The 56,536-nt window shown below is 58.8% G+C and carries 57 protein-coding genes (1 of these 57 cut by a window edge); 38 read left to right on the forward strand and 19 right to left on the reverse strand.

From position 1 onward, the window contains the following. From LK493_RS02790 to folB, 6 genes are all read left to right on the forward strand, one after another. Positions 1-180 (forward strand): hypothetical protein (locus LK493_RS02790; RefSeq protein WP_227790060.1); only part of this gene is annotated, 180 nt, incomplete at its 5' end. 374 nt (positions 181-554) lie between these two features. Beyond that, entirely contained in the window at positions 555-2,777 is a 2,223-nt protein-coding gene (gene nrdD, locus LK493_RS02795; protein ID WP_022094397.1) for an anaerobic ribonucleoside-triphosphate reductase, read from the forward strand. 426 nt (positions 2,778-3,203) lie between these two features. Further along, on the forward strand, positions 3,204-3,785 hold the full coding sequence (gene nrdG / locus LK493_RS02800) for an anaerobic ribonucleoside-triphosphate reductase activating protein (RefSeq protein ID WP_227790061.1): 582 nt from the start codon (positions 3,204-3,206) through the stop codon (positions 3,783-3,785). Positions 3,786-3,851: 66 nt separating this feature from the next. Continuing rightward, positions 3,852-4,409 (forward strand): GTP cyclohydrolase I FolE, encoded by a 558-nt coding sequence (gene folE, locus LK493_RS02805; protein ID WP_227790062.1) that lies wholly within the window; start codon positions 3,852-3,854, stop codon positions 4,407-4,409. Positions 4,410-4,411: 2 nt separating this feature from the next. Continuing rightward, positions 4,412-4,993, forward strand: coding sequence for an HD domain-containing protein (locus LK493_RS02810; RefSeq protein ID WP_227790063.1), 582 nt, complete (start codon positions 4,412-4,414; stop codon positions 4,991-4,993). 43 nt (positions 4,994-5,036) lie between these two features. After that, positions 5,037-5,522: a dihydroneopterin aldolase gene (gene folB / locus LK493_RS02815; RefSeq protein ID WP_227790064.1), complete on the forward strand. Its 486-nt coding sequence runs from the start codon at positions 5,037-5,039 to the stop codon at positions 5,520-5,522. 6 nt (positions 5,523-5,528) lie between these two features. On the opposite strand, the gene LK493_RS02820 is transcribed toward folB, so the two are convergent. Beyond that, positions 5,529-6,305 carry a M48 family metallopeptidase gene (locus tag LK493_RS02820; RefSeq protein ID WP_227790065.1) on the reverse strand — a complete coding sequence of 259 codons (777 nt, stop codon included), beginning with the start codon at positions 6,303-6,305 and terminating at the stop codon, positions 5,529-5,531. A gap of 74 nt (positions 6,306-6,379) precedes the next feature. After that, the gene (locus LK493_RS02825; RefSeq protein ID WP_195245755.1) at positions 6,380-7,393 is read right to left on the reverse strand and encodes a dipeptidase; all 1,014 of its coding nucleotides are present in this window, start codon (positions 7,391-7,393) and stop codon (positions 6,380-6,382) included. Between the two features lie 120 nt (positions 7,394-7,513). Here LK493_RS02825 and LK493_RS02830 point away from each other — a divergent pair, with 120 nt between their 5' ends. From LK493_RS02830 to LK493_RS02840, 3 genes are all read left to right on the forward strand, one after another. After that, a complete protein-coding gene (locus LK493_RS02830) occupies positions 7,514-7,942 on the forward strand; it encodes an FKBP-type peptidyl-prolyl cis-trans isomerase (RefSeq protein ID WP_055286916.1) in 429 nt (142 codons plus the stop codon). A 3-nt stretch (positions 7,943-7,945) separates the two neighbouring features. Then, on the forward strand, positions 7,946-8,524 hold the full coding sequence (locus tag LK493_RS02835) for an urease accessory protein UreE (RefSeq protein ID WP_227790066.1): 579 nt from the start codon (positions 7,946-7,948) through the stop codon (positions 8,522-8,524). An 82-nt stretch (positions 8,525-8,606) separates the two neighbouring features. Beyond that, positions 8,607-9,404, forward strand: a complete 798-nt coding sequence (locus LK493_RS02840; RefSeq protein ID WP_195245753.1) for an HAD-IIB family hydrolase — start codon at positions 8,607-8,609, stop codon at positions 9,402-9,404. A gap of 77 nt (positions 9,405-9,481) precedes the next feature. Here the strand turns inward: LK493_RS02840 and LK493_RS02845 are convergent, their stop codons facing one another. The 5 genes from LK493_RS02845 to LK493_RS02865 form a co-directional block, all read right to left on the reverse strand. Next, the gene (locus LK493_RS02845) at positions 9,482-9,862 is read right to left on the reverse strand and encodes a Fur family transcriptional regulator (protein WP_195245752.1); all 381 of its coding nucleotides are present in this window, start codon (positions 9,860-9,862) and stop codon (positions 9,482-9,484) included. 61 nt (positions 9,863-9,923) lie between these two features. After that, on the reverse strand, positions 9,924-10,334 hold the full coding sequence (locus LK493_RS02850; RefSeq protein ID WP_195245751.1) for an acylphosphatase: 411 nt from the start codon (positions 10,332-10,334) through the stop codon (positions 9,924-9,926). A gap of 2 nt (positions 10,335-10,336) precedes the next feature. Next, entirely contained in the window at positions 10,337-11,443 is a 1,107-nt protein-coding gene (locus LK493_RS02855; RefSeq protein WP_195245750.1) for a Gfo/Idh/MocA family protein, read from the reverse strand. A 75-nt stretch (positions 11,444-11,518) separates the two neighbouring features. Beyond that, positions 11,519-12,055, reverse strand: a complete 537-nt coding sequence (rnhA, locus tag LK493_RS02860; protein WP_195245749.1) for a ribonuclease HI — start codon at positions 12,053-12,055, stop codon at positions 11,519-11,521. Positions 12,056-12,067: 12 nt separating this feature from the next. Beyond that, positions 12,068-13,006 carry a LysR family transcriptional regulator gene (locus LK493_RS02865; protein WP_195245748.1) on the reverse strand — a complete coding sequence of 313 codons (939 nt, stop codon included), beginning with the start codon at positions 13,004-13,006 and terminating at the stop codon, positions 12,068-12,070. 273 nt (positions 13,007-13,279) lie between these two features. Here LK493_RS02865 and LK493_RS02870 point away from each other — a divergent pair, with 273 nt between their 5' ends. From LK493_RS02870 to LK493_RS02880, 3 genes are all read left to right on the forward strand, one after another. After that, positions 13,280-14,590 (forward strand): O-acetylhomoserine aminocarboxypropyltransferase/cysteine synthase family protein, encoded by a 1,311-nt coding sequence (locus tag LK493_RS02870; protein WP_195245747.1) that lies wholly within the window; start codon positions 13,280-13,282, stop codon positions 14,588-14,590. Between the two features lie 311 nt (positions 14,591-14,901). Further along, complete coding sequence (locus tag LK493_RS02875) at positions 14,902-15,678, forward strand: hypothetical protein (RefSeq protein WP_195245746.1); 777 nt, start codon at positions 14,902-14,904, stop codon at positions 15,676-15,678. Positions 15,679-15,864: 186 nt separating this feature from the next. After that, positions 15,865-16,071: a hypothetical protein gene (locus tag LK493_RS02880; protein WP_195245745.1), complete on the forward strand. Its 207-nt coding sequence runs from the start codon at positions 15,865-15,867 to the stop codon at positions 16,069-16,071. 108 nt (positions 16,072-16,179) lie between these two features. Here the strand turns inward: LK493_RS02880 and LK493_RS02885 are convergent, their stop codons facing one another. Next, on the reverse strand, positions 16,180-17,094 hold the full coding sequence (locus tag LK493_RS02885; RefSeq protein WP_227790067.1) for a ketopantoate reductase family protein: 915 nt from the start codon (positions 17,092-17,094) through the stop codon (positions 16,180-16,182). Positions 17,095-17,211: 117 nt separating this feature from the next. Further along, positions 17,212-17,406 (reverse strand): cyclase family protein, encoded by a 195-nt coding sequence (locus tag LK493_RS02890; RefSeq protein ID WP_195245744.1) that lies wholly within the window; start codon positions 17,404-17,406, stop codon positions 17,212-17,214. A 162-nt stretch (positions 17,407-17,568) separates the two neighbouring features. Here LK493_RS02890 and LK493_RS02895 point away from each other — a divergent pair, with 162 nt between their 5' ends. The 6 genes from LK493_RS02895 to LK493_RS02920 all read left to right on the forward strand — a co-directional run bounded on the left by LK493_RS02895 (position 17,569) and on the right by LK493_RS02920 (position 24,140). Beyond that, positions 17,569-18,759 (forward strand): aldo/keto reductase, encoded by a 1,191-nt coding sequence (locus LK493_RS02895; protein WP_227790068.1) that lies wholly within the window; start codon positions 17,569-17,571, stop codon positions 18,757-18,759. 90 nt (positions 18,760-18,849) lie between these two features. Continuing rightward, on the forward strand, positions 18,850-19,869 hold the full coding sequence (locus tag LK493_RS02900; RefSeq protein WP_227790069.1) for a Gfo/Idh/MocA family protein: 1,020 nt from the start codon (positions 18,850-18,852) through the stop codon (positions 19,867-19,869). Positions 19,870-20,020: 151 nt separating this feature from the next. Continuing rightward, positions 20,021-20,887 (forward strand): deoxyribonuclease IV, encoded by an 867-nt coding sequence (locus tag LK493_RS02905; RefSeq protein WP_227790070.1) that lies wholly within the window; start codon positions 20,021-20,023, stop codon positions 20,885-20,887. 147 nt (positions 20,888-21,034) lie between these two features. Further along, positions 21,035-21,895 (forward strand): ABC transporter substrate-binding protein, encoded by an 861-nt coding sequence (locus tag LK493_RS02910; RefSeq protein ID WP_227790071.1) that lies wholly within the window; start codon positions 21,035-21,037, stop codon positions 21,893-21,895. A 118-nt stretch (positions 21,896-22,013) separates the two neighbouring features. Next, entirely contained in the window at positions 22,014-23,375 is a 1,362-nt protein-coding gene (locus LK493_RS02915; protein WP_227790072.1) for an ABC transporter permease subunit, read from the forward strand. A 12-nt stretch (positions 23,376-23,387) separates the two neighbouring features. Beyond that, positions 23,388-24,140 (forward strand): amino acid ABC transporter ATP-binding protein, encoded by a 753-nt coding sequence (locus LK493_RS02920; protein WP_225093387.1) that lies wholly within the window; start codon positions 23,388-23,390, stop codon positions 24,138-24,140. A 135-nt stretch (positions 24,141-24,275) separates the two neighbouring features. Here the strand turns inward: LK493_RS02920 and LK493_RS02925 are convergent, their stop codons facing one another. Continuing rightward, positions 24,276-24,695 (reverse strand): flavodoxin, encoded by a 420-nt coding sequence (locus LK493_RS02925; protein WP_227790073.1) that lies wholly within the window; start codon positions 24,693-24,695, stop codon positions 24,276-24,278. 45 nt (positions 24,696-24,740) lie between these two features. Continuing rightward, entirely contained in the window at positions 24,741-25,445 is a 705-nt protein-coding gene (locus tag LK493_RS02930) for a DUF3793 family protein (RefSeq protein WP_227790074.1), read from the reverse strand. A 173-nt stretch (positions 25,446-25,618) separates the two neighbouring features. On the opposite strand from LK493_RS02930, the gene LK493_RS02935 reads away from it, so the two are divergent. Both LK493_RS02935 and LK493_RS02940 read left to right on the forward strand, forming a co-directional pair. Continuing rightward, complete coding sequence (locus LK493_RS02935) at positions 25,619-26,002, forward strand: heavy-metal-associated domain-containing protein (protein WP_227790075.1); 384 nt, start codon at positions 25,619-25,621, stop codon at positions 26,000-26,002. Positions 26,003-26,275: 273 nt separating this feature from the next. Continuing rightward, complete coding sequence (locus tag LK493_RS02940) at positions 26,276-28,828, forward strand: hypothetical protein (protein ID WP_227790076.1); 2,553 nt, start codon at positions 26,276-26,278, stop codon at positions 28,826-28,828. Here LK493_RS02940 and LK493_RS02945 read toward each other — a convergent pair. Next, positions 28,825-29,250: a hypothetical protein gene (locus tag LK493_RS02945; protein ID WP_227790077.1), complete on the reverse strand. Its 426-nt coding sequence runs from the start codon at positions 29,248-29,250 to the stop codon at positions 28,825-28,827. The two genes, LK493_RS02940 and LK493_RS02945, sit on opposite strands and share 4 nt — an antisense overlap. Further along, positions 29,243-30,748 (reverse strand): Y-family DNA polymerase, encoded by a 1,506-nt coding sequence (locus LK493_RS02950; protein WP_148345626.1) that lies wholly within the window; start codon positions 30,746-30,748, stop codon positions 29,243-29,245. The genes LK493_RS02945 and LK493_RS02950 overlap by 8 nt, the downstream gene beginning before the upstream one ends. Positions 30,749-30,972: 224 nt before the next feature. On the opposite strand from LK493_RS02950, the gene LK493_RS02955 reads away from it, so the two are divergent. Both LK493_RS02955 and pgi read left to right on the forward strand, forming a co-directional pair. Next, positions 30,973-31,497 carry an iron-containing alcohol dehydrogenase gene (locus LK493_RS02955; protein ID WP_035138860.1) on the forward strand — a complete coding sequence of 175 codons (525 nt, stop codon included), beginning with the start codon at positions 30,973-30,975 and terminating at the stop codon, positions 31,495-31,497. A gap of 199 nt (positions 31,498-31,696) precedes the next feature. Beyond that, the gene (pgi, locus tag LK493_RS02960; RefSeq protein WP_035138859.1) at positions 31,697-33,391 is read left to right on the forward strand and encodes a glucose-6-phosphate isomerase; all 1,695 of its coding nucleotides are present in this window, start codon (positions 31,697-31,699) and stop codon (positions 33,389-33,391) included. Between the two features lie 141 nt (positions 33,392-33,532). On the opposite strand, the gene LK493_RS02965 is transcribed toward pgi, so the two are convergent. The 3 genes from LK493_RS02965 to LK493_RS02975 all read right to left on the reverse strand — a co-directional run bounded on the left by LK493_RS02965 (position 33,533) and on the right by LK493_RS02975 (position 36,401). Further along, positions 33,533-34,837 carry a VirD4-like conjugal transfer protein, CD1115 family gene (locus tag LK493_RS02965; protein ID WP_227790078.1) on the reverse strand — a complete coding sequence of 435 codons (1,305 nt, stop codon included), beginning with the start codon at positions 34,835-34,837 and terminating at the stop codon, positions 33,533-33,535. Beyond that, on the reverse strand, positions 34,830-35,447 hold the full coding sequence (locus LK493_RS02970; RefSeq protein WP_022094432.1) for an ATP-dependent Clp protease proteolytic subunit: 618 nt from the start codon (positions 35,445-35,447) through the stop codon (positions 34,830-34,832). The genes LK493_RS02965 and LK493_RS02970 overlap by 8 nt, the downstream gene beginning before the upstream one ends. A 63-nt stretch (positions 35,448-35,510) precedes the next feature. After that, positions 35,511-36,401 carry a hypothetical protein gene (locus tag LK493_RS02975; protein WP_195544144.1) on the reverse strand — a complete coding sequence of 297 codons (891 nt, stop codon included), beginning with the start codon at positions 36,399-36,401 and terminating at the stop codon, positions 35,511-35,513. A gap of 489 nt (positions 36,402-36,890) precedes the next feature. Between LK493_RS02975 and LK493_RS02980 the strand changes: the two genes are divergently transcribed. The 13 genes from LK493_RS02980 (at position 36,891) to LK493_RS03040 (ending at position 49,913) form a co-directional block, all read left to right on the forward strand. After that, complete coding sequence (locus LK493_RS02980; protein WP_195544145.1) at positions 36,891-37,733, forward strand: Cof-type HAD-IIB family hydrolase; 843 nt, start codon at positions 36,891-36,893, stop codon at positions 37,731-37,733. Positions 37,734-37,796: 63 nt separating this feature from the next. Beyond that, positions 37,797-38,456: an HAD family hydrolase gene (locus tag LK493_RS02985; RefSeq protein ID WP_321573262.1), complete on the forward strand. Its 660-nt coding sequence runs from the start codon at positions 37,797-37,799 to the stop codon at positions 38,454-38,456. A 58-nt stretch (positions 38,457-38,514) separates the two neighbouring features. Continuing rightward, positions 38,515-39,258, forward strand: coding sequence for a GntR family transcriptional regulator (locus LK493_RS02990; RefSeq protein WP_195622410.1), 744 nt, complete (start codon positions 38,515-38,517; stop codon positions 39,256-39,258). A 220-nt stretch (positions 39,259-39,478) separates the two neighbouring features. Beyond that, on the forward strand, positions 39,479-40,942 hold the full coding sequence (locus tag LK493_RS02995; RefSeq protein WP_195622409.1) for a YfcC family protein: 1,464 nt from the start codon (positions 39,479-39,481) through the stop codon (positions 40,940-40,942). 10 nt (positions 40,943-40,952) lie between these two features. Then, the gene (locus LK493_RS03000) at positions 40,953-42,536 is read left to right on the forward strand and encodes an amidohydrolase (protein ID WP_227790080.1); all 1,584 of its coding nucleotides are present in this window, start codon (positions 40,953-40,955) and stop codon (positions 42,534-42,536) included. A gap of 1 nt (position 42,537) precedes the next feature. Further along, positions 42,538-43,389, forward strand: coding sequence for a sugar phosphate isomerase/epimerase family protein (locus LK493_RS03005; RefSeq protein ID WP_227790081.1), 852 nt, complete (start codon positions 42,538-42,540; stop codon positions 43,387-43,389). Between the two features lie 66 nt (positions 43,390-43,455). Continuing rightward, entirely contained in the window at positions 43,456-44,424 is a 969-nt protein-coding gene (locus LK493_RS03010; RefSeq protein ID WP_195622406.1) for an SIS domain-containing protein, read from the forward strand. Positions 44,425-44,438: 14 nt separating this feature from the next. Continuing rightward, positions 44,439-45,302, forward strand: a complete 864-nt coding sequence (locus LK493_RS03015; RefSeq protein WP_227790082.1) for a PfkB family carbohydrate kinase — start codon at positions 44,439-44,441, stop codon at positions 45,300-45,302. A gap of 118 nt (positions 45,303-45,420) precedes the next feature. Then, the gene (frlD, locus tag LK493_RS03020; RefSeq protein WP_227790083.1) at positions 45,421-46,221 is read left to right on the forward strand and encodes a fructoselysine 6-kinase; all 801 of its coding nucleotides are present in this window, start codon (positions 45,421-45,423) and stop codon (positions 46,219-46,221) included. A 27-nt stretch (positions 46,222-46,248) separates the two neighbouring features. After that, complete coding sequence (locus LK493_RS03025) at positions 46,249-47,109, forward strand: amidohydrolase family protein (protein ID WP_227790084.1); 861 nt, start codon at positions 46,249-46,251, stop codon at positions 47,107-47,109. Continuing rightward, positions 47,102-47,539, forward strand: coding sequence for a secondary thiamine-phosphate synthase enzyme YjbQ (locus LK493_RS03030; protein ID WP_227790085.1), 438 nt, complete (start codon positions 47,102-47,104; stop codon positions 47,537-47,539). Before LK493_RS03025 ends, LK493_RS03030 begins: the two co-directional genes overlap by 8 nt. Before the next feature lie 41 nt (positions 47,540-47,580). Next, a complete protein-coding gene (locus LK493_RS03035; RefSeq protein WP_227790086.1) occupies positions 47,581-48,390 on the forward strand; it encodes a BtpA/SgcQ family protein in 810 nt (269 codons plus the stop codon). 5 nt (positions 48,391-48,395) lie between these two features. Continuing rightward, entirely contained in the window at positions 48,396-49,913 is a 1,518-nt protein-coding gene (locus LK493_RS03040) for an FGGY-family carbohydrate kinase (RefSeq protein ID WP_227790087.1), read from the forward strand. A 301-nt stretch (positions 49,914-50,214) separates the two neighbouring features. Here the strand turns inward: LK493_RS03040 and LK493_RS03045 are convergent, their stop codons facing one another. After that, positions 50,215-50,997, reverse strand: coding sequence for a TatD family hydrolase (locus LK493_RS03045; protein ID WP_227790088.1), 783 nt, complete (start codon positions 50,995-50,997; stop codon positions 50,215-50,217). Between the two features lie 14 nt (positions 50,998-51,011). Continuing rightward, positions 51,012-51,809, reverse strand: coding sequence for a tRNA threonylcarbamoyladenosine dehydratase (locus LK493_RS03050; protein ID WP_227790089.1), 798 nt, complete (start codon positions 51,807-51,809; stop codon positions 51,012-51,014). A 463-nt stretch (positions 51,810-52,272) separates the two neighbouring features. On the opposite strand from LK493_RS03050, the gene LK493_RS03055 reads away from it, so the two are divergent. From LK493_RS03055 to ettA, 3 genes are all read left to right on the forward strand, one after another. Then, positions 52,273-52,551, forward strand: coding sequence for an autorepressor SdpR family transcription factor (locus LK493_RS03055; RefSeq protein ID WP_227790090.1), 279 nt, complete (start codon positions 52,273-52,275; stop codon positions 52,549-52,551). After that, positions 52,544-53,248, forward strand: a complete 705-nt coding sequence (locus tag LK493_RS03060; protein ID WP_227790091.1) for an SdpI family protein — start codon at positions 52,544-52,546, stop codon at positions 53,246-53,248. The genes LK493_RS03055 and LK493_RS03060 overlap by 8 nt, the downstream gene beginning before the upstream one ends. A 184-nt stretch (positions 53,249-53,432) precedes the next feature. Then, complete coding sequence (gene ettA / locus LK493_RS03065) at positions 53,433-55,112, forward strand: energy-dependent translational throttle protein EttA (RefSeq protein ID WP_055251458.1); 1,680 nt, start codon at positions 53,433-53,435, stop codon at positions 55,110-55,112. A gap of 214 nt (positions 55,113-55,326) precedes the next feature. Here ettA and LK493_RS03070 read toward each other — a convergent pair whose 3' ends face one another. After that, on the reverse strand, positions 55,327-56,536 hold the 3' portion of the coding sequence (locus LK493_RS03070; protein WP_227790092.1) for a hypothetical protein. The gene runs 86 nt beyond the window's last position; 1,210 of the gene's 1,296 nt are visible here — the last part of the coding sequence; the start codon falls outside the window, past its right edge — the gene reads right to left on this strand; the stop codon is at positions 55,327-55,329.

Here is a 56,536-nt window from a genome sequence, read left to right on the forward strand (position 1 = left end):
CCCTCAGGGTATCGGGTTCCCACATTCATCCGCACATGTGCGGATGAATGTGGGAAGTGTTCGGATGAAGTTGATAATCAAGGCAACATGTTGGTCAAGCACAATCTTTTGGATTCTTTTGGCGTGAGCGGCTTGGTTTTGGTAGGATTTGTCAGCGGCTTGACTAAGGGGGTTTTATAACTGCCATGCAGGTAGCCGTGTTGGTAACGTTTTACCGACTTGCCAAGAACCCCTCATTTTTAATGCGTCTGCAAAATGACTAATTGCTTTGACCTGCTGAAACACTATATGTTGTGTTTGACCTAAAAAAAGAATACAGGATATAGATGCATCTTTGTCGTATGATAGATGGCGGACAGAGAACGAAGACCTTGTTCGTCCCCTTCGGACACGCCTTTGAGTCGCTTGATCGGCTACGAGGATTGTCCGCATGAGGACCTATGGTTTATCGAGAACACAGATTGCGCGACGGCGCCGCAAGACAGGGGCAAGCCCTGCCGGGCATCGTTTGGCTCTGAAGCGCAATGAGGCTACGACGCGAAAGAGGCAAGAGGATGAAGATCATCAAGCGCAGCGGCACCGAGGTTGTCTTTGACATCGATAAGATCGTCAATGCGATTCGCGCCGCCAACTTGGAGGTCGAGGAGAGCTCTCGTCTAACCGACCGCCAGGTGGTTTATGCGGCGCAAAACGTCGCCGAGGCATGCGAGAACGCGGGCCACACCGTTTCGGTCGAGGAGATCCAGGATTTGGTCGAGGACGAGATCATGCGTCTCGACTGCTACGAGGTTGCCCGCCACTACATCATCTATCGCTATGTCCAGAGCCTGAAGCGCCAGAAGAACACGACCGATGACAAGATCCTGTCGCTGATCGAGTGCAATAACGAAGAGGTCAAGCAGGAGAACTCCAACAAGAACCCGACCGTCAATTCCGTTCAGCGTGACTACATGGCCGGTGAGATCTCCAAGGACCTGACCCAGCGCGTGCTGCTGCCCCAGGAGATCGTGGATGCCCACAATGAGGGCCTGATTCACTTCCACGATTCCGACTACTTTGCCCAGCACATGCATAACTGCGACTTGGTGAACCTGGAGGACATGCTCCAGAACGGCACTGTTATCTCGGGCACACTGATCGAGAAGCCGCACAGCTTCTCGACTGCCTGCAATATTGCGACGCAGATTATAGCCCAGGTTGCTTCCTCCCAGTACGGCGGCCAGTCGATTTCGCTGACCCATCTTGCCCCGTTCGTTGAGGTGAGCCGTCAAAAGATTCGTGGCGAGGTCGCCCGCGAGCTCGAGGAGCTCGGCGTTTCCGCATCTCCCGAAAAGGTCCGCGAGGTTGTTGAGGACCGCTTGCGTGACGAGATCCGTCGCGGTGTCCAGACGATTCAGTATCAGGTCGTGACCCTTATGACCACCAATGGTCAGGCGCCGTTCGTGACGGTCTTCATGTATCTTAACGAGGCTCGTACGCCCCAGGAGAAGCATGACCTTGCCATGATTGTGGAGGAGACGCTTCGTCAGCGCTATGAGGGCGTTAAGAACGAGGCCGGCGTGTGGATTACCCCGGCATTCCCCAAGCTTATTTATGTACTCGAGGACGATAACGTTCACGAGAATTCCCCGTACTTCTACCTGACCCAGCTGGCTGCCAAGTGCACCGCCAAGCGCATGGTTCCCGATTACATCTCCGAGAAGAAGATGCGCGAGCTCAAGCTGTCGAAGGGCGAGACCGCGGGTAACGGTGACTGCTATACCTGTATGGGCTGTCGCAGCTTCTTGACGCCCGACCGCTCGGGCAACGGCTTTAACAACGTTGCCAACGCGCTGAACTACGACCCGAACAAGCCCAAGTACTATGGCCGCTTTAACCAGGGCGTCGTGACCATCAACCTGCCCGATGTCGCGCTGAGCTCGCATCAGGACATGGACAAGTTCTGGAAGATCTTCGACGAGCGCCTTGAGCTTTGCCATCGTGCCCTGCTGTGCCGTCATGAGCGCCTGATGGGCACGCTTTCGGATGCCGCGCCGATTCTTTGGCAGTACGGTGCCCTGGCACGTCTGAAGAAGGGCGAGACGATCGATAAGCTGCTCGTGGGCGGCTACTCCACCATCAGCCTGGGGTATGCCGGTCTGTATGAGTGCGTCAAGTACATGACGGGCCACAGCCACACCGAGAAGGAAGGCACGCCGTTTGCCATGGCCGTCATGCAGCGCATGAACGACAAGTGCGCGGAGTGGAAGGCCGAAAGCGATATTGACTTCTCGCTGTACGGTACCCCGCTTGAGTCGACGACCTACAAGTTTGCCAAGTGCCTGCAGCGCCGTTTTGGCATTATCCCGGGCGTGACGGACAAGGGCTACATTACTAACAGCTATCACGTTCATGTGTCCGAGGAGATTGATGCTTTCGATAAGCTCAAGTTCGAGGGTATGTTCCAGCAGCTTTCGCCGGGCGGCGCCATCTCCTACGTTGAGGTTCCCAACATGCAGGACAACCTCAAGGCTGTCATTCGCGTGATGCAGTACATCTACGACAACATCATGTACGCCGAGCTCAACACCAAGAGCGACTACTGCCAGGTGTGCGGCTACGATGGCGAGATCAAGATTGTCGAGGACGATGGCAAGCTGGTGTGGGAGTGCCCCAACTGCGGCAACCGCGACCAGGAGAAGATGAACGTCGCTCGTCGTACGTGCGGCTACATCGGTACCCAGTTCTGGAACCAGGGCCGAACCGAGGAGATCCGCGACCGCGTGCTGCATCTCTAATAACCATACCAGGCCGCCCCGTAGCGAGGCCCCGGACCTTTACTCGCTATTTCGGACAGTCCTGGCTCACGACGGAGGCGCCACTGGCGCCTCCTGTTCGTGCGGAACTCATATCGAGCAAAGGTCCGGGGCCTCGCTACGGGGCGGCCAAGTTGACGTAGCTGAGATGCGGCATGCGGTCTGCTCACTCCTCGAAGTTCTTAGCGGAGATAATTCGAGCTGCAGCTGCGATTTACTTGCGATGGCGGTTGAGCCGCAACCCAGTTTTTATTAGATCTCGAACCCTATGCTCGATGTTCGCTTCGTTCATTGAGTTACCCTTTGCATGAGGCCGGGACATATCGTCCCGCCCGCAGTTTCGCAGGCCGAAGGCCGAGAATGTTTGAGGACGGGATGATATGTCCCGGCCTCCCGGGAGAGTTACCTATGAACTACGCGAACATTAAGTATTTCGACATTGCTGATGGAGAAGGCGTTCGTACTTCTCTGTTTGTGAGCGGGTGCCGTCGTGGGTGCAAGAATTGCTTTAACTCTGTCGCGTGGGACTTTGCTGCGGGCGAGCCGTTCGATCGCGCCGTCGAGGATAAGATTATCGAGAGTCTCGATCATCCCTTTATCGATGGCCTGACGATTCTGGGTGGCGAGCCTATGGAGCCCGAGAATCAGGCGGGGCTTGTTGACTTTATCGAGCGCGTGCGTGCGGCCTATCCTGCGGGGTCGGGCAAGACCATTTGGTGCTTTACCGGTGACGTGCTCGAGGAGCTTATGCCGGGTGGCCGTCATCATACCGAGGTGACGGACCGTATCCTGGCCTGCCTCGATATGTTGGTGGACGGCCCGTTCGTTCAGGATCTGTACGATATCTCGTTGCGCTTTAGGGGCTCGAGCAATCAGCGCGTGATCGACATGAACGCTACGCGCGCCCGTGCTGAGCGCGAGGGCGTTGCGCTTTGTGATGCGGTTGAACTTTGGCGTGATGATCCGGTCTATTCGACCCATACTATGTAGCTTGTGGCCGATGCCGGAGGGCGTGGTACCATAGCGCGAACGCAAAATCGGAAAAGTGAGGCCCAGATGGTCGATCAGGAAAAAGTCGAGGCCGCCATTAAGCTGTTGCTTGAGGGCATAGGCGAGGACCCAACTCGTGCGGGCCTGCTGGAGACCCCGGCGCGCGTCGCTCGTATGTATGGTGAGATCGCCGGCGGTATGGACCAGAGTGCCAAGGAGCATCTGTCCAAAACTTTTGCCGTCGCTTCGAATGATTTGGTTATCGAGCGCGACATTACGTTCTACTCGCTGTGCGAGCATCATCTGCTGCCGTTTTATGGCAAGGCCGCCATTGGCTATATCCCCAACGGCCGTGTCGCAGGGCTTTCTAAGCTTGCCCGCACGGTTGAGGTCTACGCCCGTCGCCTGCAGCTGCAGGAGCAGTTGTGCGCACAAGTTGCCGATGCCCTCATGGAGTATCTTGCTCCGCAAGGGGCGATTGTGCTCATGGAGGCCGAGCATATGTGCATGACGATGCGTGGCGTGCAAAAGCCCGGCACCAAGACTGTGACGCTCGCTCGCCGCGGCGTCTTTGAGACCGATCCCGCGCTCGAGGAGCGATTCTTTAGGATGCTGGACCGCTAACCATGAGAGCCGTTAACGACTTTGCATCGAAGACCGATGAGGGAACGCCGCGTCGCGGTTTTATGGCTTCGGGCCTGGCCCCCTTTGGTGCCATGCCTCGTATCGATTACATCTGTGCCAACGGGCTGTTCCGGCGGCACCTGGGCAACATTGCGCAGTTGGAATCGGGGCGCATCTTCTGCCGCCACGGTATTGACCATCTGCTCGATGTCGCTCGCATTATGTGGATCAAGAATCTCGAGGAACAGCTCGAATTTGACCGCGAGGTCATCTACGCCACGGCACTTCTTCACGATATCGGCAAAGATGAACAGTATGAATCGGGTATATCCCATGATGTTGCAAGCGAACGCGTCGCTGATGCGATTCTCGGCGGCATGCCCGATGACGTAGCGTTTGAGCCGGCCGATGCCGCAGCCATTAAGACGGCCATTCTGGGCCATCGAAAGCTGCGCGTGAACAGCCAACCGCTTGAGCGTCTGCTCTACGCAGCCGACAAAGCGTCGCGCGCCTGCTTTGCATGCCCCGCGCGCAATGCTTGCAACTGGAGCGACGATAAAAAGAACCTGTCGATTCGCGTGTAGTTAGTTTGCGCGGTCGGGGTTCTAAACGAAGGAGACGATCGCGATGAATAACAAAAAACTGCCCGAGAATGCAACCAAGACTGAAGGTGCCGAGCTCGCACGCCGTGGAAGGGGCGAAATATCCACCGCAACGGCGGTGCCCCACGTGAGCTATGATGATCTGCGCCATGCCGACCGCATTACTATCGACGGTCTCGAGGTCTTTGCCAACCACGGCGTGTATCCCGAAGAGAACGCGCTGGGCCAGAAGTTCATCGTGTCCCTGGTGCTCTATGCCGACCTGCGTGCAGCGGGGGAGCACGATAACCTGGACGCCTCGATTGACTATGGCTCGGTGTGCCACGATGTTGATGGCTATCTGCGCGAGCATACGTTTAAGCTTATCGAGGCGGCAGCCGAGGGTGTGGCCCAGATGCTGCTGCGTCGTTACCCCTTGCTGCTTGGCGTGCGTGTTAAGCTCGATAAGCCTTGGGCGCCCGTCGGTCTTCCCCTGGCAAGCTGCGGCGTCGAGATCGAGCGCGTGCGCTAACCGGTTCTAATACGTCTCTATGGGTGGCTGCTTGAGCCGCTGCGACAGCGCTCTATTGTTGGGGCAGTACCTGTCGAGCAGGGCGTGAAACCGCTGATTGTGGCTTGGCTCGAGCAGGTGGACGAGCTCGTGGGCGACAACCATGTCGAGACACTCGATGGGATAAGCGGCAAGTTCGCGTGCGATGCGAATGGCTCCGGTCTTGGGCGTGCATGATCCCCAGCGCGTTTTCATGCTGCGCACGGAGACGCGGGAAACGGCGACACTCATTGTGATTTCGTATGCGTGCACGATGTCGCGTAGCGCTGCGGTGACCTCGGTCGTATAAAGCTGGCTGATGTGGGCTTGGAGCTCGTCGGACGTTAGGCCGTCGAGGATTGCGCGCCGCTTGGCCTGTGGGCCTTCGTCCGATTCATCGGTACCCATAAAACTTGCGAAGGTGGCCTGCTTGGGTCGCGGTGCAGGTGACGCAAAGTTGTGATCGAGCGCATCTTGTACCGTGATGGGCTTGCCCCAAAGCGCAATGATGGACGAGGGACTGAGCGGCTCTCGCGCTGTCGCCTGATGTTGCTCACGCTGGTCAAGTCGGCTGATAATCCAGGCGCTGTTGCGCTTCACAAACGCTTCGATACGCTCGCGGCTGGCGCCGAGCGGTGCGCTGGCGTGGACCTCACCGCTCGATGTGACGCGTACGTTGAAGTTCTTGACGCGCTTTTTGGTAACGACGACGGGGATGGATGTGCCATCCGGTCGGGATACGGTAATCGTAAATTGCTGCGTCAAAAGCGGTCCTTCAGGTTGGGGACGGGCCGGCATGTCGACCGTTCGGCATGCCGGCCCGCTCAAGGGACGTGATATTAATAACGCTCAAAGAAGGCAAGCGCATTATCGCTGCAGAGCTTTTGCATCACGGTCTTGCCAAAGTGCTTGGAGAGCATGTTCTGGAACTCGGGCATCTTGCTGGCATCGGAGAGGAAAGCGGGCACCGTGGCTCCGTCCCAGTCGCCGCCGAGTGCGATGACGTCCTCGCCGCCCAGGTCGAGCCAGTGCTCGATATGTGCCGCCAGCTGGTCGAAGGTGACGTCTGCGGCGGTCTTGTCGGTTGCGTCGTTGGAAAGGAACTCGCTGCAGTAGTTGAGGCCGACGATGCCACCCGTGTCGCGAATGGTGCGGAACTGGTCGTCGGTGAGGTTGCGCTTGACGCCGCAGACGGTGCGGGAGTTGGAGTGGCTGGCGACGAAGGGGCGCGTGGCGTGGGCGACAACCTCGTCAAAGCACTCATCGTTGAGGTGGGAGACGTCGAGTACCATGCCGGCGTGCTCCATCTGCGTAAGTGCCTCGATGCCGGCAGCGGTGAGGCCGGCGTGGGTATCGTGTCCGCTCGCGAGCGGTCCCTGCGCGTTCCAGCTGAGTGACGACATAAGCACGCCCAAGCTCTTGAGCACCTCGATCAGCGCGGGGTCCTCGGCAAAGAACGTGGCGTTTTCGATGGTGTGGATGCAAGCGGCCTTGCCGTCCTTGAGCGCGGGGCGAATGTCTGCGGCGCTGCGTACGTTGACCATGCGGTCGTGGTTGAGCATTGCCTGGCCGCTCATATGCGCCATGATCTGCGCCTGGAAGCGCGCGGCGTGGGCGGTGGGAATCTCGTCGGGGACAAACGTGGCGAAGCACTGTGCCCACGGCGTGTTGCCAATCTTTGCGAGCGAGATGGCGCAGGCGTTGCCCTCGATGAGATCGAAATCTTGCGGATGTGTTTCGTCGCCGGGGAAATAACCGTCGGTGCCGGCGGTAAAGCGCAGGTCGAGATCGAGTGTGGCCCAGCCGATGCGGTCAGCGGTGTCGCAGTGAAGGTCAAATACGGGATATGCCATGGTTCCTCCGGTTGCAGCGTTTCTTTGCAAACTGTCATTGAATTGTATGACTAGGGTATAGTTAGCGCCATATGTTCATGGCGGCCCGCGTTGTGCGCCGCCCTTATTACGGAGGTTACCATGTCCAACCAGGGCAAGAAGGTCAAGACCCATTATCGCGGCACGCTCGATGACGGCACGCAGTTCGATAGCTCCTACGATCGCGGCGAGCCGCTGGAGTTCACCTGCGGTGCCGGTCAGATGATCAAGGGCTTCGACGCCGCTGTTGTCGACATGCAGGTGGGCGAGAAGAAGACCGTGCACATTCCTGCTGCCGATGCCTACGGCGAGCACAATCCCGAGATGGTTATTACCTTCCCGGCCGAACAGGTTCCCAACATCGAGCAGATCGAGAAGGGCATGAAGCTCTTCCTGTCCACGCCGAGCGGCATGCCTGTCCCCGCCGTCGTCATTGACGTGACGCCCGAGGCCGTGACGCTCGATGCCAACCACGAGCTTGCCGGCAAGGATCTCAACTTTGATATCGAGCTCGTCGAGGTCGAGGGTTAGAGTATGCCTGAACGCTTGGTTTCGACGACATGCTTGGGAAATCTCAACGATCCGTCCTATGAACTCCTGCTTCGCCGGAAGTTGGGCGGCGTCTTTGAGGTTGACGAGCTACTGCTCGATTGGGATCAGGCTGATGTATGCGCGTTTGCGGGCGTGACGGAGCTGGGGCGCACGATCGATGTTCGGCTGGATACTGCCGACGGCGGTCGTCTTGCCGATGGCGACGTGCTCGCCATCGACCGTTCGGGCATGGTGCCCGTGGCAGTTGTCGTGCGCTTGCGCAGCGCCGAGGTTTATTTGGTCGAAGTTGACCGCATGGACCCGATTGCGCTCGCGCATTCGTGCTGGGAGATCGGCAACATGCATGCGCCGCTCTTCCGAGGCGACTCGGACGAGCATACCGTGCGCATGTATACGCCGGTGCAGCCTGTTTTGGGCCGCATGCTCCGGGGTGTCGAGGGTGTTCGGCTCTCGGTGGTCACACGCGAGCTCGATGCCAGCCGGCGCTTTGCGTCGAGTGCGGCGGAGGTCGTCGTGAGCATGGCTCCAGACTTTACCATCGTAAAAAAGGTGCGCGGCTAAGCGCGCGTATGCGCAAGATGGGCTTTGAGGGGCGACCAATCAAGGTCCGTCTTGCTGTTGATAGGAGGCTTTGGGGAAGCATATGGGTCTTGAGGGAATCAAACTGATTGCATGCGATTTGGACGGCACGTTGCTGCATCCGGGGGAGCGCGAGCTGCGTTCCGAGGCCTTTGAGCTTATCGATGAGCTGCATCGTCGCGGTATCGTGTTTATGCCGGCGAGTGGCCGTCAATATGCGAGCTTGCGCTACCTGTTTGCCCCGGTGGCCGATGAGCTCACCTATGTATGCGAAAACGGAACCTTGGTGATGAGCGAGGGGCGTGCCGTTGTCAAGCGCTCTATGGAGCGTAGCCTTGCTATGGCTATCGCGAATGCCGTGGTTGCGTATCCCCATACCGACGTGACCCTTTCGTGTGAGGGGCACATCTACGCCATGAGCGGTAACGATGCGTTCGTCGACCATTTGCGCTATGTGGTCCACTGCGATGTGGCGGTGGTCGACCGTCCCGAGGACATCGACGAGGATGTCATTAAGATTGGCTTCCAGACGCCCGAGGTGGATTATCCGGCAGCCCGGGAGTATTTCGAGCGCCTCTTTAGCGATCGTGTCGAAGTGATGACGTCGGGAACCGCATGGACGGACTTGATCGGTTTCGGTTCGGGCAAGGGCTCCGCGCTTGCCGATTACGGTCGTGCCCTGGGTATTTCGCCCGATGAGATGATGGCTTTTGGCGACAATGAGAACGATCGCGACATGCTCAACGTCGTGGGCCATCCCTATCTGATGGAGAGCTGCAACCCCACCATGCGTGGCGTCAACGACCGCGTCCGTTACGTGCGCACGGTCGAAGAAGAACTGCACCGTCTACTTGCTGAGTAAACATTTGGGGCATGTCTAGAAATCTACTTCTTGCTGCAAAGTGCGGAAAGGTGGATTTTAAGGCATGTTCCAAACGTCTACCGGCAATCGGGGCAGAGACCCTCGAAGATGGTGTAGTGCGACGTGACGTGCCAGCCGATTTGCTCGGATGCTTTGGCGTCGAGCTGTGCATCGAAGGGGAGTGGTACGTCGATGACGCGGCTGCACGAGGTGCAGATGATATGCGCATGCGGCTCGACGGTGCGATCGAAGCGGCTGCCGCCCGGCGTCTTGATGGAGAGGATTTCGCCGGCGTCGGCCAAGAGATTGAGATTGCGGTAGACCGTACCGCGGCTGATTTTGTCATCCTGCGCGCGCACGACGTTGTAGATTTCGTCGGCGGTGGGATGGTTATAGCTTTGGCGCACGGCGTCAAGAACCAGCTTTCGCTGCTTGGTATTCCTTCTTTGCACCGTCATGCGCCTCGCCTCTTTTCTATTAACGGTCGTAGGTAAATGATACCGTATTTAGCACACAATACTAATAATGAGGAGTGAAACCGTCTTCATTGGCAAGTGGGGCTCGGGCCTGGGCATCTACGAGGCGAAAACGCGTTCCCATGCGCTCGTAGGAGGCATGAAGTGCCTCGAGATGAGATAGGATATTTGCCGGAGCTCCCTGTATCTCCATCTCGACTGAGCCGTCTTCCATGTTACGCACCCAGCCGGTGAGTGCGCGTGCCTGCGCGAGGTTGGTGTTGGTAAAGCGAAAACCAACGCCTTGGACTTGCCCCGCCCAGCGCAGGAAATAGCGCAGGGGAGTGTCTTGAGTGGCCTCGTCGCTTGCGAGCACGGTAAGCCTGCGGCGCAGCTCGAGCTCGACGTTTGATGGTTTTTGAGGCTCTCGACTGCCGCCGGTGACGCTGGAGAAGAACGTATCGAAGAGGCCCATCGCTATGCCTGCTTGCCTGCGTCGGCCGGGAAGGTTATGCCGGCCTGCTGACGCACGGCATCCATGATGCGTAGTGAGACGAGCGTGACATCGCGGTAGTGGCCAAGCTCGTGGCGTCCCGCCGGGGTCTCCCAAATCTCTTCCTTGACGTTATCGATGCCGCCGATGGCGGTGATGAAGTCCGTGAGCTCGTATTCCATAGTGTTGCTCGATTTGGGCAGGTCGAGCACGCGGCCGTTATCGCCCTGTTCGCGCGGCGCCTCGGTCGCCGAGCCGCGTACGACGTCGCCGCGATAGTCGATGCGGACGTTGCGGGGCGTGGACAGATGGTCGATCTGGATAGTGCCACGCTCGCCTTCGATCTGCGAGGGCAGTAGGTCATTCGTAATTTTGGAGTGCGCGAGCTCGACGGAGATTCGGCCACCGCCGTAGCTGGCGAGGATGGAACCGCAGCCGTCGATGGGGCCGTGCGTGAGCTGTCGCGTGGTGGGGTCGAGCAGAGTAGCCATGCTCGTAAGGCCGGAGGGCATGCCGAAAATCTCGACCATGGGCTCGACGGTGTAGACGCCAATATCCATGAGGGAACCCGATGCCATATTGCAGTCGAAGATATTGGTGGCGCGTCCCGCGAGAATCTCGTTGTAGCGCGAGGAATACTTGCCAAAGCGCAATGAGGCGCGGCGGATGGGGGCGATTTCACCCAAGGCGTCCTCGATGGCGTGGAAGGCGGGATCGTGGAGGGGACGCATGGCCTCGAGGGCCACGACACCTGCTGCCTCGGCAGCGCGGAAGACCTCAAGCGCTTGCGCCTCGGTGGCGCAGAAGGGCTTTTCGACGATAACGTGCTTACCGCCGGCGATGCAGGCGAGCGCCTGTTCGTGATGGAGTGCATTGGGGCTGCCGATGTAGACGGCGTCGACGTCGTTGGCGGAAGCGAGCCCGTCGAGTGCGGTGAAGTTACGCTCGCCGCCGTGCTTAGCGGTGAAGGCGGCGCCGCGATCAGCATCGCGCGAGAGCGTGCCCACAAACGCAGCTTGGTCGTTGGCGTTGACGACCTGGATAAAGTCGTCGGTAATCATGGATGTGCCGATGGTCGCTATACGCAGCATGTATCCCCCTCGTGCCGTTCGGTTTACAGGATGAGTGTAGCGCGAAGGGGCAGGAAATAGCGTGCGAAAACGCCGTTACAGGTCGCTCTCGTTAAAGCCAGTGTCGATATCGAGGTTGCTGCCGTCGGCCGCCCTGGTGGCAAGCTCGTCGCAGCGCTCGTTGAGCTCATGGCCGGCGTGACCCTTAACCCAGATGAACTCAACCTTGTGCTTGCTCTTTGCGGTGAGCAGGCGCTCCCACAGATCGCGGTTCTTGACAGGCTGCTTGTTGGCGGTCTTCCAGCCGCGTTTTTTCCAGCCGTCGATCCAGTGCTTGTTGAAGGCGTTAACGACGTACTGCGAATCGGAATGGACTTCGACGTCGCAGGGGCGGTTGAGCGCCTCGAGTGCCACGATAACGGCCATGAGCTCCATGCGGTTGTTGGTGGTCTTGGCGTAGCCGCGCGAAAGCTCAGAGGTGAAGGTCTTGCCGGCGGGGTTGGTGTATTTGAGCACGGCGCCGTAGCCGCCGCGTCCCGGATTTGATCGGGCCGAGCCGTCGGTATAGATGATGACCTTCACATGGTTCCTTTCGTTGGGTACGTTTCGTGTGAGTGACCATTGTAGCGCCATGCCCGCCGGGGGCTAGCAATCTACGATTTCTACCCCGTCTTCCGACAGTTGGTTGGCATGGATGATGCGGTTGAGTTCGTCGAGGTATTGCTGCAAGAGGGGAGAGGGCTTGCGATCGTCGTGCATGATGTAGCCCACATGCATCGTCGGGGCGTCTGCTAACGGGATCGATGCCATACCCCATTGCATTTCATTGGAGAGGACACCGGTCGACAGGGTGTAACCGTTCGACGTGATAAGTAAGTTAGTAAGTGTTCCGCGGTCCGAGATTCGTATGTTGCGGTCGCAAGGGATATAGCTAAAAGGTTCCTCGGCGTAATAGAAGGAGTTTGAGGTTCCCTGCTCAAAGCTGTAGCGCGTATAGGGTGTGAGGTCGGCAAGGGACAGCTGCGGGCGGCGGGCAAGCGGGTGGCGCTCGCTAACGAAGACGTGGACTTTTGCATCAAAGAGGGGATGAAAGCTCGCCCGGGCATCGGTAAAGGCCTTCTGCAAGACACGGGTATTAAAGTCATCCAGATAGAGGATGCCGATGTCACTGCGAAACGCGCGCACGTCGTCGATGATCTGCGCTGTGGTGGTCTCGCGCATGATGAACTCGAACTTGCTGTCGCGGCAGCGCTCGACGACGTTGACAAAGGCCTCGACCGAAAACGCGTAGTGTTGGGCCGAGATGGCAAGGCGGGCTTGCGGGATGCCGCCGTCTTCGTAGCGGGCCTCGAGCATGTCGGCCTGCTCAACGACCTGGCGCGCATAGCCCAAAAGCTCGGTGCCATCGTTGGTGAGCGTGACGCCGCGGCTGGAGCGCGTAAAGATTTCCAGATGGAGCTCCTGTTCCAGGCTTTTGACGGCGTTTGAGATGTTGGACTGAGCGGTATAGAGGCGCTGGGCCGCGGCGTTGATTGAGCCGGACTCTGCCACGGCGATCAAAAAGCGAAGCTGCTGGAGGGTCATCGGCGCCCGTCCTTTCGTGTGTTATCTACAAAACCGATAACAGGTTAGCGCTTTTAAGTGATTGACCGAGAGAAACAATGCTCGTACTATTCAAAACACACAAAGGCGGTAGGTAATTAAGCCAACCACGGAACCGGGATGCGAAAGGAGGCCCGCATATGAATTGCTTACCAAGACGAATGCCGGGCTCCTGTTTGCGCCCGTTGGCGTAATCAGGAGATAGCGACTTACTTCTCTCACTCTTATTACTTTTGTTCGATCAAGGAGATCATCATGAGCCAGTTCATCAACAACCCCGAGCACACCTTTGGTTTCGATACCCTGCAGCTGCACGTTGGCCAGGAGAGCGCCGATCCTGCATCCGACTCCCGTGCCGTGCCTATCTACCAGACCACGAGCTATGTGTTCCGCAACTCCCAGCACGCCGCTGACCGCTTTGGTCTTGCCGACGCCGGTAACATCTACGGCCGTCTGACCAACTCCACCCAGGGCGTTTTCGAGGACCGTATCGCCGCGCTCGAGGGTGGCGTTGCTGGCCTCGCCGTCGCCTCTGGCGCCGCCGCCATCACCTATACCCTGCAGGCACTTGCCCAGGCCGGTGACCATGTGGTTGCCCAGAAGACCATCTACGGTGGCTCCTACAACCTGCTGGAGCATACGCTCTCCCAGTTTGGCGTCGAGACCACGTTTGTCGACGCTCATAATCTGGAAGAGGTCGAGGGGGCCATCAAGGACAACACTACGGTCATCTATCTCGAGACGCTCGGCAACCCCAACTCCGACATCCCCAACATCGACGCCATCTCCGAGATCGCCAAGAAGCGCGGTCTGCCGGTTGTCGTCGATAACACCTTCGGCACCCCGTATCTGTTCCGTCCGCTGGAGCATGGTGCCAACATCGTCGTCCACTCCGCAACCAAGTTCATCGGTGGCCACGGCACCTCGCTGGGCGGTGTGATCGTCGACGGCGGTAACTTCGATTGGAAGGCGAGCGGAAAGTACGCCCAGATCGCTGAGCCCAACCCCTCCTACCACGGTGTTTCGTTTGCCGAGGCTGCCGGTCCCGCCGCCTTCGCGACCTATGTCCGCGCTATCCTGCTGCGTGACGAGGGCGCTTGCATCAGCCCGTTCAACGCCTGGGTCCTGCTCCAGGGCACCGAGACTCTGTCGCTGCGCGTTGACCGTCATGTCGAGAACACCAAGAAGGTCGTTGAGTTCCTGGCTGGTGACAGCCACGTCGCCAAGGTGAACCACCCGAGCCTGCCTGAGCACCCCGATCACGAGCTCTATCAGAAGTACTTCCCCCGTGGCGGTGCCTCGATTTTTACCTTCGAGATTAAGGGTGGCCAGGAGGCAGCTTGGAAGTTCATCGACCATCTGCAGGTGTTTTCGCTGCTCGCCAACGTGGCCGACGTCAAGTCGCTCGTCGTGCACCCGGCTACCACCACGCACTCCCAGCTCTCTGCCGAGGAGCTCGCCGAGCAGAACATCACGCCCTCCACGATCCGTCTTTCCATCGGTACCGAGAACGCCGAGGATATCATTTGGGATCTGAAGCAGGCCTTCGCCGCGCTGGACGAGTAAGGCGACTTGTGCAAGGACCCCTTGCGACTCGATAGGTATAACTGCATAAAATGCCTGCTCAAGGCGCCTGTGTGAACTATGGTTGCACAGGCGCTTTTTTGCATAGAGAGGGTGTAAAAACAGGGTTTTTGGCACGCTTTATGCATTCGAGTTGTGGAAAACTCCTGTTAAGAGGATGTGAGTTTTACGCAATTGATGTGCGCCTTTTGAGTAAAACCGCAGGTCGCGATTTGCTCGGGGTACTATGCAGCGCGATCGAATCACACGCAGCTCAAACGCAGCAAAAACACACTACGGAGGTTTCCAGCTACATGAGGATCGATTCACGAAAACCGAAAGCCGCCGCCCTTTCCGCCGCTCTGACTGTGGCACTTTTGGCGGGCGCCGGCGCAACTGATGCCCACGCGGCAACACTGTCTGATACGGTCGGATCTACGCCGTCCGAGGCGACGCTGGTGCAGCCCGTCGACTACCGCGGTGACGGTTATGGCTCCATGCAGGAGTGGAACGCCTCGATGGGGGCAAAGCGCGATTCCCTGGAGATGCGCGCTCAGATCATTATGAATATGTATGGCGACTATGCTACCGATGACGAGCGCGCTGTGCTGCAGGGTTGCATCGACGGCGCGGGTAGCCTGTTGACGATGGGGGAGGTCGACGCCAAGTCGACCGAGCTCGACGAGCTTCGCTCCACGCTCGAGGATGCCAAGCGCGAGGCGCTCGAGGCTGCCGCAGCCGAAGCCGAGGCCGCTGAGGCCGTTCAGGCTTCGTATTACAACGCCGGCTCCGGCTTGTCTTACGCGTCTGCTGCGTATTACGCGAACGGCTCGGGCCTGACGCGCTCGAGCGGCGTCAATAACTATAACGGCCGCCGCGAGACTTATTACAGCAGCAACGTGTTGTATCACCACCGCACGGGCGAATGGACGCAGGATTCCGAGGGCTTTTGGCGCGATTCCGATGGCTACTACGTCGTGGCCGCGGGCGATAAGGCCCAAGGCTCCACGTTTACCGGCTCCAAGGGTGAGTGCAAGGTCTATGACTCCGGCTGCGCTGCCGGAACCACCGACTACTACACTGGCTGGTAATTGTTCTGCATCACGGATATTTTGCGGACGGGCGTCTTTACCGAGCTTTAGGGCAACGTAAGGACGCCCGTTCTATGTGTGCGCTTGAGCTAACAGAGCCCTTACCGTGACGGTACGTCGCGCATATGGGCGCGGGGCACACTAGTTCATGAGAAATAAGGTCTTTCTCGTGGAGGAAGTGGTCTTGTGAACGCTCGAGATATTGCCATTGCCGCCGTCGCATTGGTGCTTGGCTGCCTTGGTCCTACGGCCGCGCTCGTTGCGGGCATGCAGGGGTCTTGTGGGGCTGCCTCTATCGTGGTCAGTGCGTTGGTCGCGGCCGCACTGCTGGGAAGTGCGGGTGCAGTCCTTTGTCGCGACGATGAGGACCAGGCGTCGGAGTCGCAGCTCTAACCGTCGGGACATCGACTACTGGTTATAGATGAAGATGAAAGCCGCCGTAAGGGGAGTGCTCCTTGTGGCGGCTTTGCTGTTGAGCCTGTTGACGTGGTGAGCCGGGCGCTACCAGCTTTTCTCGATATCGCGGATGCGCTGATAGAGCCAATCGTTTTGTGGCACTTGGATATCGTGTTTGACGGCCAGGCGGCAAATGGTGCCCGCGAACTCCTCGACTTCGGTTTTTCGTTGCGCGATGCGGTCCTGCGCCATCGAGGGCATACCGGTGGGGTCGATTCCCTCAATGAGGTGCACCATCTGCGTCAGATCTGCCTCGGTCAGCTCAATGCCCTCGGCGTTGGCGACCGCAAGCGTTTCGCGCATGGCAGAAACAAAGCAGCGACGCTGCTCGGAGCCCGGCTCCGTGGCGCTTCCGTAGGTCCCGCCGTAGGCCATACACGTCTGGTTGATGCCGTCGTTGAGCATGAGTTTGGCCCACATGCGGTGCGCAACGTCGCTCTCGACGGTATGGGCGATGCCGCAGCGCGTGTAGAGCTCGTCGATGGCGGTGACGGTTGCGAGCTCGGTGCCGGCCGCCGCGCCAAAGCTGATTTCGCCCGCATTGGTAAAGGTGAGCTCTCCGTTGAGGAACACGGCGTCCATGCCCTGGCAAATACCAAGAACGGTATGCTCCCAGCCAAAGCGCTCGGCAATCTTCTGCTCGCTCGTAATGCCGTTACACAGCGAGGCGATGAGCGTATTGGGTCCCACGACGCGCTCCATAGTCTTGAGTGCTTGGTTGAGTCCAGTCGTCTTGACCGTGAGAATGACCAGATCGGCGGGCGTTGCCTCGCTGGCGCGGACGGACTTGAGTGCACAGGGCTTGCCATTGACGGTGAGCGCATCGCCCGCGTGACGCTCAAAACGGACGTCATCCATAACGTATTCGACGGCGTCGTTGCCGAGTGCCTGGGCGATCATACTGCCGTAGAGTAGCCCGACGCCACCCTTGCCGATAAAGGTGACCTTGTTGATCTGCATGTGAATTATCTCCCCATATAAAAGGCGCCCGCGTAAGGGGCGCCTGATGGATTGTATGCCGCCAGCGCACCTTGTGCATGCAGGGTGGCGATTTTTAAATGAATGGACGCGTGGAGCTTACGCTGCGGGGCAGACCGCGAAAACGCGTGCGGGATATCCAACGCCATCGCGCACCTTGGGGAAGGTGCAGAAGATGACGGCGCCTGTGGCGGGAAGCTCGTCCAGATGGTCCATGACCTCGATCTGATAGCGGTCGACCGAGAGGATGTATTGCTCGCCGGGGTGGGGGTAGGCGTCCTCACGCGCGGGCATGGTTGGCTTCTTTCATCGGGCTTTTTGCTGATGTTAAAGCGGTGCCGTGACGGCTTGATTTCTGCTGCGTTACGATACGTTCTCAATTGCGATTCCGATGTGTTTCGATGACGTGACGGGTTTGTTTTGCCTTGTCAGGGCTTCGATGGGAGGGGAGGGGCCGTGCAATATCGCGTTGACCCCAAAAGCGGCAACCGTATCTCGGCGTTGGGGCTGGGCTGCATGAGGTTTCCCGGTGCGCCGGGACGCCCGGATGCGAAGGCAGCCGACGCCATCATTTCCCGTGCGGTGGAGCAGGGGATTAATTATCTGGACACCGCGTATCTCTATCCCGGTAACGAGGCGTGCGTGGGCGCCTCGCTTGAGCGCTTGGGGCTGCGTGACCGGGTGTTGCTGGCGACTAAGTTGCCGCATGCTTCGTGCAAGTGCGCGGAGGATTTCGACCGGTTCTTCGACGAGCAACTGCGCCGCCTGCAGACCGACCATATCGACTATTACCTTATGCACAACATTACCTCGCCCGCCCAGTGGGAGCGCTTGGTGGCACTGGGCATCGAGGACTGGATTGCGCGCCAAAAGGCTGCGGGGCGTATCCGCCAGATCGGCTTTTCGTACCACGGCAGCGCGGCGGACTTCCTCACGATGCTCGATGCGTATGACTGGGATTTTTGCCAGATCCAGTACAACTATGCCGGCGAGCGCTACCAGGCGGGAACGGCGGGGCTCTTGGCCGCTGCCGAGCGCGGGCTCGCGGTGTTTGTGATGGAGCCGCTGTTGGGCGGACGACTGGCGGGCAAGCTGCCGCCGCGGGCTCGCGCCGTGCTCGATGAGGCGCACGACCCACATTTGCATACGCCTGCCGCATGGGGGCTTTCGTGGGTGTGGAACCATCCACAGGTGACGATGCTGCTTTCGGGCATGACCGATACCGCGCAGGTGGATGAGAACGCGGCGCTGGCAGATCGCGCGCTGCCGGACTCGATGTCAACAGGCCAGCTCGATACCATCGCGCATGTGCTGGAAGAGTTTGAGAAATCGAATCGTGTGCCCTGCACGGGTTGCGGTTACTGTATGCCGTGTCCCAAGGGCATCAATATTCCTGGCTGCTTTGCCGCCTACAACGCGAGCTATGCACATAGCTGGTTTACGGGCATCTCGCAATACTTTACGGCGAGCGCGGTGCGCACAAGCGAGCCCAAGTTGGTGAGCAATTGCGTCAAATGCGGCAAATGCGCGCGGCACTGCCCGCAGCACATCGATATTCCCGAGCGTCTCGACGATGTGCGCCGACGTTTCCAGCCTGGTCCCGTGACGGCGGTGCTTAAGGCCTTCGGCAAAACGCGCTCCTCATGACCCTTTTATAACTTGCGGTGGAATAGTTCCTGTTTGCGGCAGAATAAGGCATCAACAGGAACTATTTCACCGCAACTGAAGGGGGCTGTCGTGGGCCATCGGGATTCATGTGATGATTTGCGCGAGGTTCGTTGGGGCATTTTGGGTGCCGGACACATTTCTCATCGATTTGCATCGTCGCTCAAGAAGGTCGACGGGGCACGGCTGGTGGCTGCGGCCGGTCGCACTCCTGCACATGTCGAGGAATTTTGCCGAGCGTTTTCGATCGATGCTGCGCATGGCCACGCCTCGGTCGACGATAACGGCAATGCGGCTTATGACGCGCTGATTGCCGACTCCGATGTCGACGCAATCTACTTGGCTCTTCCGCATGGCATGCATACGCGTTGGGCCTGTCGCGCGCTGCGCGCCGGAAAGGCCGTGCTGTGCGAAAAGCCGGCCGTTTTGAGTGAGGAAGAGGCTCTCTCGATTGCCTCCACCTCTCGTGAGCGCGGCGTGCTGTTTATGGAGGCGATGAAGAATCGGTTTTGCCCGATGCGCACTCGCGTGAAGGACTTGCTTGCGTCGGGTGAGCTTGGCCGTATTGTCTCGATTGAAAGCGTGCAAAAGCTCGATTACGGCGAGCCTCCTTCGGGCTATCTGCTTGATCCGTTGCAGGGCGGCTGTCTATATGACATGGGCTGCTATGCGGTCGGTTGGTTTGAGGATTTGCTCGCGGGCGCGTGCGAGGTTTCATCCCGTGAAGTTCGCTGGCGTGACGTATCGGGCGGCCGCGTCGATTGGGCCGACGAGATCCGTATGAGCGTCGGCGGTATACCCATTCATATGGCGTGCGACGGCAAAGCTGCATATGAAAGCCGCTTAACGATTGACTGCGAGCGAGGCTCGTTGGAAATCGAGCGCCTCCATCGTCCCGAGCTCGCCTATGTGAAGTACTCCGACGGACGAACGCTCGAAATAAATGCCCCGTTTGAGATCGATGATTTCTACGGCGAAATCCAGCATGCGACCCAGCTCATCCGGGCGGGGAAACTCGAGAGTCCCGTCATGCCCCTTGCCGCCACGCAGCGCTGCGCGCGCATTATCGATGCGATTCGCTTGAAACTTTAGGGCGTGGGGGCATGGCGCCAGCGCTTGGAATGCCTGGAGGCCTTTGCTCCTGATGCCCCTTTTATAACTTGCGGTGGAATACGGTCTGTTTGCGCCAAAATAAGGCACCAATAGACCGTATTTCACCGCAACTGATGAAGGGGAGTTGGAGATGCTGACGATCGGATGTCATCTTTCGACGACGAAGGGCTATCGGGCAATGGGGGAGACGGCGTTGTCCATTGGCGCCAATACCTTTGCGTTCTTTACGCGCAACCCGCGCGGTGGCAAGGCAAAAGACCTTGACATGGATGACGTGGCGGCTCTGCGCGAGCTTATGTCGCAAAACGACTTTGGACCGCTGGTGGCGCATGCCCCGTATACCTACAACCCCTGTTCTGCCAAAGAGCGGGCGCGCGAGTTTGCCCTGGAGGCAATGGCCGAGGACTTGCAGCGTCTGGAAGCACTGCCCGGCAACTATTACAACTTCCACCCCGGCGCGCATGTGGGGCAGGGGACTGATGCCGGCATTCAGATGATCGTCGACACCTTGTGCCAGGTGATGTTTGAGGGGCAGCAGACGACGGTGCTGCTCGAGACCATGGCAGGAAAGGGTACCGAGGTGGGCCGTAGCTTTGAAGAGCTGGCGCGCATTATCGGGGGTGTTGCTGCCAGACGTCCAGAGCTGTCGGCCAAGCTGGGCGTGTGTCTGGATACCTGCCATGTGAGTGATGCCGGCTACGACATCATCCATGATCTGGACGGCGTACTCGACGAGTTCGATCGCGTGGTGGGTATCGAGCGCTTGCGCGCCGTGCATATCAACGATTCGAAGAACCCTTGCGGCGCCCATAAGGACCGCCACGAATGCATCGGTAAGGGTTATTTGGGTAGTGAAGAGTTTGGCGGCGGTATGCAGGTTATGCAGAATATTGTATCGAATAGCCGCTTGCGCGCATTGCCATTCATTTTGGAGACACCGAACGAACTTGCAGGTTATGCGGCTGAAATCAGACTGTTAAGGTCGTTGCAGCAGTAATGACTGTCACAAAGTGCAGTGTTCCATTCACGTTATGGGTTTGTTTCAATCAGTTTTCTAATTGCAGATTCTCCCAAGCGGGTGCATAATAGCCATCAGTTTTTGCAGACCTCTGAATCAAACGGGGTCACCGGAAGGAGACTGATTATGAAGCTCAAGAAGCTTGGCGCATTTGCCGCCACGGGCGCCATGGCGCTCGCCCTCGCACTGACGGGCTGTGGCTCGTCCAACGCCACCTCTGGTTCTGATGCCGGTTCCAGCAGCTCTGACGACGCTAAGGTCGAGAAGGTCGACGGCTCCAAGGAGTACGCGCTCGTCAAGGACGGTACGCTGACCGTCGGCACCTCTGCCGAGTACGCTCCGTTTGAGTACAAGGATGACAACGGCGATTATCAGGGCTTTGACCTTGAGCTCATCAAGGCTATCGGCGACAAGCTGGGCCTGGATGTCGAGTACGTCAACAATGACTTCGACACGCTCGTCCCCGGTGTCGCTTCGGGCGCTAAGTACGACGTCGCCATCGCGGCTATCACCGACACGCCCGAGCGTGAGAAGGAAGTCACTTTCTCCGATTCCTACTACATGGACGATCAGGCTATCGTGACCAAGGTCGATAACACCGACATCACGGCCGACAACTTCAGCGAGAAGCTCAACAATGCCGACGCTACCATCATCGTCCAGTCTGGCTCGACCGCCGAGTCCTTTGCCCAGGAGAACTTCCCCAAGGCCAAGATCGTCCCCTACAAGGACGCTACCGAGTGCTTCAGCGCCCTGCAGTCCGATAAGGGCGACGCCGTAGTCACCAACCGCTCCGTTGCCAGCCAGCTGACCGCCGAGCAGTTCAACACCTGCCAGACCATTAAGCAGATCAGCACCGGCGAGGAGTACGCCATCGCCATCAACCAGGGCAACACCAAGCTCAAGGACGACATCAACCAGGCCATCAAGGACCTGACCGACGACGGTACCGTCGACGCCCTCATGGCTAAGTACAACATCAAGTAAAATAGCTACTTGATTGTGCGCAGGCCCTTTCCGTTTTGGCGGAGAGGGCCTTTGCGCTTCTCTTGACGGAGAGCATTTCCGTCTCGTTTTGCCGGCAACTTCTACGATAGGAGCCACCTTGTCTCGACTGAACAAAGGGGCCGCGGAGCAGCGTTTTCCACTGCCTGCCTTGCTCCAAAAGCTAGCCTGCGTCATGGCCGTGGCGCTCGCGCTGGTGTGTGCGGGGGCATATGCGCCCACGACCGCCCAGGCGCTTGAGACCGCAAAGATTACCGCCCGACCCAATACCGGTTCGGGCAGCGCTGTGGTCGGCGGTACCGAGACGCGCATCACCTGGGAAGTTCAGGCCGATGCCGACGAGGAACTGAGCGGTCTTTCGCTGACGTTTGTCGACGGCACGACGTTTGGTACCGATGACACGCGATTGACGATGCTCTCGGGCGAGGACCTCATGGATCGTACGCCCATGAAGCCCACGTGCAAGGCTGACGGCCAGACGCTCAAGATTGACTTTGGCGAGACGGCGCCTGCCGGCGGCTTTTTCCGTGTCGAGGTTTACGGCGTGACCTTCCCCGTCGAGGGCGGCGATGAGGCCTTTAGCGGCACCTATACGCTCGCCGACGGTTCGACCAAGAAGATTTCCAAGATTCCTTCCGTCGAGATCAAGGGCGTGACGGCATTCGATAACTTCCTGGCCGATCTTAAGGAGCAGCCGTGGGTCGAGGCATGGAATTCCAACATGTTCCTTCGCCTGTTCCTGAACCCGGTCATTTTAGTCCAGAGCCTGCCGATCGTTTTCAAAGGCTTTCTCATGTCGCTCTCGATCGTGCTCGTGGCGTTTCCGCTGGCAATTCCCTTTGGCTTTGCCTTGTCGCTCATGCGTATTTCCAAGTCGCGCATCCTGCGTTGCCTTGCCGGCATCTATGTGAATATCATCCGCGGTACGCCGGCGTTCCTGCAGATCTATATCGCGTTCTTCGGTCTGCCGTTGGCCGGCGTCAAGGTGGACGACTATGTCTTGGGCGTTATCGTCATGGCCATGAACTCGTCTGCGTACCTGTGCGAGATTTTCCGTGCCGGTATTCAGTCGATCCCCAAGGGCCAGAACGAGGCTGCTCGCTCGCTGGGCATGAATGCCTTCCAGACACTGCTCTACGTTATGATTCCGCAGACGTTCCGCAATGTCCTGCCTACGCTGACCAGCGAGTTTATCCTGCTTTACAAGGATACGTCGCTGCTTGCCGCCGTGGGTGTGGTCGAGATCGTCATGAACGCCCGCACCATCGTGGCCACGACGGGCTCCATCACGCCGTACGTGGTTGCCGCGCTGTTCTACCTGGTCATCACTCTGCCGCTTGCGCGCTTGGTGAGCGGTCTTGAGGCGAGGCTGCTGGGTACGGCCGAAACCAAAAAGAAGCGTCCCACCAAGAGCTCCGGACAGGTCGTCGCGACGCCCGCCGATCACATCGCCGGTCTGTAAGGAGGTCCTATCATGAGCGAAACCAATAACTCGAACGAGGTCGTCGTCAGCATCAAGAATCTCCAGAAGGCCTTTGGCGATAACGTGGTCCTGCGCGATATCGATCTGGATGTGCACAAGGGCGAGGTCGTCGTAGTCCTGGGTCCTTCGGGCTCGGGCAAGTCGACGATGCTTCGCTGCATCAATCGTCTGGAGCATCCCACGAGCGGCTCGATCATCGTTGAGGGCGTGGATGTGTGCGCCAAGGGTGTCGACCTCAACAAAGTGCGCACGCACTTGGGCATGGTCTTTCAGCAGTTCAACCTGTTCCCGCACCTGTCAGTCAAAAAGAACGTCATGCTCGCGCAGCAAAAGGTGCTCAAGCGCAGCAAGGAAGAGGCCGAGAAGATCGCCATCGAGGAGCTGACCAAGGTTGGCCTGTCCGAGCGCATTGACTTTATGCCGAGCCAGCTCTCGGGCGGTCAGCAACAGCGCGTGGCGATCGCCCGCGCCCTGTCGATGAATCCTCACGTCATGCTCTTTGACGAGGCCACGTCGGCGCTCGACCCCGAGCTGGTTCGCGACGTTCTGGGTGTCATGCGCGATCTTGCACGTGACGGTATGACCATGATCGTGGTGACGCACGAGATGGGCTTTGCCCGCGATGTCGCCGACCGCGTGGTCTTTATGGACGGCGGCGTTATCGTGGAAGAGGGTACGCCGAGCGAGGTCTTCGACCACCCCAAGAGCGAACGCACCAAGGCGTTCTTGGGCAATATCTCGTAGCAACGCGTCGAGGTTGTCGATATAACAAACGGGGACCGGATGTGAATATCCGGTCCCCGTTTTTGTTTGGGCATGAGCGACTGTTGTTGTGCGGTACTCGGCTGTCAGTTGCCTTGCGACTTTCTGACGGCTTCGTTAGGCCAGCTCCGCTCCCAGGGCCTTGCAGGCCGCTTCACCCTCATCATCGGGGGCGTCGTAGCAGATGACGGAATCGACGACGTTGACGCCCGCCTCGTCGGCGTCGGCCTTCCAGTTGTCCATCCATTCGCCCTCGGCCCACGAATAGGAGCCAAAGAGGACGACCTTCTTGTCGCCGAGAGTCTCCTTGACCTCGTCCCACATCGGCTGGAACTCATCGTACTCGAGTTCCTCGGAGCCCATGGCGGGGCAGCCGAAGGCGAAGGCGTCGTAGTCGGCGGTTTTGTCTGCGGAGAAGTCGGCGCAGGAGATGACCTCAGTCTCGGCACCCGCGGACGTGGCGCCTTCGGCGACGAGGTTTGCCATGGCCTCGGTATTGCCCGTGCCGCTCCAATAGACGACAGCGATCTTGCTCATGTTTTGTCCTTTCGGTTGTGCGGCGCAGGCCGCGGCTTGTACGTTCTATCGGGTTGCCTGGGCAAGTTGCGCCAGGCTGCAGCCCTGCTGATAGACAAAGGTGAAGTATTGGGTGCAGGCACGGTAGGCATCAAACGTCGCAAGCGCCTGCTCGACATTTTCGTAGACCTTCCAGGCCCCAAAGACCTTGTAGTTCTCGCCGCGCTGGACGATAAACTGATGGACATCTTCGTAGGGATAGCCCAAAAAATAGCCAATTTCGTGGGGGAACTCGCACATGCACCCCGTATCGCAGTGCCTATTTCGCGCGAGTGCGCAGACGCTGCCGTCATAGGCGCTTTCTGCGGCATTGCTGCTTGCCAGTGTGATGCGCGCGGCGAGATGCACCAGCGATGCGGGCAGGTTGTGGACATCGTAACCTTCGGCGGCAAGCGCCGTCGTGGCGCGGGGGTCGGAGAGGTGTCGCATGAGGTCCGCAGGGCGGTACACATAGTTGAGCGCTCCGCAGGGGCGCCAGACCAAAACGCTCATATGGATCCCGAGTGGCTGGAGCTCGCGGTTGCATTGGGCTATGACGGCGAGCAGGCGAGAGCGTCGCCCTTCGATATGGGCGGCGCCGGGTTTTCCGTTTTGGTTGGCGTAAACGCCGGGATAGGTAAAGAGCGATGCCGGCTTGATGCTCGCGAGCGTGGGGGAGCAGTTGCGCACGACCGCTGCCTGAAACGTTGGAATGTCTATGGTTCGAGTCACGGCGCTCCTTCTGGTCCTCACTGTTAGCCTAGGAAAACTTATACACGAAAGTAAGCCTTGGTCAACTAAAAAGTTTAAACAGGGAAACTAATTGACCGAACGGACATGTTTTTGGGTTAAGATGGGGACACCCCATGGGGGTATCTAGATAGGGCTACTTGAAAGGGGAACGCATGAGTGACTTGCTCAACCCTGCGAATCTCATTGTGCTTGCCGTGATTGTCGTTGGCATGTTCTTTGGCCTGCGGCGCATTGTCGCTTCGACACACGGGAAGAGTTGTTGCAGCGATGGCGCGAGCGGCAAGAAGGCCAAAAAGGTTGTTGTGACGGATACCGATCCGTCCCACTACCCCTATAGCGATGAGTTGCTCATCGGCGGCATGAGCTGCGATGGCTGTGTTCAAAACGTTGAGAATGCTCTCAATGCGCTGGACGGCGTGTGGGCAACGGTAACGTACGCGGACCACACAGCGCGCGTGCGCTCGAAGCGCCCGGTTGATCGCGACACGCTCGAGACGGCGGTGAGGGGCGCGGGCTATTACGTTATGAAAATGTAGGCGTTCCCCTCTCCGGTGGGTACCGGCCTCCTGCCCATGGTGACTATCGGCATCCAAATATTTGCGCAAAAAATAACCTTTAGATGCGGCAAAAGTGGAGCTTGGTGACGGTTTGCGCGGAATTCGCTACCAATTGAGCATCCGTTAACCCGTCCAAAAAATTACAGATGTATAATTACGCGTTGATTATTGCTGTGCTCAGATTGCAATTAACCGTGGACAGAAATGAAGAATGCTAAAACTGGGCTTTAGGACAGGGGAGGCTATAACCTTATGAGACGAGTGGGAACACTTGGCTTGGTGGCAGCGCTTGCCGCTATCTTGGTATCGCCGCTGCCGGCGCACGCCGAAGACGCTTCGGGTTCCGTTACCTACAATGCGGGAAATGGGTATTCCTTTGAGAAGCTCTCGCATCCTACGGTAGGAACGTCGCAGCCGGATGGCATCGTCGACTACCAGGGTGACGGTGTCGTTGCCGTTCCGGGCGCCGACGGTAATACTGCCAACAACGAAGGCGATCGCGGCCAGAGCTACACGTGGGCGGCTGCGAGCTATGGTGACTGGCTTTATGTGGGCACCTGCTATGCGGCGATGGGCAACACGCTTACGCTCATGAACGGCACGCTGGGCGATTCCTTTGATGCCGAGACCATGCGTCTGACGCTGGAGGCCATGTTTAACGGCACGTTCTTCTACGGACAGCAGAAGGAGGACGGCACGGCCGACAAGGACAGCGGCGGCATCTTGGTCAAGATCAATACCAAGACTGGTGAGACCAAGCTGCTGCTCTCTGAATCGCTCAACGGCGTCGCTCCTTTGTTCCGCAATGCCGTGAGCTATAAGGGCAAACTCTATTTCTGCGGCAGCGTTAGGACCAATGGCGGCAAAAGCGGTCTGCCTGCTGTATATGAGATCGATCCTAAGACGGATGAGTACAAGGTCGTCTATCAGGGTCTTTCGAGCATACAGGATTACGGCGCTGCCTACAAGCAGGGCATCTCAACCGGTATCCGCGGTATGTGCGTCCATGATGGCCAGCTCGTCATCAGCAACGTGGGTAAAGACGCGGCCGGTAAGTTTGTGTCGACAATCCTGACGTCGTCTGACCCCTCGAAGGGCCAGGAGAGCTTCACCGAGATTGCCAACTCGGATAGGCTGTTTAACTATCCGGCGATTCGCTATCAGGACAGCATCTACGGCGGCGCCATTTGGGATATGGTCTCGTACAATGGCCATCTCTATGCGACCATCTGCACCGGTACGCCCGAGAATGCCCCCGATGATAATTCCATGCAGTCGTTTGCCATGGTCCGTGGCGACAAGAACGCCGACGGCAGCTATTCGTGGACTCCGATTGTCGGCGACCAGGAGGCGGACGGTGCAAAGTATTGCTTTGGCATCGATCCTGCCCGTACCCGTTCTGGCGCTGCCAACCTCATCGTCTACAACGACTACCTCTATATCGGTGAATACAACGACGAGGAGATTGCCCTCGAGCGCATCCTGTTCAACAAATCCAACACCGAAGAGGGCGGCAAGAGCAGCATGGGTGGCGTTGACTGCTCGTTTGTGAATGCCAATCTTGAGCAGTCGGTTAACATCTATCGCATGGACAAGGACGAGAACATGGAGCTCGTCGTTGGCGATCGCACCGACATGTTCCCCGAGGGCGGTATTTCCGGCCTGACTTCGGGCTTTGGCCGAAACGAGAACCAGTACATTTGGCGCATGCAGAAGTTCGACGGCAAGCTGTATATCGGTACCTTTGATACCGCGAGCCTGCTTGAGCCGATCGGCCAGTTCTCCAATGGCGACATTATCGATATGACGCCCGAGGAGTGGGACTCTCAGGTTCAGCGCCTTAGGGACCTGCTCAATCACCTGCTCGACAAGAAATCGCCTGACGACCCCATCGTTCCCGTGAACACGCTTGCGGACGATGATTCAAACGAGGCCGTCGAGGTCGATGATTCGAACGAAGCTGCTGAGGTTGATGATTCAAACAAGGCCGTCGATGTCGATGACGAGAAGACCGAGGTTGCTAAGGGCTTTGGCGATCTGAGCGATGCGCTGGAGGATGCCGCGGGCGGTCTTTGCGATCAGGCCGCGACGATGCCCCAGGACTTTGAGGACGACGCCGCTTATGTCCAGAAGATCGATGGCGAGATCGCGTACTTCAAGTCCTTTGCCGACCAGTATCAGGACATGCTCGATAGCTATGAGAGCCTTAAGCAGCAGTACGAGGATGCCTATGGCACCGAGCTGCCGAGCGATATTCAGGATGCGCTCGATAAGCTGCTGAGCGAGGAGAACCTCAAGAAGTTGCAGAGTGTCCTTACGTGCATGTGTTACCTGCGCGATGCCGAGCGCGGCTTTGATATGTATGTGACCGAGGACGGCGTGAACTTTACGACGCTGACGACCAATGGCTTTAACGATCCGTATAACCATGGTCTGCGCACCTTTGCGGTGACCAACCAGGGTCTGTGCCTTGGTACCGCCAACCCGTTCTATGGTTGCCAGGTCTGGATCCAGCGCAAGGAGAATTCGGAGAATCCGGTTGATCCCGGTACTCCGGATCCGACGGAACCCACCGATCCTTCGCAGCCGGGTGGCGGCGATCAGCCTGGCGGCAGCCAGACGGGTGGCAACGACCAGTCGAGCAGCACCACGACCACCGTCACGACGACCGCTAAGAAGACTCCGAAGGACGGCTCGCTGCCTCGCGCTGGCGACTCGACCCTCACGCTGGTCTTGGGATTGCTGGTTGCAGCTGCCGCAGTGCTTGGCATTGCTCTCGTCTTGCGCAAGCGTTCTCGTCGCTAGGCTCGTCCGCGTAGCTCAATGTCCTGGATATCGTCGAAGTTGATGGCGATATCCCTGAGTTTGAGCAGCTTGAATGCGGGTAACGCTTCGTCGAGAATGCCCGTGCGGCTACGATAGCCGTACGTATCGTAATAGGTGACGCGCACCAAGTCGCCGCGTTTGAGGCCCTCGAGCTTTTGCGAAAGCTCGAGGGCTTTTTCTTCCGTGAGCTCACGTTTTTGCTCGACGGTGATTTCCTGCTTGCGCACGAGCTCGTAGTATCCCGTGAGGGCGGCAAAGGGCATAAACTGTGCGGCGCGGTTGGCGCGCACGGCACCGTTGGCAGTGAGGTTGGGGTCGGCTGCGCGGCGTCTGCCCTCGGGGTCCGCCAGGCGCTCGAAGGCGGTCGGCGGGCGCATGGGCTGTTGTTTGGGTTTAGGCACGGTGTCCTCCAACTTGATCGTTGCGCTCGCGCGCGGTGGCGCCGGCGGTAAAGCTTAATCCCTTGACGAGCGCGTTCTTGCCGTACTTGCCTTTCACGGCCAGGACGGCGCGCGCCAGGTCGCGCTCGCGCTCATCGGCCTCGATATCGCTGAACAGATCGATGGTGGCAAATTCCTCGGGCACAAGATTGCTAAAGCCCAGGTTGATGCGCTTGACCGGTCGTTTGGGATCGACAGTCTGCGCCCAGAGCTCATCGAAATAGCCCATGATCTTCTTAAACGAATTGGTACGCTCGGGCAGCTTGCGCGAGGCGTTGGAGTGCGCAAAGAGCGCGGCATAGCCACCACGCGGTTTGCCACCATGCTCTCCCACAAAGATGCCATCGATTGCCTGCGCTTCGCGCACCAGGCGGCGCCGTTCGTCATCGCGCTGGACGGGCTTGGGAGCACGGGGCGCGAGCTCGGGGCCGGCGGTTGCGGTGGGTTCGATGCTCGACGTACTCGAGCGCAGGTGTCCGCATCCGTCCACATATTGTGCAGTACCGCTGGCATCAAGCCTGCGTATGTCGGCGCGCTCGCTCGCGTAGCCCACAAAGAGCGAGATGCTGTCGCAGACCACGTGCTTATCGATCAAGTCCAACACGGCGTTGTCGACCATCTCGCGCAAGACGGTGTAGGCCTGCTCGTAGGCATAGCCCTTCGAGAGCACCTGTCCTGTGGTGGTCGAAGTTGCTTGCGGGCGATAGGCTTGGATATCGGCGATGGTTGTCGGCTCGCGTCCGAAGGCGTGGTCGATGAGATACTCGGCATTGACGCCGAGCTCGTCGTAAAGCAGGTTTTCGTCGAGCGCCGCGACGCCCATCAGATCGTAGACGCCGTATTTTTCGAGTCGTGCTGCCACGCCGGGGCCGATGCCCCAGATATCGGTGATGGGACGATGGGGCCAGATTTCCTTGCGAAAGGTCTCATCGTCGAGTATGCCGATGCGGCTGGGTACGTGCTTGGCGGTGATATCGAGTGCAACTTTGGCCTGGAATAGGTTGGGGCCGATGCCGACCGTCGCCGTGATGCCGGTGCGCGCCAGGACCTCGTCGCGCAACATGCAGGCGAAGCCTTCCGCATCGGTGTGATAGAGGTCCAGATAGGGTGTCACGTCGATAAAGCACTCGTCAATTGAGTAGACGTGAACGTCTTGCGGACTGACGTATTCCAGGTAGATACCGTAGATCTGCGCCGACACCTCCATGTAGTGCTGCATGCGCGGTACGGCCTTGATGTAGTCGATGCCGTCGGGAATCTCGAATAGGCGGCAGCGGTTGTGAATACCTAAGTCCTTCATGGCCTGCGTGATGGCGAGGCAGATGGTCGTGCGTCCGCGCGATTCGTCGGCAACGACTAGGTTGGTGGTGAGCGGATCGAGCCCACGGTCGACGCACTCGACGCTGGCATAAAACGTCTTGAGGTCGATGCAGATATAGGTGTGCTGCTCGTGCGCCATCCGTGTCCCTCCATCAAACACATGTTCTTATCGAATATCTGTTCGATAATACCCGCTCGTCCGGACACCGTCAAAATCTGTCCCTTTTTGGCAAGTATGGTCGTGCGGCTTCATCGGGGTTTTAACGCAGCCCTAAAGAGCGCGAAACAGCTCGGAAAAGCTCGCTTCGTAGCATGAGCCTAACGATCGATACCACCATAAAGCACGGAAGGGTTGTGGGGATAATGGTCAACTATGGGTTTGGTATGCCGACGCGCTTGGTTGCGGATGGGGATGTGGCTCGCTGGTGCGGGCGATTGGTTGCCCACTATGGCGGCACCAAGGCACTGGTCGTGCTGGGAGGCGACAAGCACACGCGCGATGAGCTCGTTTCGGCGGCGCTGGGCTCGCTCGATCGTGCCCTGCTCGAACGCGTACTCTTTCGTTGCGGTTCGGCCGGGGGCGACGGGGGAGACGATTTGGTCGATGAGGCCGTAGCCCTGGCAACCGATGAGGGCGTGGACTTTGTCCTGGCGATTGGCGATGCCGATACTGCTGGCTTTGCGCGCGAGCTCGCGCGTCGCATGGCGGCGCTCGATGCCGGCGAAGACGGTTTTGTCCCTTATGGATGCATTCTCTCGGAGGGCAAGGCGCCTGCTGTCGTGGGCACCGGTGAGGTTCCCGTTTTTGCCATTATCGCGCCCGAACTGCTGGAGGGCATCGGGTCTCCTCTGCGTGAGTTGCTCGGTAGCATCTGCGCCGCGGCCTAATATTTGCCATAAAAGGACGGGTTATTTTTGGTTGGTAAAGCGTTTGACCTGCCAAAATAAGCCTGTCCCTTTTTAATCGGTTGCCGTTTGGGGGCCGATTGGCAACGCTCGCTGATTGTAGTCTTGACCTGCGCTAGAATAGTGGCATCTGAATGTCCGGGCGCATGGAGGCGTGCGCCCGTATGCTGAGGAGGACTCTATGGCAACTGTTGCCGCACCTATCGATGCTACGTCGACTGCCGCTTGGAAGGCGCTCGAGGCTCATCAGGAGAAGCTCGAGGCCGAAGGTATCGACCTCAAGGCCTGGTTCGCTGCTGACGCCGACCGCGTGAACAAACTGAGCTTTGACGCCGGTGACCTGCACTTCGATCTGTCGAAGAACCTGGTGACCGATGAGACCGTCAAGCTGCTGTGCGATCTTGCCCGCGAGGTGAAGCTCGAGGAGCGCCGCGACGCCATGTTCTCTGGCGAGCACATCAACACTACCGAGGACCGCGCTGTCCTGCACACCGCGCTGCGCCGCCCGGCAAGCGAGAAGGGCCAGCTCATCGTCGACGGCCAGGACGTCGTCGCCGACGTGCACGAGGTCCTCGACCGCATGTATGCCTTCGCCGAGCGCGTGCGCTCCGGTGAGTGGAAGGGCGTTACCGGCAAGAAGATCGAGCATCTGGTGTCCATCGGCATCGGCGGCTCCGACCTGGGCCCGGTCATGGCCTACGAGGCTCTGCGTCCCTATGCCGACGCCGGTATCGACTGCCGCTACATCTCCAACATCGACCCCAACGACCAGGCCGAGAAGCTCAAGGGCCTGGATCCCGAGACCACGCTCGTAATCATCGTCTCCAAGACCTTCACCACGCTCGAGACCCTCACCAACGCCCGCGAGGTCAAGACCTGGATGCTCGAGCAGCTCAAGGCTCAGGGCGCCATCGACGGCTCCGATGAGCAGAACGCCGAGGCCGTGGCAAAGCACTTCGTCGCCGTTTCCACCGCACTCGAGAAGGTCGAGGCCTTCGGTATCGACCCCGCCAACGCCTTCGGTTTCTGGAACTGGGTCGGTGGCCGCTATTCCGTTGACTCCGCCGTGGGCCTGTCGCTGATCGTCGTGCTCGGCCCCGAGCGCTTCCAGCAGTTCCTCGAGGGCTTCCACGCTATCGACGAGTACTTCTGCAACACCCCGCTCGAGAACAACGCCGTCGCGCTGATGGGCCTGCTCAATGTCTGGTACGTCAACTTCTTCGGTTCCAAGAGCCACGCCGTGCTGCCGTACTGCCAGTACCTGCACCGCTTCCCGGCCTACCTGCAGCAGCTCACCATGGAGTCCAACGGCAAGCATGTCCGCTGGGACGGCAGCGCCGTGACCTCCGACACCGGTGAGATCTTCTGGGGCGAGCCCGGCACCAACGGCCAGCATGCCTTCTATCAGCTGCTGCACCAGGGCACTGTGGTGGTTCCGGCCGACTTCATCGCCTTCGCCAATACCGCCAACCCTGCGACCGACGGCGGCCAGGATGTCCACGAGCTGTTCCTGGGCAACTTCCTGGCCCAGACCAAGGCGCTCGCCTTTGGTAAGACGGCCGATGAGGTTCGTGCCGAGGGCACGCCCGAGCAGATCGTCCCGGCCCGTTGCTTTGAGGGCAATCGCCCGACGACCTCGATCTTCGGCGACACGCTGACCCCGTTCGCACTCGGCGAGCTCATCGCCCTGTACGAGCACATCACGTTTGTCGAGGGCACGGTCTGGGGCATCGACTCCTACGACCAGTGGGGCGTCGAGCTGGGCAAGCAGCTTGCCAAGCAGATTACCCCGGCCTTCCACGATGACGCCGCCAAGGCCGAGCAGGACGCTTCGACCCAGGCGCTCATCGAGTTCTATCGCGCGCATCGCAAGTAGTCGCTGCTGTTAACGCATCGCGCCTTATAGTCAGGGGCCCGTATCCTATCGGATGCGGGCCCCTTTGCTTTGCCGTAGTCCCGGGGCGCACGGCCTTTGTGGAACATCGCTGGGGCGCCGCGCGCCGCGAGAACCCTGCGCCTAGATCTCGGCCTCCGCATGGTCTCGCTGCGCCTCGGGCAGCTCCCCGTAGAGCGGATGGTCTTCGAGCTTAAAGCGCTCGACCTGTTCGGGAGTGCGACCGCGCACAAAGAGCCACGAGCGATCGATCGGCGTCGCCATGAGCGTGCTGGGCAGCGCGTCGGCGCGGTCGGAAAACACCCGGGCACTCTCGGGATCCTGGAACGCCAGCACCAGATGCGTGTCGCAGTTGCCCATGATGGAGCGTGCGCGTGCCTCGCCATAGAGCGCATCGAGCTGGTTGGTCGACTGCAGCAGCAGCGTTGCCCAGATGTTGCGGCTTCGGATAATCGAGAGCACGTTGTCGATCTGGGGGATCTGCAGATTTGCGAAGTCATCGAGCATAAAGCGCACGGGCACGGGCAGGCTGCCGTCGGGCTGCCTATCGGCCTCACGAATGAGGCCCATAAACGCCTGCGAAATAAAGAGGCCGGTCAGCGGATCGAGATTGCGGTCAATATCGCTCACGGTTACAAACAGGACGCAGGGGGTGTGTCCCATGGAAGCGAAGTTCACCTGATGGCACTCACGATAGAGCTGTGCCGCACCGTCGAATCCCAGACACATGACCTTTTCGGCAAGGATGCCGACGATGCTCGCGTGCATGCGCTCGGCATTTTGCGTAATGGCGTAGCGCCGCCATAGCGAGAGGGCATAGCTTTGGGGGTCGGTCGTGATCAGGTCGTCAAACAATCGACCCGTGGCACCGTCCTGCAGGTGCTCGATCAGCTTGATGACCGAGCTGATCGTCTGCTCGTCGGCGGGTAGCTGTTCGGTGACGTAGGCGATAAGACACGACAGCAGGTTTGCCGCCGCATGATCCCAAAAAGGCTGGTTGTTGTCCTCGATGGGGCAGATGGCCTTTGCCACCGAGAGGATGTCCTGCTGGTTGGGCCTGCCGTCCGCCTTGCGGCGAATGTGCCTCAGGGGGTTGTAGCCGCAGCGCTCGATGCCGGGCGCAAGGGCCGGGACGGTGTTGAGGTCGGCGAAGTTGAGGCATTGCACGCGGTAACCGTGGGCTGCCAGCACGGGTCCCACTTCGCGACAGAGCGTGCCTTTGGTGTCGAGCACGATGTAGCTTGCGTTCATTTGCAGCAGGTTGGGCTTGAGGACGTTTCGGGTCTTGCCGGCTCCCGAGGGGCCGATCACAAGTGCGTTGTTGTTGAGTCCCGTTTGGCGGGTGTCGCAGGAGAGCGTTCGATCCTTGGCGAGGATGGTGGACGATGCGGACTCAGATGCGGCGAGGCGGCTGGCGAGGTTAGACATGGGCGACCTCCTTGGTGGTCGAGAGAATTTCGTGGGCAAAGCCGAGCTCGACGGCGCGCTCGGCCGAAAGGTAGGTGTCTTTTGCAGTGAGGGACTGGATGCGCTTGGGCGTGAGGCCGCTGCGGTCCGAGAGGATTTGCGTGAGGGTCTTGCGGGTCTGCATGAGACGCCGGCTGGTTTCCTGCAACGCAAGTGCCGAGCCGCCTGCCCCCTGGGGGATCAGCGGGTCATGAATCATGAGCTCTGCATGGGGCGCCATACGGCGATCGTCGCCGCCCATAAAGATCACGGCGCCCATGGACGCGGCGAATTCCAGGCAGACGGTGCGGATGGGGCACGATGCGAGGCGCATGGCGTCATAGATCGCAAGACCCGATCGCACGCTTCCGCCGGCGCTGGCGACAAATATGGTGATGGGGCGGCTGGGGTCGGTGGCATCGAGCAGACGAATCTGCTGGCATAGGTCGTGGGCCATCGGGGTTTCGATGTTTCCCATGACGGAGAGCTCGCGACGGGCGAGCATCTCATCGTAAATGCTGGTGAGCGTGATACCTCGGGCGGATTCACGCATGGTGAGGGGGCTGATGATGGGGGAATGATTGGTGTCCATGAGGACTCCTTTCTGTTGGTTGTGTTGTGGAATAGGATTGTTGCCCGCGGAGGGGCTGGCGGGCTACAGGGTTCGTCCGAGCCTGAGATCGAGCTCGGTTGTGGGGCAGGCTGCCTGTTCGTGCGGCTCGCAAGCGCCAAGGGCTCCAAAGCGATGGAGCGTTGCGACGGGCGTGGTGTAGGCGAGCCGCAGCTGATGCTCGATAGGGGCACATCCGTCATTTTTGTAATGAGCCGCGTAGTACTGCGCGATGCTGGCGTTCATCTCGCTGCCATTGCGATGGCGCTCAAACTGGCGTCTGCAGGTCTCGATGATCTTTGCTACCGACTTGGGTGCCGTCGCGGGAACAAGGGCGAGATAGCCCTCAAATAGTTCGTTGATGCTCAGGAGGCACAGCAGGTCGATCAGCGTCCTTATGGCTGCTCCCTCGGCAGAAAAGTGCGCGGTCATGCGGTTATATCGGTTGCGGTCGACGATGGCCACATGGGGTCTAGGAGTTTTCTGCCCCGTGGTCCCGGGCTTTTGCCGCGCCTGTGAATTGAGCTCGACGTTGCAGCGCTTGAGGCCGTCCAACGGAAGGAACAGTGCGGTGCGCAGGGTGTTCCGCTTGCTTTCGAGTTCATGACGCTCGTCGGGTTCCCATTCGAGCTTGAGTTTCGTGTCGAGCGCCGTAAGCATATGGGCTAGGCAGCCTACGGTAAGAATGTGCGAATCGTTGTCGCGTTTTGGGGCATAGGGGTCTGTCAGCTTGCGAATGTCGGGGTCGCCCATGATCTTTGTGCAGCGCTTCAGCAGTTGAGGGTGATCGGCCAAGATCGTCGCGAGCGGTAGCGACGCGTAGTTCTTGATGGTCGCGGCGGCAAAGGCGGCGTCATATTCGTTTGCATATGCTCGCTCAATGCGGGCATCCAGAATGCTTTTCTTATCGCCGTCTTCAGCGTGGTGGTTTGTCATAGCTTCTCCAATCGGTTGATGTTCGTGCTGTTTGTTGATGTGTTGGTTGTCGTGAGTGATGTGCTTGCCGTGGGTGATGTGCTGACGTTGGGGTGCTATGCGGTTTTCAATGAGCCCGTGAGGCAGTTGCTGCAGGGGCGGGATGGAACGGCCCATGCAAGGCGGAAGGCATCGTGCTCAAAATCGAGACAGCAATGCCCTGGGTGCCTCACATGTGGCAGTTACCTCATTAAGTTGTCATTGCGTTTGGGGTTGTACTTTGCCGATCTTCCTTCTCTTACACGCTAAAACTCAAACTTCATATGCTCGATCTACTTAAAACCGCAACGGCGGTCTTTTATCAACTTATATGTCGGAACGCGTCTTTGCAAGTACTTTTTTGTCTTTGCTTCAAATGGGGTGGTTTTGCAACCGTCATACGCGCGCCGTGCGAACGTGCCCCGGCTCGGATAAGATAGTGCGCGATAAAAACGATGCAAGGAGGCACATATGGCAATTAAAGCCATCGCAATGGATATCGATGGTACGCTCACCAACGATCAGAAGGTGATCAGCCCGCGTACGCGCGAAAAGCTGCTCGCGGCGCAGGAGTCGGGCATTAAGCTCATCTTGGCTTCGGGTCGTCCCGCATGGGGGCTACATGCTCTGGCACAGGAGCTTGACCTCCAAAACCATGACGGTCTGCTAGTCGCTTTCAATGGCGCGCATGTTGTCGACGCTCAGACCGATGAGGTCCTTTTTGACCAGGCCATGCCAGCTGACGAACTGCACCGTCTGATTGATCACCTGCAAAACTATGATGTGATCCCCATGATCTCGCTCGGGCGCGACCTGCATGTAGAGGACTCGTATCGCTGCATGATTACACTGCCGGACGGCTCGCAGAAGAATATCGTCAAATACGAGCGCGATGCCTGCGACCTTAAGATCCGCGAGGTCGAGAGCTTGCATGAGGTCGTGGACACTTATCCCGTAGACAAGCTGCTGACGGCAGGCGATCCGGCCTACCTGCAGGCGCATTACGAGGAGATGTATGCGCCCTTTACCCAGACGCTTTCGGGCATGTTTACGGCCGACTGGTACTTTGAGTACACGGCGCCTGGTATCGACAAGGCCCGCGCGCTCGAGGGTGCCCTGCCCAAGCTCGGCATCGATGCCAGCGAGGTCGTCTCGTTTGGCGACGGCCAGAACGACAAGTCCATGATTGAGTGGGCCGGAACCGGTGTTGCCATGGGCAACGCCGTCGATGAGGTCAAGGCTGTGGCCCAGATGGTGACCGCCAATAATAACGAAGACGGCATTGCGGTGGCGCTGGATAAGCTGCTGGGTTAGAATCGCCGATAGTGCATGGCTCGGGCGTCCGCTTGCGGGCGCCCTTTTGTTAGGGAGGGTGCCGTGTCCGCATTTCCGTTCGACGCCGTTATCTTTGACATGGACGGCGTCATTGTCGATACCGAGTATTACTACCTGGGCGAGACTGCCGCGTTTGCCAAGGAGCTTGGGCTTAACCTGACTCAAGAGGAGTTGAACGGGCAGGTTGGTACCTCGCATCAGTTCTTCCTGCGTATGCTGGTCGATTGGTTTGAGCGCGCCGGGAAGGGGCATTTAACTGGCGAGGAAGCGTTGATCCGTTGGGACGAGTGGGCGCATAAGCGTCCGCGCGACTATCAGGCTTTGATTAACCCAGGCGCCGTGGATACGATTCGAGAGCTGCCGCGCCGTGGCGTTCGCGTGGCGCTTGCCAGCTCGTCTCCCATGGATAGCATCGAGGAAGTGCTCAATGCGTGCGGGCTGTCGGATGCCTTTGAGTATGTGGTGAGCGGCGAGCAGTTTAAGGAGAGCAAGCCCGAGCCCGACATCTACCTGCATGCGCTGGACCTGCTGGGGCTGCCCGCGAATCGCTGCTGCTGCGTTGAGGATTCGGTGCCTGGCATCACTGCCGGCAAGCGAGCCGGCCTGACAGTTATTGCCAAGCGCGAGGAGCGCTTTGGCTTTAGCCAGGATGCCGCGGACAAGATTATCGACCAGCTGCCGGAGCTGCTGGAGCTTGCGTAGGACTGGCGATGCGTAATCCGCACCGATTATTGATTCCATATTTGCTAGGGGAGGGCAAATGCCATCGACTGAAGGGTTGACCGACGGAAAAGCGGCAATCCCGCTATATCAACAGGTTATCGATATCATCAAAAATGACATCAATTCTGGTACCTATAAGGCGGGCGCTCGGATACCGAATGAATTCGAATTGGCCGAAAGCTACAAAGTTGGTCGCGTTACCGTTCGGCGGGCCATTGAGGAGCTCGTGCAGCAGGGCTACCTAACCAAGCAGCAGGGGAGGGGCACGTTTGTAAACGCCCCCAAGCTCAAGCGTAAAATCCGCCAGAAGGACGACGTTCAGAGTTTTTCGGACGCCTGCCGCGTCAACGAGATGGAGCCCGGGGCGCGTATTGTCTCAAGAAAAGTGTTGCCGGCCGATGCTACCGAAGCGCAGTTTTTTGGCGTTCCCGCTGGGTCGGAGCTGATCTGCATCGAACGCGTGCGCACCGCCGATGGCATCCCCGTGATGCTCGAGAACAACACGTACGTTTATGAAGACAACGCCTTTTTGGCGAAGGCGGACCTTACCGATCAATCAATTTTCGAGGTCGTGCGCGAACAGACGGGTCGCGGGCCTGCTCGCACCGAGCCGTGCACGCTTGAGATCGCGTGTGCGTCACCCGAAGTCGCCCGGCTGCTGTCCGTTCCCACGGGAGAGCCTCTGTTTTATATGGAGGCATATTTCTATGACGAGCAGCAGCGGCCGTTTATCATCGGCCGACAGCGGATTGTAGGATCGCGCTACGTTTTTGATATTTAGGACGTTGATCAAGAGAACGCCCGGCAGGCTAAATTGCCTGCCGGGCGTTTTTGCCGTTCGCCGCCGTTGAACGACCGTTCACCCGAGTCTTCGCAACCTGTCCGAAATATCCTTGAAGTGCTAAAAACACGCTGATAATCTATAGAACGTCATAGGACGTTTGCATTGCGCGAACGTTAAAGCGAGACACGATAAGGTCTCGGGTTCTTTGGAGGTATCTATGTCAGATACGAAGGCGAAGAAGACAAACAGACGTTTCAAATTCAAATTACCGCACGTCTATACGATCATGTTCTTGCTGATCGTGGTTTTTGCAGTTTTAACCTGGGTCGTTCCTTCTGGCCAATACCAGCGCAAGACGATCTCGACTGCGGCAGGCGAGCGTGAGGTCGCCGTTGCCGGAACCTATGAACAGGTCGACAAGAACTACACCGATTCCGAGACCGGCGAGACCACCAACTTGGGGCAGGACATCTTTGCGGTTTTGCAAGCACCCACTAAGGGCATTCAGGAGGCTGCCGATGTCGTTGCCTTTGTCTTGCTGATTGGTGGTTCGTTTGCAATCATCACGAAGACCAATGCGCTCAACGCTGGCATGAGCCGAGTAATCAAGAAGCTCAAAAACAAAGATATTCTGATTATTCCCATCACGATGACGCTGTTGTCCATTTGCGGCACCACGTTTGGCATGTCTGAGGAAGCCCTGCCGTTCTATGCCATCTTCATCCCCATCATGATGGGCATCGGATATGACTCCATGACGGCATTCATCATCTGCTTCCTCGGTCCCAACTTGGGCTACTGCGCCTCGACGATTGACCCGTTCAACGTTTTGATCGCGCAGGGCATCATTGGCATCGAGGGCAACCCGCAGCTGTGGTTGCGTGCCGTTGCATGGGTTATTTTCACCGCCGCCGGCATCGCATGGGCCATGCGCTATGCCATGCGCGTCAAGAAGAACCCCAAGTCGTCCGTTACGTTCGAGGACGACAAACTCAAGCGCATTGAGTTCTCCGTGACCGATGCTTCCATCGAGGAAGAGTTCACCACTCGCCAGAAGCTCGTGCTGATTGATTTTGCCGGTGGTATGGCGCTTATCGTGTGGGGTCTTGTTACGCAGGGCTGGTATATGAACGAGATCTCTGCCGTGTTCCTTGGCATGGGGCTGCTCGCCGGTATCCTGGGCGGTCTTGACCAGCAGACCATCGCCGATGAGTTCGTTAAGGGTCTTGCCGACTTTGCCTACGCAGCCGTCGTTATCGGTATCGCTCGCGGCATTCTGGTCATCGCCGAGGGCGGCATGATTATCGACACCATCCTTCAGGCACTTGCCACTCTGCTTGCTGGAGCCCCTGCCGCCGTGTACACCACGTTCATGTACGTTGTCCTTGGCCTCCTGTCCTTCCTGGTTCCTTCGAGCTCCGGCCTGGCCGCGCTTACCATGCCTGTCATGGGTCCTTTGACCGAGCTTATGGGCCTCAACCCCGAAGCCGCCGTAACGGCGCTGCAGTTTGCCAACCAGACCATTAACACCATTAGCCCCGTGGCAGGTATGACGGTGGCGGGCCTTGCCGTGGCAAAGATCTCGTTTGGCCAATGGTGGAAGACCATCTGGAAGTTCTTCATCTTCATGGTCGTGTTTGGCTTGGTCATTACCGCCATCTCCGGCATGCTTCCGGCGTAAGGAGGTCGCGATGTCCAATCGTTTGACGGTGCTGACGTCCAAGAGCGTCTTTACCGGTACGGAAGACCAGCCGTTTGAAGGTTTTGTCGCGGTACGCGGCAATCGGATTGAAGCCGTCGGTAGCGCTGGCGAGGTAGACTCGTTTCTCGCCCAGGCAGATGAGGTGATCGATTGTGGCGACAGAACGGTCATGCCTGGCTTGGTCGATGTGCATACGTTCTATACGGGCTGGGCGTTGCGGAGCTTGGGAGCCGACTTATCCGAAGCCTCTGACGTCGACGAAGTGGTAGCGCTTCTGCGTTTGTGGAAGGATGCCCATCTCGATTGTGCCGCCGCCTTTGGGCACGACCTTCCCGCATCGCTCGCCGAAGGCGCCGAGAATGAAAAAACGGCGGCAGCGCTCGACGACGCTTTCGGAGACGTTCCTGTTGTTTGCTTTACTCCGGGTGCCGAGACGTGCGTTCTCAACGCCGCCGCCAGCGAGCGCTATGGTTTTACGCCCGAGGCCTGCTACGCCGAGAAGACCTGGCGTATGATGCGGGACTTCCTGGCGCTTCCCGAGGTACGCGCCGGGTATTCTGATTACATGGCGATGCTGAACGCTCGCGGTGTCACGGCTATCAAAGAGATGGCCTTCGACGACTATTACGGATTTGCCGACGAGATGGCGCGTCGTGAGGAATCTGGCGAGCTGACGGTTCGCGTCTCCATGATGTCGCAGCCGGTGGGCGCCGGGGCGAATCTGTCCTATGCTCGTGCGGCGCGCGATCGCTTCCAGGGACCGTTTGTTCGTTTCTCGGGCTTCAACCGTATGACCGATCGCGGCGTGTGGGCAGGACTTGCCGAGATGATCGATCCTTATGAGGAGACGGCCGATGCAGGGGCTGCCGGCAAGACGGTTGTCGAGGAGCCCGAGTGGGGTTTGATTGAGGACGAGCTGCGCGCGATTGATGCCGAGGGCTTCCGTTACTCGCTTCATTGTCAGGGTGACGGCGCCGTTCGCCACACCGTTGCGCTGTATGCTTCGCTGCCGCGAGATGAACACGGAGTCATGCTTCGACGCCATGCGATTACCGACCTCGAGAACTCTGATCCGGAAGACCTTGCCCTGTTTGGCAAGCTGGGCGGAATCTGCGAGGTCTACCCCCAGATCCTCACGCTCGATAAACGCGAGGACTGCCTGTCGATGATGCGTCGGCAGATCGGCGAGGTCCGACTGCTGCACAGCTGGAACCGTCGCGGTATGGAAGACGCGGGGTGCACGGTGTGCTGTGGCACCGACCTCCCGCTCTTGATTCCGAGCTTGGGCGAATCAGTATTTAGCGCATGCGGCGGTTTCTTTGCCGACGGTTTGTCCGTGAATGAGGGCAATACGCTGACGATTGCCGAGCTCCTTCGTGCGTGGACGGCAGGGGGCGCATATGACCTCATGCGCGAGGATGAGCTGGGGACGCTCGAGGCCGGTAAGCTTGCCGACATCTGTGTGCTCGATCGCGATGTGTTTGGCCTTGACTACCATGATGCTTGTGACCTTGCTGTTGATATGACCATGTCGGACGGACGTATCGTGTTCGACCGAAATAAGGAGGTTTAGCATGCCTGAAACCAAACCGACGATGCGTCGCGAGCAGATCGCGGGCATGAACATCCACTACATCATGTGGTCGCTCGACTATTTTTTGGATACGCAACAGCGCCTGGGCTTTGAGTCCATCGAGCTGTGGTGCGCCGAGCCCCATGTGACGCTCGATCACACTGGGTATTTTGAGGCCGAGGTTCTGGCGAAAAAGGCCGCCGACCGTGGTCTGCGCTATCGGACGCTCTGTCCCGAGAACGTGGTCTACCCATGGCAGTATTGCGCTCGTAAGCCGCTCCATGAGCAGCGGAGCCTGGCGTACTTCAAGCATGGCATCGAGCTTGCCGAGGTGCTGGGATGCGACCGCATGTCCGTAAACTCGGGTTGGGGTGACTGGGACGAGGATCGCGAAGAGGCGTGGAAGCGCAGTCGCGAGCACCTATCCATCTTGGCGGAGTATGCCGGCGAGCACGGTCTGGTGCTAACGATGGAGAGCCTGCGTCCCGAGGAGAGCAACCTTGTGACGACCGTCGCCGATGCTAAGCGCATGATTGATGAGGTCGCGAGTCCGTACCTGCAGCCTATGGTCGATACGACCGCAATGGGCGTTGCGGGTGAGTCGCTCGAGGACTGGTTTGCCGCATTTGGCGACGGTGCGATCCACGAGATGCACTTTATCGACGGCGATCCCTATGGCCATCTGGTCTGGGGTGACGGCAAGCACGATATGGATGCCTTCGTCGCCACGCTCAACGCCCATGGTTTCGATGGCATGTTGGGCCAGGAAATCACGGACGGTCGCTACTTCGATGATCCGGCGGCGGCAGATGCCAAGAACATGGCCGCCTTCGAGAAGTATCTGATTGACTAGATAAGATTTTGCTCGGCCATGCAAGACACGTCCTGCATGGCCGGCCAAGCTGGAAAGGAACTAAACATGAACGCACATGATCTGATTAAGGAAGCAATTGCCGAGAAGGGCAAGTTCGACAGCGTCTACTGGATCGCCTGCGGTGGCTCCATGATCGATCTGATCCCGGCCCATGAGCTCTTGCAGCGCGAGGCGACGACGTTTACCTCGTATATCTATACGGCCCGTGAGTTCGACATCATGCGTCCCCGTCGCCTGGGCGAGAAGTCTCTGGTCATTGCCTGCAGTCACAGCGGCAATACCCCCGAGGTCGTCGAGGGCTGCGAGATTGCCCTTGCCGCGGGCGCGACGGTGATCGCGCAGACCGATAACGCCGGTTCCAAGATCGATAATGGCAAGTGGGTCACCTGGGTGTACCCGTGGGGCGAGGGCGTTCCGCAGGCCGAAGTTCCTGCCGGTATCTCGCTGTCGCTCGCGGCCGAGCTGCTCGACCAGCAGGAGGGCTACGCCGATCTCGCCGACATGTATGCCGGTATTGCCGAAATGGATAAGATTCTGCCTCCCGCACGCGAAAAGGTAAATGCCGAGCTGGGCGATCGCTTCGCCAAGCTTTGCCAGGAGCATGAGTTCTTCTATATCCTGGGCAGCGGTCCCAACTTTAGCCAGACGTACGGCTTCGCTATCTGCTCGCTGATGGAGATGCAGTGGCAGCACTGCAGCTATATCCATTCCGCCGAGTACTTCCATGGCCCCTTTGAGGCTACCCAGGATGGCGTCTTCTACTTCTTGCAGATGGGCTCGAGCGAGTGCCGTCCTATGGACGAGCGCGCCCTGGCGTTCCTCGAGACCCATACCGACACGCTGATGGTGCTTGATGCCAAGGAGTACGGTATGGAGGCCGTGCCGGCGAGCGTTCGTGCCTATCTGGATCCGGTGCTGTTCTACGCTATGAACTGCGAGCTGCGTGCAGCGCGCGGCAAGGTGTTCGATCACGACCCCGACTTCCGCCGCTACATGGGCGTTGTTGAGTACTAGGAAGGATGGATACCATGGCTTTTAACGTGAACGCGCTCGGGTTCGGTGACAACGTCGTCGATCGCTATGAGCATATCCATACCATGTATCCCGGCGGCAATGCGGTGAATTTTGCCGTTTACGCCAAGAAGTGCGGCGCCGCGCGCTCCGCGTACATGGGCATCTTTGGTAACGACGCCGCTGCCGAGCATGTGATTGCAAGCCTCGAGGATGAGGGCATCGAGCTCGCTAAGTGCGAGCAGCTTATTGGCGAGAACGGCGCGGCGCGTGTGACCGTGGTCGATGGCGACCGCGTATTCCTCGGCTCCAACGAGGGCGGCATCCGTGGCGATGCGCGCTATGTGCTCGATCGCTTCGATCTGGCATACATGAAGCAGTTCGACGTAGTCCACTCGGGCAACTACTGCTTTACCGAGCGCGAGCTCCCCAAGCTGAAGGCTGCAGGCATCACCGTATCGTTTGACTTCTCGGACGATTCCACCGATGAATACTATGAGCAGATTGCCCCGTTTGTTGACTTCGCCTTCTTTAGCGCTGCCGATGCTGCAAGTGAGGATGAGATTCGCGAGCGCCTCGCTTGGGTTAAGAATTTGGGCCCGCGCTTTGTGTCCGCAACGGCGGGCGCCGAGGGCTGCATCGCCTATGACGGCGAGCACTACTATCGCCAGCTGGCAAAGCCCGTAACGGACATGAAGGACACCATGGGAGCCGGTGACTCGTTCCTGACCTCATTCCTGATGTGCTATCTCGATTCCGCCAAGCGCGGCGAGGACGGACCTGAGGCCATTGAGCGTGCGCTCGATTTTGCGGCAGGTTTTGCCTCGACCGTGTGCGGCATGGAGGGCTCTTGGGGCCACGGAGCTCCGATCACCGAGTAGCCTGAGAAAGCGCTGGGAGGCTTGGGGCTGAAGCCTTGGCTGACTGACGCTAGATTACATCGGAATTCGGATAGGGGCTCGCCTTGGGTGGGCCCCTTTTTGATTGCTGGAGAAGACTATGGATATCAAAGCATGTGCAGCTGGCTTTTGCTGTGCGGACGTGTACCAAAACATCGGCGTGTTCTATCCGACTGGCAATGGCATCGACTGGGGTATCCACCTGGCGCGAATGGGCATATCGGTATCTGCGGTGTCGGTCGTCGGAAAGGACGAGTACGGAGACAAAATGCGCGAGGCGCTGGCTGCCGAGGGGTTCGACATCTCGCATCTTCGCGTGGAGGACGGCGATACCTCGGTGATGCTCATGGCGTTGAAGGACGGCGTCGACCGCGTGCATCTCGAAGCGATTGACGGTGTCATGGAAACGTACCGACCAAACGATGATGACCGGGCATTTATCCTGGAGCACGATGTCATCCATACCGACCTGTTTGGAAACTGCTTAGACCTGCTGCCCGAATGGCACGAGGCAGGCAAGACCGTCGTCATGGACTTTTCGGTGTTCAGTCAAGATCCCGAATACGCCTGTGAGAACCATTTTCCTTACGTTGACTATGCCTTTATGTCGTTTGAGGAGGATAGCGCGGAGCTGCGCGACTGGGTGCGCCATGTGCAGGAGCTGGGCCCGCGCGTGGCAGTCGCCACACTTGGCGAGAAGGGAAGCATCGCCTATGACGGTGAGCGCTTCTATGAATGTGGGATCGTGCCGGCCGAGAAGGTTGTCAATACCGTGGGCGCCGGCGACTCGTATATCGCCGGATTCACCAAGGGTGTACTGGATGGGCTTGACGTGCCGGCGTGCATGCATGCCGGTGCCGAGCTTTCGTCCCGAGTCATTGGGTCGTTCGAACCGTACTAGGAATAAAAGCCTGGAAAGGAGTGCAAGATGGTAATCGATATGCTGGTCCAGCCCATGCTCTACGGCGAGATCTATACGCCAGGCGACGAGCCAGACGGCTTTGGTTTTTGGGAGCGTGAGTTTGGCATGGGGCACATGGGCCCCATGGACTGGGATGAGCTCGTGGCCGAAATGGATGTCTGCGATGTGCGGAAAAGCGTGCTCATGCCGCTCGATGTGACCACGGCGTGCGGCGGGCACTTTGGCACCAACGACCAGGTTGCCGCGCTTGTTGCCGCGCACCCCGATCGCCTATGGGGATTCGCGAGCGTGGACCCGCAAGTGAGTGGCGCCGCCGATGAGCTGGAGCGTGCCTTTACCGAGCTGGGGGCCAAGGGGCTCTGCCTGCATCCGGCAAAGCAAGGTTTTGCGCCCGATGATGCCGTGGCCGAGCCGCTCTACAAGCTCTGTGAGCGCTACAACAAGCCGGTGGTTTTCCATGCCGGTATGTCCTGGGAGCCGGATGCGGAGCTTTCGCGAAGCCACCCGCTTGCGTTTGAGCACACCATCGCAACGCATCCGGATGTGCGCTTTAACCTGACGCACTTTGGCTGGCCCTGGGTGCGCGAGACCGTGGCGATGCTGCTCAAGTATCCCAATTGCTATACGGATGCCTCTATTACCTATATCGATTCGCCCGAAGAAATGATGCAGCGGCTCTTCACCGTCGAAATGGGACCGCTGTGGTATGAGCGTGCCCTGTCTCATCAGGTGATGTTTGCCAGCAATACGCCACGCTTCCGCGCCTTCAAGCTCAAGCGGGCGCTTGATACTGTGCCCATGCGCGATGAGGCGCGGGAGAATCTGTATTCCGGTACGGCGCTGCGTTTTCTGAAAGGTGATGAGTGACATGGTGACACTCGAGACATTGAGCTATCTATCGACGGCGCCCGACCAGTTCATCGATATCACAGAAGATGTGCATGCCGCCATCGAGCGTAGTGCGGTGACCGATGGACTGGCAGCGATTATTTTGTCGCATACGACTTGCGGCATCGTGGTGAACGAGGGGCTTCCGTGCGTGGAGACCGATCTCATGGAGACGCTCGATCGCATTGCCCCGCCCGATGGCCCCTATGCGCATGCTCATTTCTTGCCGAGCTATGGTGCCACGGGCAATAACTCCTGTGGTCATATCAAGAGCATGATTTGCGGCAATAGCTGCTTCTTCCCCGTTCAAGACGGCCACATTGTATGTGGCGGGGCCCAGAACATCTACCTTGCGGAGTTCGATGGACCTCAGAAGCGAAAAGTGTTCGTTGAGGTGCTGGGCGAGTAGCAGTTGATGTCTGTGAGTCGGCGAGCTAAAGGAGATTGACCATGTCGTTTATGGCTTCGATGTTTGGGACCGAGAAACCGGTAATTGGCATGCTGCATCTGCAGCCGCTGCCTGGCGATCCTCTGTATTATCCGGGCGGCAGCGTTTCGCGCGTGATCGATGCCGCCAAGCGCGATCTCGAAGCGCTGCAGTCGGGTGGCGTGGACGGCATTCTGATCACCAATGAGCTATCGATGCCCTACGAGCAGCATGTGTCGGCAGTGACCCTTGCCGCTATGGGGCATGTCATCGGAGCTCTTGCCGCAGATTTCTCGACCCCTTGGGGTGCAGAGGCTATTTATGACGGCGATGCCACGATCGAGCTGTGCGCCGCCGTTGAGGCGCAGTTTACACGCTGCAATTTCTGCGGTGCCTGGGCTGGCGATCTTGGCCTGATCAATCGTGACTTTGCGCACACCATGCGCCGCCGCGCCGCCTTGCGTCTGGATGACCTAAAGATGTTCCATTTCATCACAAGCGAGGGCGAGGTGTATCTTAACGACCGATCGACTCCCGATATTGCCGATTCGCTGGTATTCAACTGCCTGCCGGACGCCCTTGTTATTGGTGGGTCTGCTGCCGGGCGCGGCGCTTCGGGCGAACTTGCCGACGAGGTACGCGCCCGTGTTGGCGATGTGCCGGTGGTATGTGGAACGGGATGCCGCGAGAATACCGTTGCAGACGTGTTTTCGCATTATGATGGCGCGTTTGTCGGTACCTGCCTCAAGCGAGACGGCAAGCTCGACGCCCCTGTCGAAGCCGAACGGGTCGCGCGGTTCATGGCTGCCGCCCGTGCCGCGAGAGGGGAGTGAGCGGCATGCCGTACTATCTTGGCATCGACATAGGAACGAGTGCGTCCAAGGGTGTGTTAATGGATGCGGAGTGTCGAATTGTGGCGCAGGCATCTTGTCAACATGAGACCGAGAACCCTCAGGATGGTTGGTATCAGCACGATGCAGAAGCGATTTGGTGGGGTGATTTTTGCCGGCTGTCTCGCGAGCTTATCGAGCGCGCGGGCATCGAGGCGAACCAGATCCGCTGCGTAGGGTTGTCGGCTTTGGGCTGTGATTGCGTGCCGGTCGATGAAGATTGCCACGCCTTGGCTCCGGCAATTCTCTACGGGGTTGATGCTCGCTCGAAGCCGCAGATTGACGAGCTTCTTTCCGAATATGGCCCCGATCGCGCTCGCGAGCTCTTTGGACACGATCCGTGTTCGTCGGATATCGCCCCTAAGGTCCTTTGGTTTAAGGAGAATATGCCTGAGGTCCATGAGCGGGCGGCGAAGTTTCTTACGGCTTCGTCCTATCTATGCGCCAAGCTTACCGGCAGGTTTACGATCGACCGTTATCTTGCCGAGGATTTCCTCCCCTTATACGATCGCGGGACGTGGCAGGTTAATGAGCGCGGGTGCGCGCGGTTCTGCCGTCCCGACCAGATGGCCGAAGTCATGGCGGCGACCGATATCGCCGGTGTAATCACGGATCGGGCGGCGGTTGAAACCGGTCTTGCGAGGGATACGCCGGTGCTTGTCGGAACAGGCGATTCGGGCGCCGAGGCGATTTCTACCGGAGTGTTCTGCCCCGGGGACATGATGGTGCAACTCGGGAGCACGGCCTACTTTATCTATTTGGCGGACCATATGGTCGATGACGCTCGTCTGTGGCCAGGGACATTCATCATCCCCGGAACTTACGGCATCTGCGCCGGCACCAATACAGCAGGTGCGTTGACGGCGTGGTTGCGACGCGAGTTGTACCGCGATGCCGTGGATGCCGAACACTCCGGTGGCCCCGATGCCTATGAGGTCATGGCGCACGATGCCGGGCAGGTAGGTCCTGGAGCAGATGGCCTGCTGTGTCTTCCGTACTTTGCGGGCGAGCGCACCCCGCTCAACGATCCCGAGGCGCGTGGCGTGTTCTTCGGACTGACCGAAAGGCATACTCGGGGCCATATGGTCCGCGCGGCTTTGGAGGGGGTCGCCTATACGGTCGCAGCGCATGTTGATATTATCGAGCGAGATCACGGATTGCCTATTGAGCACATTATGCTCGTGGGTGGCGGAACTAAGAATCCGGTATGGATGCAGACGATTGCCGATGTCTGCGGGCGCGCAGTTTCGGTTGCGAAGGTCACGGTGGGCGCATGTTTTGGCGATGCTCTTATGGCGGCACTTGCTGGCGGCGCCTATTCATCATGGGGTGAGCTTGCCCGGGTTCTTGGGGTCGCGCAAACGATCGAGCCTGATATGGACGCCCATGAGCTGTACGCATCGCGCCGCCATATCTTTGATGAGCTATATGCGCGAAATTGCGACCTTATGCACGAGTTAGTGTAGCGCCGACGAATTGCCTCACGCTCTTATGGGGGCCGCGTTGTGCGATTCGCGTGTCCCTTGAGGGTCGTGGGCAAAAAATGCCAAATATGAGTACTGTCACAAATTTAGTAGCAGCAAAATTTGGCTCTTGAGGTCCTAGTTGAGTGTCTGCGGACAACTTAAAGCCGTCTAATATGTCCCTGAGTATGCTAAAACGACCTGATAATGAACAGTTGTACATTATCAGGTCGTTGTTTTGATGCATAATAATGTGACAAGTTTTACAACAGTACTCATATTTGGCATTTTTTGCCCACTGGGGTCAGCGGAAGTCGAAAATGGAGTGGGAATTTTCCAGGACGACCGACTTGACGCTCTCCTCGGGGCAGTTTTTAAGCGCAGCAATGACCTCGGATACTCTTATGAGCGAATCGACGAGCTGTCGCGCGGATGTTCCCGCGTCTGGTTCGGCCGGCGCATCGGTTTCGAGCAACAAACGGTTGAGTGGAATCTGTCGCGCGTATTCGCGCCCACGTTTGGTCGCAAGCATGCGTTCGTTGATGGAAAAGAAGCTGCCTGCGTGGCGCGCACGGACGAGTTCATCCGAAGTGCCGCTAAACCAGTGGAAGATGATGATGGGGGAGTTGGGAGTGTCCTTTAGAAGGCCGCTCGACTCCAAAATGTCCAAGGCCGCTCCCACTGCGCGAACGGCGTGGATGGACAGAACGCGTCCAGGGAGCGGGTGCCGCGATAGCGTTCGGCATAGCCGTTCAAATGCCTGCGTCTGATTTCCCTCGGTTCCCGCAAAGCGTGGCGAGAAATCGAGTCCGACCTCGCCGATAAAGCGCTCTCGGCTAGCGAACTCGCAAAGCAAGTCGACCTCGGCGGTTCCGCATTGGCCGTCGGCAATCCACCAGGGATGGAGGCCCACCCCTGCAATAACGTTGGGGTCACTGCCGGCGCGCTTCTTTGCCGTTTCGAAATCGCGCGGATCGACGCCGCAATCAAAGAGTTCCAGCCCCATCGCTGCGGCTTCGTGGGCAACGGTGTTCGGGCTGGCCATCAGGTCGAGGTGACAGTGAGCATCAAAGGACTGCAGCTCCATCGCGGTGTGCCTTGCTAGTCTAGGCGCTGGCCGTCGGCACGCACGCGCTCGGTACCGCGTCCACTGATCTGGCGAATAACCTCGCCGGCAATCATCTGGCCCATGATGGGCGGCATAAAGCTGGCGGTTCCGAGTTCGGTGCGCTCGTGGATGTTGGAGGGGTCACGGCGCTGGGTCTTAACCGACTCCTCGCAGCTAAATAGAACGTGCAGACTTTTGATGCCGCGTTTTTTGCACTCTTTGCGCATGATGCGGCTCATAGGGTCGCGCACCGTGTCAAAGATATCGGCGAAGCGCAGGCATTCGGGATGCAGCTTGTTGCCGCCGCCCATAGAGCTCACCAGGCGAATGCCCTGGTCTTGGGCGTATTTGGCAACGGTGAGTTTGGCCGAAATCGTATCGATCGCGTCGATGACGTAGTCGAGCTTGCCGCCCGTCTGCTCCAGAACGCTTGCGAAGAACTCGTCGATGTTGTCGCTCAGGAGGTACTCAGTGCGCTTGATGACGGTGGCAGTGGGGTTGATGTCGTGGATCATGGCTTCCATAACGTCGACTTTGCGCTTGCCGATAGTGCTGTGAAATGCGATGGCCTGGCGGTTGATGTTGCTGGGCGCGATGGTGTCCTTATCTAGAATCACAAAATGCCCAATGCCGCCGCGAGCAAGTGCCTCACAGCAGTTTGAGCCGACGCCGCCGCAGCCGAGCACTAGCACCGTGGCATTGGCGAGCTTGTCGAGCGCCTCGCGGCCCATGATAATCTCGAGCTTGGTGTCGCGCGTCTCGACGGGAGCGGCGACTGCGGTTTCGGTCATAGATATCCTCCGATGGGGAAGTAATTAACGTATTTGGCTATCGCCATTATAGGTATTATCGCGATTCTATTTGAGGCCTTGGGGCATGTTGAAATGAAGCGGGGATTCGCATAAGATTGAAGCAGATGGCACCCGTGGCCGCGGGTTGGCCAACTCCGAAACACGTTTATGGCGTGAGAAGTGGCCGTCTTCGCATTACGCGGGGGCGGCTATTTCATTCGACCTCCAATGTGGATGCCGAGCTCCACAGCCGCGATTACAAGCAATAACAACGTCAGGACATCGTCAATACTCATAGTCCATCTCCTTCTCTGGTAGAGGGGAGCTGGCCCATCTGCTTCTAACGGTATTGTAACTAAAAGCGAACGAGTGTTCTATGGCTATTGCTGAATTAGATAATTAGACAAACATCTAAATATCGAGTATAGTGTGCGCGTCGAACGAACTGGTGAGAGGAGGTTCTATGCCGGGAGAGGGTTTTAAGGCACTTGCCGATCCAACGCGACGGCGCATTTTGGAGTTGCTGCGCGAGGGCAATTGCACGGCGGGGGAGCTTGCCGAGCATTTCGATATCAGTAAGCCGTCGCTGAGCCATCACTTGGCGACGCTTAAAAACGCCGGGTTGGTGACCGACGAGCGCCATGGCCAAAACATCGTATACAGCTTAAACACCACCGTCATGCAGGATTTAATTGGCTGGTTTATGGGTTTTACAAACAATGAAGGTGATAAGGATGAATAACGAAAACAAGGGCATTCACCCCACAGGGGTATCGTCGCGCGTGTGGATTGCGCTGGTCGCTCTGTGCGTCGCCAATGTCGTAGCGCACCTCATGGTGATGCCGAGCTTGCCTGCGCAGATTCCCACGCACTGGGGCGCGAACGGCGCTGTCGACGGTTGGGGTCCTAGCTGGATGGCCTCCGCGCTCGGCGTGCTGCCTCTGGCGCTTCTCGCAATGTTCTGCGTGGTGCCGCGCATCGATCCCAAAGGTGAGGCATATCGAACCTCGGGTAAGTTCTATCAGGGCTTCGTAATTGCCTTCACCTTGTTCATGTGCGCCATAAGCTGGCTGGGAGAGCTCACGGTGTGGGGCGTGGTGCCGGCGGTCGGTTCGGTCAACGTGCTGATTTCCGGTGTTGTCGGTTTGCTGTTCATCGGCGTAGGCAACTACTTGCCGCGTGTGAAGCAGAACTATACGCTCGGTATCAAGACGCCCTGGGCGCTTGCCGATCCCGAGAACTGGCGCCGTACGCAGCGCTTTGGCGGTGCCTGCTTTATGGTGCTGGGTGCTGGCCTCATCGTAATGGGCGTGGCAGGTGCGGTGCTTTCGAGTGAAGTCGTCGCCGCGGTGATTGCGGTGCTGGCGTTTGGTTCGGCCGGAGCCGTCTACGTCTACTCGTATCTGCTGTGGCGCAAATCGCAGCGAGCCGCTCGCTAAGGTTGCGGAAAACTAGCGTACGCAGTTCATAGTATGTTCCGGGGGACTTTTCCCAGGTAGTATTAGGGGGTATGGGCAACCATGCCCCTTTTTCGTTAAGTTTCAGAGCTGGTTTTTTCATTTCGTTTCCACTAAAGCGAAACAAGAATAGGGAAACAGCAGGTAGAAAGGATAGAACAGGCATATGGCGGAGTTTATCTACCAGATGTATCAGGCTCGCAAGGCCCATGGCGACAAGGTAATTCTTGACGACGTGACCCTGAGCTTCTACCCCGGTGCCAAGATCGGCGTCGTGGGCCCCAACGGCATGGGTAAGTCGACCTTGCTTAAGATCATGGCCGGTATTGAGGAGGTCTCCAACGGCGATGCCAGGCTCACCCCCGGCTACACCGTGGGCATCCTGCAGCAGGAGCCGCCGCTCGATGACGACAAGACCGTCATCGAGAACGTGCGCATGGCGTTTGGCGATATGATCGCCAAGGTCGATCGCTTCAACAAGATCGGCGAGGAGATGTGCGACCCGGATTGCGACATGGACGCACTCATGGCCGAGATGGGCAAGCTCCAGGACGAGATCGACGCCGCCGACGGCTGGGATATCGATTCCAAGCTCGGCCAGGCCATGGACGCCCTGCAGCTGCCCGATTCTGACATGCCGGTCAACGTGCTTTCCGGCGGCGAGCGTCGTCGCGTGGCCCTGTGCAAGCTGCTGCTCGAGGCTCCCGACCTGCTGCTGCTCGACGAGCCCACGAACCACCTGGACGCCGAGTCGATCCTGTGGCTCGAGCACTTCCTGCACAACTACCAGGGCGCGGTGCTTGCCGTCACACACGATCGCTACTTCCTGGATAACGTTGCCGAGTGGATCTGCGAGGTCGACCGTGGCCACCTTTATCCCTACAAGGGCAACTACTCCACGTATCTGGAGACCAAGGCCGCCCGTATCGAGGCGCAGGGCAACCGCGACGCCAAGCTCGCCAAGCGCATGGAGGCCGAGCTCGAGTGGGTACGCAGCTCGCCCAAGGCCCGTCAGGCCAAGAACAAGGCCCGTCTGGCTCGCTATGAGGAGATGGAGGCCGAGGCCCGCGCAAGCCAGAAGCTCGACTGGACCGACATCCGCATCCCTGTGGGCCCGCGTTTGGGCAACAAGGTGCTCGAGGCCCATCATCTGCACAAGGAGTTCGACGGTCGCGTGCTCATCGATGACCTTTCGTTCACCCTGCCGCGTAACGGCATCGTGGGCGTCATCGGCCCCAACGGTGTGGGCAAGACTACGCTGTTCAAGACGATTGTGGGTCTGGAGCCGCTGACTTCGGGCGAGCTCGAGGTGGGCGAGACCGTCAAGATTTCTTACGTCGACCAGAACCGTTCCGGCATCGACCCCGATAAGAACCTGTGGGAGGTCGTCTCGGATGGCCTGGACCACATGATGGTCGGCGAGACTGAGGTTCCGAGCCGCGCTTATGTGGCGAGCTTTGGCTTTAAGGGCCAGGACCAGCAGAAGCGCGCTGGCGTACTATCCGGTGGCGAGCGCAACCGTCTGAACTTGGCACTCACGCTCAAGCAGGGCGGCAACCTGCTGCTCCTCGACGAGCCCACGAACGACCTCGACGTCGAGACGCTGTCCTCGCTCGAAGCGGCGCTGCTCGAGTTCCCGGGCTGCTCGGTGGTCATTAGCCACGACCGTATGTTCCTGGACCGCGTCGCCACGCACATTCTGGCGTGGGAGGGCACCGACGAGAATCCGGGCAACTGGTATTGGTTCGAGGGCAACTTCGAGGCCTATCAGGCCAACCGCATCGAGCGCCTGGGCGAGGATGCAGCCCAGCCGCATCGTATTCACCGTAAGCTGACGCGCGACTAGATCGTTACGCGGTTTTCCAAACCGCGTAACTGCTCGACGCTGCGCGGGTCGCAAGCACCCCATCTTGCCGTTCAAGCCGTCGTTCGCGTACCGAAGTACGCGTCGCTCCTCTTTCACGGCAACCTGGGGCACTTGCGGCCCGCTCGCTGTTGGTTACGCAGCATCAACAAATAAAAACGGCTCAAATCCTGATTTGAATTTGAGCCGTTTGTCGTTACTGCTCGGGTTCTTCGACTTTATCGATGGCCCAGGTGGATCCGAGGCCACCGGTGGTGTTGCGGCGGATGCGCACGGTAACCTCGCGGCGCTCGCCGGCCTGCGTGTAGCGCAGGGGGAAGCTTGCGCGGTTTCGCGCGGCCTCGATGGTACCGCGCTCGCGGGCGATCCAGTAGTACTCGCCGACGATGCCGAGCGTGTCGGCGCCGTAGGGGAGATAGGTTGACAGCTGGTGCAGAAGCGGGCCGGGGCAGAAGACCTCGGTTGCGAAATCGACGGGGAAGTCCTCGGGGATGGCGGGCGCTACGGGTGCGGGGGCCGGTACCATCGTCGGTGCGAAGGCCTGCTCATTGACGGGCGTCACCTCGATGACGGGCGCGGGTTCGGCGCCGAGTACTGATTCGGTGTCCGCTTTCGGCATCGCCGCGGAATCTGCGGGTTCGACGATGGCAGGTGCGTCTGCGGTCGCGGTGTCGAACTCGACTTGCGGAGCGCTCTGATTCTCGACGCTCGACTTTGCCTCGATGGGCGTGGATGCCATGGTGGTGATGCCGGCGTTTGCGTTCTCGGGGTCATAGACGACCGTGAGCGAGATGGCGGGCTGCGGTGCCTCGGGCTCCGGCGCCGACTCGGTAGCGCCTTGATCGGCGGGCTCGTCGGACTGATCGTCCTCGGTCTTGTCACCAAAGACATCGCTGTTTTGGAATGCAGACGTCTCGGGCCGGTCAGCGGCTTCTTCGGTTGTCGACTTGGGAGCTTCGTTGAGCTCCGCAGTGGTTTCCTGCTCAGATATGACTTCGGGATCGGTCGTGGCGGTGGTTTCGGCTTCCGCTGTTACCTCAATAGCGGCTTCGATCTCTGTCTCGGGCTCGGGTTCCGGCACGGCTTCAACCATGACTTCGGGCTCGGGACGCTTAACGTGCTTGGGACGCACGGCCTTGAGGTCCTTCTCACCGCGCTTTTTCTTTTTGTAGGACTGCTTGGCGCCCTTGGCAGCCTTGGACTTGTCCTCGCCCTTGGCAAGGGCGGCATCCCAGGCCTCGTTGGCGATGACGGTGGCATACAGGCGACCGCCCTTAAAGACGGTCAGCTTAATGCAGTCGTCGAGCTCCTCGAGCAGCTCACGCGTGGACTCAAAGCCCAGGTCATAAGCGGTCATGTCGCCGGCGGCGAGCGCCTCCTCGACCTGTGTCATAAACGTTTGCTTG

The sequence above is a fragment of the Collinsella aerofaciens genome (assembly GCF_020709435.1).
GTDB lineage: Bacteria > Actinomycetota > Coriobacteriia > Coriobacteriales > Coriobacteriaceae > Collinsella > Collinsella aerofaciens_AU.

What these genes read in the sequence shown, in the direction of transcription:
- nrdD (WP_022094397.1), top strand. Translation starts at nt 555, where the DNA reads ATGAAGATCATCAAGCGCAGCGGCACCGAGGTTGTCTTTGACATCGAT.
- nrdG (WP_227790061.1), top strand. Translation starts at nt 3,204, where the DNA reads ATGAACTACGCGAACATTAAGTATTTCGACATTGCTGATGGAGAAGGC.
- folE (WP_227790062.1), top strand. Translation starts at nt 3,852, where the DNA reads ATGGTCGATCAGGAAAAAGTCGAGGCCGCCATTAAGCTGTTGCTTGAG.
- LK493_RS02810 (WP_227790063.1), top strand. Translation starts at nt 4,412, where the DNA reads ATGAGAGCCGTTAACGACTTTGCATCGAAGACCGATGAGGGAACGCCG.
- folB (WP_227790064.1), top strand. Translation starts at nt 5,037, where the DNA reads ATGAATAACAAAAAACTGCCCGAGAATGCAACCAAGACTGAAGGTGCC.
- LK493_RS02825 (WP_195245755.1), bottom strand. Translation starts at nt 7,393, where the DNA reads ATGGCATATCCCGTATTTGACCTTCACTGCGACACCGCTGACCGCATC.
- LK493_RS02830 (WP_055286916.1), top strand. Translation starts at nt 7,514, where the DNA reads ATGTCCAACCAGGGCAAGAAGGTCAAGACCCATTATCGCGGCACGCTC.
- LK493_RS02835 (WP_227790066.1), top strand. Translation starts at nt 7,946, where the DNA reads ATGCCTGAACGCTTGGTTTCGACGACATGCTTGGGAAATCTCAACGAT.
- LK493_RS02840 (WP_195245753.1), top strand. Translation starts at nt 8,607, where the DNA reads ATGGGTCTTGAGGGAATCAAACTGATTGCATGCGATTTGGACGGCACG.
- LK493_RS02845 (WP_195245752.1), bottom strand. Translation starts at nt 9,862, where the DNA reads ATGACGGTGCAAAGAAGGAATACCAAGCAGCGAAAGCTGGTTCTTGAC.
- LK493_RS02850 (WP_195245751.1), bottom strand. Translation starts at nt 10,334, where the DNA reads ATGGGCCTCTTCGATACGTTCTTCTCCAGCGTCACCGGCGGCAGTCGA.
- LK493_RS02855 (WP_195245750.1), bottom strand. Translation starts at nt 11,443, where the DNA reads ATGCTGCGTATAGCGACCATCGGCACATCCATGATTACCGACGACTTT.
- rnhA (WP_195245749.1), bottom strand. Translation starts at nt 12,055, where the DNA reads ATGGCGCTACAATGGTCACTCACACGAAACGTACCCAACGAAAGGAAC.
- LK493_RS02865 (WP_195245748.1), bottom strand. Translation starts at nt 13,006, where the DNA reads ATGACCCTCCAGCAGCTTCGCTTTTTGATCGCCGTGGCAGAGTCCGGC.
- LK493_RS02870 (WP_195245747.1), top strand. Translation starts at nt 13,280, where the DNA reads ATGAGCCAGTTCATCAACAACCCCGAGCACACCTTTGGTTTCGATACC.
- LK493_RS02875 (WP_195245746.1), top strand. Translation starts at nt 14,902, where the DNA reads ATGAGGATCGATTCACGAAAACCGAAAGCCGCCGCCCTTTCCGCCGCT.
- LK493_RS02885 (WP_227790067.1), bottom strand. Translation starts at nt 17,094, where the DNA reads ATGCAGATCAACAAGGTCACCTTTATCGGCAAGGGTGGCGTCGGGCTA.
- LK493_RS02890 (WP_195245744.1), bottom strand. Translation starts at nt 17,406, where the DNA reads ATGCCCGCGCGTGAGGACGCCTACCCCCACCCCGGCGAGCAATACATC.
- LK493_RS02905 (WP_227790070.1), top strand. Translation starts at nt 20,021, where the DNA reads ATGCTGACGATCGGATGTCATCTTTCGACGACGAAGGGCTATCGGGCA.
- LK493_RS02910 (WP_227790071.1), top strand. Translation starts at nt 21,035, where the DNA reads ATGAAGCTCAAGAAGCTTGGCGCATTTGCCGCCACGGGCGCCATGGCG.
- LK493_RS02920 (WP_225093387.1), top strand. Translation starts at nt 23,388, where the DNA reads ATGAGCGAAACCAATAACTCGAACGAGGTCGTCGTCAGCATCAAGAAT.
- LK493_RS02925 (WP_227790073.1), bottom strand. Translation starts at nt 24,695, where the DNA reads ATGAGCAAGATCGCTGTCGTCTATTGGAGCGGCACGGGCAATACCGAG.
- LK493_RS02935 (WP_227790075.1), top strand. Translation starts at nt 25,619, where the DNA reads ATGAGTGACTTGCTCAACCCTGCGAATCTCATTGTGCTTGCCGTGATT.
- LK493_RS02940 (WP_227790076.1), top strand. Translation starts at nt 26,276, where the DNA reads ATGAGACGAGTGGGAACACTTGGCTTGGTGGCAGCGCTTGCCGCTATC.
- LK493_RS02950 (WP_148345626.1), bottom strand. Translation starts at nt 30,748, where the DNA reads ATGGCGCACGAGCAGCACACCTATATCTGCATCGACCTCAAGACGTTT.
- LK493_RS02955 (WP_035138860.1), top strand. Translation starts at nt 30,973, where the DNA reads ATGGTCAACTATGGGTTTGGTATGCCGACGCGCTTGGTTGCGGATGGG.
- pgi (WP_035138859.1), top strand. Translation starts at nt 31,697, where the DNA reads ATGGCAACTGTTGCCGCACCTATCGATGCTACGTCGACTGCCGCTTGG.
- LK493_RS02965 (WP_227790078.1), bottom strand. Translation starts at nt 34,837, where the DNA reads ATGTCTAACCTCGCCAGCCGCCTCGCCGCATCTGAGTCCGCATCGTCC.
- LK493_RS02970 (WP_022094432.1), bottom strand. Translation starts at nt 35,447, where the DNA reads ATGGACACCAATCATTCCCCCATCATCAGCCCCCTCACCATGCGTGAA.
- LK493_RS02975 (WP_195544144.1), bottom strand. Translation starts at nt 36,401, where the DNA reads ATGACAAACCACCACGCTGAAGACGGCGATAAGAAAAGCATTCTGGAT.
- LK493_RS02980 (WP_195544145.1), top strand. Translation starts at nt 36,891, where the DNA reads ATGGCAATTAAAGCCATCGCAATGGATATCGATGGTACGCTCACCAAC.
- LK493_RS02990 (WP_195622410.1), top strand. Translation starts at nt 38,515, where the DNA reads ATGCCATCGACTGAAGGGTTGACCGACGGAAAAGCGGCAATCCCGCTA.
- LK493_RS02995 (WP_195622409.1), top strand. Translation starts at nt 39,479, where the DNA reads ATGTCAGATACGAAGGCGAAGAAGACAAACAGACGTTTCAAATTCAAA.
- LK493_RS03000 (WP_227790080.1), top strand. Translation starts at nt 40,953, where the DNA reads ATGTCCAATCGTTTGACGGTGCTGACGTCCAAGAGCGTCTTTACCGGT.
- LK493_RS03005 (WP_227790081.1), top strand. Translation starts at nt 42,538, where the DNA reads ATGCCTGAAACCAAACCGACGATGCGTCGCGAGCAGATCGCGGGCATG.
- LK493_RS03010 (WP_195622406.1), top strand. Translation starts at nt 43,456, where the DNA reads ATGAACGCACATGATCTGATTAAGGAAGCAATTGCCGAGAAGGGCAAG.
- LK493_RS03015 (WP_227790082.1), top strand. Translation starts at nt 44,439, where the DNA reads ATGGCTTTTAACGTGAACGCGCTCGGGTTCGGTGACAACGTCGTCGAT.
- frlD (WP_227790083.1), top strand. Translation starts at nt 45,421, where the DNA reads ATGGATATCAAAGCATGTGCAGCTGGCTTTTGCTGTGCGGACGTGTAC.
- LK493_RS03025 (WP_227790084.1), top strand. Translation starts at nt 46,249, where the DNA reads ATGGTAATCGATATGCTGGTCCAGCCCATGCTCTACGGCGAGATCTAT.
- LK493_RS03030 (WP_227790085.1), top strand. Translation starts at nt 47,102, where the DNA reads ATGAGTGACATGGTGACACTCGAGACATTGAGCTATCTATCGACGGCG.
- LK493_RS03035 (WP_227790086.1), top strand. Translation starts at nt 47,581, where the DNA reads ATGTCGTTTATGGCTTCGATGTTTGGGACCGAGAAACCGGTAATTGGC.
- LK493_RS03040 (WP_227790087.1), top strand. Translation starts at nt 48,396, where the DNA reads ATGCCGTACTATCTTGGCATCGACATAGGAACGAGTGCGTCCAAGGGT.
- LK493_RS03045 (WP_227790088.1), bottom strand. Translation starts at nt 50,997, where the DNA reads ATGGAGCTGCAGTCCTTTGATGCTCACTGTCACCTCGACCTGATGGCC.
- LK493_RS03050 (WP_227790089.1), bottom strand. Translation starts at nt 51,809, where the DNA reads ATGACCGAAACCGCAGTCGCCGCTCCCGTCGAGACGCGCGACACCAAG.
- LK493_RS03055 (WP_227790090.1), top strand. Translation starts at nt 52,273, where the DNA reads ATGCCGGGAGAGGGTTTTAAGGCACTTGCCGATCCAACGCGACGGCGC.
- LK493_RS03060 (WP_227790091.1), top strand. Translation starts at nt 52,544, where the DNA reads ATGAATAACGAAAACAAGGGCATTCACCCCACAGGGGTATCGTCGCGC.
- ettA (WP_055251458.1), top strand. Translation starts at nt 53,433, where the DNA reads ATGGCGGAGTTTATCTACCAGATGTATCAGGCTCGCAAGGCCCATGGC.